The 57,671-nt window shown below is 56.1% G+C and carries 51 protein-coding genes (1 of these 51 running past the window's edge); 39 read left to right on the top strand and 12 right to left on the bottom strand.

Annotated features, from left to right (window positions below):
- Window positions 1–520 carry the 3' portion of a DNA repair protein RecO gene (gene recO / locus IBX51_RS03585; protein WP_291828772.1) on the top strand. 221 nt of this gene lie to the left of the window's left edge, so only the last 520 of its 741 coding nucleotides appear in the window; its start codon lies beyond the left edge, outside the window; its stop codon occupies window positions 518–520.
- A complete protein-coding gene (pdxJ, locus tag IBX51_RS03580; protein WP_291828770.1) occupies window positions 517–1,251 on the top strand; it encodes a pyridoxine 5'-phosphate synthase in 735 nt (244 codons plus the stop codon). The genes recO and pdxJ overlap by 4 nt, the downstream gene beginning before the upstream one ends.
- Before the next feature lie 7 nt (window positions 1,252–1,258).
- Here pdxJ and IBX51_RS03575 read toward each other — a convergent pair whose 3' ends face one another.
- Entirely contained in the window at window positions 1,259–4,129 is a 2,871-nt protein-coding gene (locus IBX51_RS03575) for an ATP-binding protein (protein ID WP_291828768.1), read from the bottom strand.
- Window positions 4,130–4,350: 221 nt separating this feature from the next.
- Here IBX51_RS03575 and cysM point away from each other — a divergent pair, with 221 nt between their 5' ends.
- The 5 genes from cysM to IBX51_RS03550 all read left to right on the top strand — a co-directional run bounded on the left by cysM (window position 4,351) and on the right by IBX51_RS03550 (window position 10,282).
- Window positions 4,351–5,244 (top strand): cysteine synthase CysM, encoded by an 894-nt coding sequence (gene cysM / locus IBX51_RS03570; RefSeq protein WP_291828766.1) that lies wholly within the window; start codon window positions 4,351–4,353, stop codon window positions 5,242–5,244.
- 43 nt (window positions 5,245–5,287) lie between these two features.
- Window positions 5,288–6,637, top strand: a complete 1,350-nt coding sequence (gene rlmD, locus IBX51_RS03565) for a 23S rRNA (uracil(1939)-C(5))-methyltransferase RlmD (RefSeq protein WP_291828764.1) — start codon at window positions 5,288–5,290, stop codon at window positions 6,635–6,637.
- 79 nt (window positions 6,638–6,716) lie between these two features.
- Window positions 6,717–8,954, top strand: coding sequence for a GTP diphosphokinase (gene relA, locus IBX51_RS03560; protein ID WP_291828762.1), 2,238 nt, complete (start codon window positions 6,717–6,719; stop codon window positions 8,952–8,954).
- Window positions 8,951–9,790, top strand: coding sequence for a nucleoside triphosphate pyrophosphohydrolase (gene mazG / locus IBX51_RS03555; RefSeq protein WP_291828760.1), 840 nt, complete (start codon window positions 8,951–8,953; stop codon window positions 9,788–9,790). Before relA ends, mazG begins: the two co-directional genes overlap by 4 nt.
- A 147-nt stretch (window positions 9,791–9,937) precedes the next feature.
- Window positions 9,938–10,282 carry a pilin assembly protein gene (locus tag IBX51_RS03550; RefSeq protein WP_291828758.1) on the top strand — a complete coding sequence of 115 codons (345 nt, stop codon included), beginning with the start codon at window positions 9,938–9,940 and terminating at the stop codon, window positions 10,280–10,282.
- A gap of 52 nt (window positions 10,283–10,334) precedes the next feature.
- Here IBX51_RS03550 and IBX51_RS03545 read toward each other — a convergent pair whose 3' ends face one another.
- Entirely contained in the window at window positions 10,335–10,568 is a 234-nt protein-coding gene (locus IBX51_RS03545; RefSeq protein ID WP_291828755.1) for a hypothetical protein, read from the bottom strand.
- A 104-nt stretch (window positions 10,569–10,672) separates the two neighbouring features.
- On the opposite strand from IBX51_RS03545, the gene ppc reads away from it, so the two are divergent.
- From ppc to IBX51_RS03515, 6 genes are all read left to right on the top strand, one after another.
- On the top strand, window positions 10,673–13,318 hold the full coding sequence (ppc, locus tag IBX51_RS03540; protein WP_291828753.1) for a phosphoenolpyruvate carboxylase: 2,646 nt from the start codon (window positions 10,673–10,675) through the stop codon (window positions 13,316–13,318).
- Window positions 13,319–13,377: 59 nt separating this feature from the next.
- On the top strand, window positions 13,378–14,748 hold the full coding sequence (locus IBX51_RS03535; RefSeq protein ID WP_291828752.1) for an HDOD domain-containing protein: 1,371 nt from the start codon (window positions 13,378–13,380) through the stop codon (window positions 14,746–14,748).
- A gap of 223 nt (window positions 14,749–14,971) precedes the next feature.
- Window positions 14,972–15,625 carry an adenylate kinase gene (adk, locus tag IBX51_RS03530; RefSeq protein ID WP_291828750.1) on the top strand — a complete coding sequence of 218 codons (654 nt, stop codon included), beginning with the start codon at window positions 14,972–14,974 and terminating at the stop codon, window positions 15,623–15,625.
- A 34-nt stretch (window positions 15,626–15,659) separates the two neighbouring features.
- Window positions 15,660–16,364, top strand: coding sequence for a tRNA (adenosine(37)-N6)-threonylcarbamoyltransferase complex dimerization subunit type 1 TsaB (gene tsaB / locus IBX51_RS03525; RefSeq protein WP_291828748.1), 705 nt, complete (start codon window positions 15,660–15,662; stop codon window positions 16,362–16,364).
- A gap of 104 nt (window positions 16,365–16,468) precedes the next feature.
- Window positions 16,469–16,846, top strand: coding sequence for a UDP pyrophosphate phosphatase (locus IBX51_RS03520; protein ID WP_291828746.1), 378 nt, complete (start codon window positions 16,469–16,471; stop codon window positions 16,844–16,846).
- Window positions 16,846–17,670: a class I SAM-dependent methyltransferase gene (locus tag IBX51_RS03515; RefSeq protein WP_291828744.1), complete on the top strand. Its 825-nt coding sequence runs from the start codon at window positions 16,846–16,848 to the stop codon at window positions 17,668–17,670. The genes IBX51_RS03520 and IBX51_RS03515 overlap by 1 nt, the downstream gene beginning before the upstream one ends.
- A 43-nt stretch (window positions 17,671–17,713) precedes the next feature.
- Here IBX51_RS03515 and plsB read toward each other — a convergent pair whose 3' ends face one another.
- A complete protein-coding gene (gene plsB, locus IBX51_RS03510; protein ID WP_291828742.1) occupies window positions 17,714–20,185 on the bottom strand; it encodes a glycerol-3-phosphate 1-O-acyltransferase PlsB in 2,472 nt (823 codons plus the stop codon).
- A gap of 141 nt (window positions 20,186–20,326) precedes the next feature.
- On the opposite strand from plsB, the gene nudC reads away from it, so the two are divergent.
- Together nudC and murI are read left to right on the top strand one after the other, a co-directional pair.
- Complete coding sequence (gene nudC, locus IBX51_RS03505) at window positions 20,327–21,154, top strand: NAD(+) diphosphatase (RefSeq protein ID WP_291828740.1); 828 nt, start codon at window positions 20,327–20,329, stop codon at window positions 21,152–21,154.
- A gap of 2 nt (window positions 21,155–21,156) precedes the next feature.
- Window positions 21,157–21,996, top strand: a complete 840-nt coding sequence (gene murI / locus IBX51_RS03500; RefSeq protein WP_291828738.1) for a glutamate racemase — start codon at window positions 21,157–21,159, stop codon at window positions 21,994–21,996.
- Between the two features lie 260 nt (window positions 21,997–22,256).
- Here murI and IBX51_RS03495 read toward each other — a convergent pair whose 3' ends face one another.
- Window positions 22,257–24,434, bottom strand: coding sequence for an EAL domain-containing protein (locus IBX51_RS03495; RefSeq protein ID WP_291828736.1), 2,178 nt, complete (start codon window positions 24,432–24,434; stop codon window positions 22,257–22,259).
- Window positions 24,435–24,455: 21 nt separating this feature from the next.
- Window positions 24,456–26,459: an HDOD domain-containing protein gene (locus IBX51_RS03490; protein ID WP_291828734.1), complete on the bottom strand. Its 2,004-nt coding sequence runs from the start codon at window positions 26,457–26,459 to the stop codon at window positions 24,456–24,458.
- Between the two features lie 257 nt (window positions 26,460–26,716).
- Between IBX51_RS03490 and IBX51_RS03485 the strand changes: the two genes are divergently transcribed.
- The 4 genes from IBX51_RS03485 (at window position 26,717) to IBX51_RS03470 (ending at window position 32,754) form a co-directional block, all read left to right on the top strand.
- Window positions 26,717–27,991 carry an AAA family ATPase gene (locus IBX51_RS03485; protein ID WP_291828732.1) on the top strand — a complete coding sequence of 425 codons (1,275 nt, stop codon included), beginning with the start codon at window positions 26,717–26,719 and terminating at the stop codon, window positions 27,989–27,991.
- Window positions 27,992–28,254: 263 nt separating this feature from the next.
- Window positions 28,255–29,793 carry a fatty acyl-CoA reductase gene (locus IBX51_RS03480; RefSeq protein WP_291828730.1) on the top strand — a complete coding sequence of 513 codons (1,539 nt, stop codon included), beginning with the start codon at window positions 28,255–28,257 and terminating at the stop codon, window positions 29,791–29,793.
- Between the two features lie 303 nt (window positions 29,794–30,096).
- The gene (acs, locus tag IBX51_RS03475) at window positions 30,097–32,046 is read left to right on the top strand and encodes an acetate--CoA ligase (RefSeq protein WP_291828728.1); all 1,950 of its coding nucleotides are present in this window, start codon (window positions 30,097–30,099) and stop codon (window positions 32,044–32,046) included.
- 42 nt (window positions 32,047–32,088) lie between these two features.
- Entirely contained in the window at window positions 32,089–32,754 is a 666-nt protein-coding gene (locus IBX51_RS03470; RefSeq protein ID WP_291828726.1) for a response regulator transcription factor, read from the top strand.
- Window positions 32,755–32,938: 184 nt separating this feature from the next.
- Here the strand turns inward: IBX51_RS03470 and IBX51_RS03465 are convergent, their stop codons facing one another.
- Window positions 32,939–33,919 (bottom strand): D-2-hydroxyacid dehydrogenase, encoded by a 981-nt coding sequence (locus tag IBX51_RS03465; RefSeq protein WP_291828725.1) that lies wholly within the window; start codon window positions 33,917–33,919, stop codon window positions 32,939–32,941.
- A gap of 203 nt (window positions 33,920–34,122) precedes the next feature.
- On the opposite strand from IBX51_RS03465, the gene IBX51_RS03460 reads away from it, so the two are divergent.
- The 3 genes from IBX51_RS03460 to IBX51_RS03450 all read left to right on the top strand — a co-directional run bounded on the left by IBX51_RS03460 (window position 34,123) and on the right by IBX51_RS03450 (window position 36,206).
- Window positions 34,123–35,349, top strand: coding sequence for a pyridoxal phosphate-dependent aminotransferase (locus tag IBX51_RS03460; RefSeq protein WP_291828723.1), 1,227 nt, complete (start codon window positions 34,123–34,125; stop codon window positions 35,347–35,349).
- A gap of 7 nt (window positions 35,350–35,356) precedes the next feature.
- Complete coding sequence (locus IBX51_RS03455) at window positions 35,357–35,548, top strand: CPXCG motif-containing cysteine-rich protein (protein ID WP_291828720.1); 192 nt, start codon at window positions 35,357–35,359, stop codon at window positions 35,546–35,548.
- 85 nt (window positions 35,549–35,633) lie between these two features.
- On the top strand, window positions 35,634–36,206 hold the full coding sequence (locus IBX51_RS03450) for a DUF1439 domain-containing protein (protein WP_291828719.1): 573 nt from the start codon (window positions 35,634–35,636) through the stop codon (window positions 36,204–36,206).
- Window positions 36,207–36,289: 83 nt separating this feature from the next.
- On the opposite strand, the gene IBX51_RS03445 is transcribed toward IBX51_RS03450, so the two are convergent.
- Window positions 36,290–37,444, bottom strand: a complete 1,155-nt coding sequence (locus IBX51_RS03445; protein WP_291828717.1) for an isocitrate/isopropylmalate dehydrogenase family protein — start codon at window positions 37,442–37,444, stop codon at window positions 36,290–36,292.
- 195 nt (window positions 37,445–37,639) lie between these two features.
- Between IBX51_RS03445 and IBX51_RS03440 the strand changes: the two genes are divergently transcribed.
- The gene (locus tag IBX51_RS03440) at window positions 37,640–38,404 is read left to right on the top strand and encodes an EAL domain-containing protein (RefSeq protein WP_291828715.1); all 765 of its coding nucleotides are present in this window, start codon (window positions 37,640–37,642) and stop codon (window positions 38,402–38,404) included.
- A 25-nt stretch (window positions 38,405–38,429) separates the two neighbouring features.
- Window positions 38,430–38,786 carry a hypothetical protein gene (locus IBX51_RS03435; protein WP_291828713.1) on the top strand — a complete coding sequence of 119 codons (357 nt, stop codon included), beginning with the start codon at window positions 38,430–38,432 and terminating at the stop codon, window positions 38,784–38,786.
- On the opposite strand, the gene IBX51_RS03430 is transcribed toward IBX51_RS03435, so the two are convergent.
- Complete coding sequence (locus IBX51_RS03430; protein ID WP_291828711.1) at window positions 38,780–39,682, bottom strand: LysR family transcriptional regulator; 903 nt, start codon at window positions 39,680–39,682, stop codon at window positions 38,780–38,782. The two genes, IBX51_RS03435 and IBX51_RS03430, sit on opposite strands and share 7 nt — an antisense overlap.
- A 147-nt stretch (window positions 39,683–39,829) precedes the next feature.
- Between IBX51_RS03430 and IBX51_RS03425 the strand changes: the two genes are divergently transcribed.
- The 5 genes from IBX51_RS03425 to IBX51_RS03405 all read left to right on the top strand — a co-directional run bounded on the left by IBX51_RS03425 (window position 39,830) and on the right by IBX51_RS03405 (window position 44,914).
- Complete coding sequence (locus IBX51_RS03425) at window positions 39,830–41,041, top strand: acyl-CoA dehydrogenase family protein (protein WP_291828710.1); 1,212 nt, start codon at window positions 39,830–39,832, stop codon at window positions 41,039–41,041.
- A gap of 480 nt (window positions 41,042–41,521) precedes the next feature.
- Window positions 41,522–42,337: an SDR family oxidoreductase gene (locus IBX51_RS03420; RefSeq protein WP_291828708.1), complete on the top strand. Its 816-nt coding sequence runs from the start codon at window positions 41,522–41,524 to the stop codon at window positions 42,335–42,337.
- Between the two features lie 38 nt (window positions 42,338–42,375).
- A complete protein-coding gene (locus IBX51_RS03415) occupies window positions 42,376–43,440 on the top strand; it encodes a phosphotransferase family protein (protein WP_291828706.1) in 1,065 nt (354 codons plus the stop codon).
- Window positions 43,440–44,129: a histidine phosphatase family protein gene (locus tag IBX51_RS03410; RefSeq protein ID WP_291828705.1), complete on the top strand. Its 690-nt coding sequence runs from the start codon at window positions 43,440–43,442 to the stop codon at window positions 44,127–44,129. Before IBX51_RS03415 ends, IBX51_RS03410 begins: the two co-directional genes overlap by 1 nt.
- Before the next feature lie 14 nt (window positions 44,130–44,143).
- On the top strand, window positions 44,144–44,914 hold the full coding sequence (locus tag IBX51_RS03405; protein WP_291828704.1) for an SDR family oxidoreductase: 771 nt from the start codon (window positions 44,144–44,146) through the stop codon (window positions 44,912–44,914).
- Between the two features lie 66 nt (window positions 44,915–44,980).
- On the opposite strand, the gene IBX51_RS03400 is transcribed toward IBX51_RS03405, so the two are convergent.
- Window positions 44,981–45,847 carry a DUF6279 family lipoprotein gene (locus IBX51_RS03400; RefSeq protein ID WP_291828702.1) on the bottom strand — a complete coding sequence of 289 codons (867 nt, stop codon included), beginning with the start codon at window positions 45,845–45,847 and terminating at the stop codon, window positions 44,981–44,983.
- Window positions 45,848–46,149: 302 nt separating this feature from the next.
- On the opposite strand from IBX51_RS03400, the gene IBX51_RS03395 reads away from it, so the two are divergent.
- From IBX51_RS03395 to IBX51_RS03365, 7 genes are all read left to right on the top strand, one after another.
- Window positions 46,150–47,184, top strand: coding sequence for a fasciclin domain-containing protein (locus tag IBX51_RS03395; protein ID WP_291828701.1), 1,035 nt, complete (start codon window positions 46,150–46,152; stop codon window positions 47,182–47,184).
- Window positions 47,185–47,396: 212 nt separating this feature from the next.
- Complete coding sequence (locus tag IBX51_RS03390; protein ID WP_072677854.1) at window positions 47,397–47,573, top strand: periplasmic nitrate reductase, NapE protein; 177 nt, start codon at window positions 47,397–47,399, stop codon at window positions 47,571–47,573.
- An 8-nt stretch (window positions 47,574–47,581) separates the two neighbouring features.
- Window positions 47,582–48,079: a ferredoxin-type protein NapF gene (gene napF, locus IBX51_RS03385; RefSeq protein ID WP_291828698.1), complete on the top strand. Its 498-nt coding sequence runs from the start codon at window positions 47,582–47,584 to the stop codon at window positions 48,077–48,079.
- Window positions 48,072–48,395 carry a chaperone NapD gene (locus tag IBX51_RS03380; protein ID WP_291828697.1) on the top strand — a complete coding sequence of 108 codons (324 nt, stop codon included), beginning with the start codon at window positions 48,072–48,074 and terminating at the stop codon, window positions 48,393–48,395. The genes napF and IBX51_RS03380 overlap by 8 nt, the downstream gene beginning before the upstream one ends.
- Window positions 48,392–50,896, top strand: a complete 2,505-nt coding sequence (napA, locus tag IBX51_RS03375; protein WP_291828695.1) for a nitrate reductase catalytic subunit NapA — start codon at window positions 48,392–48,394, stop codon at window positions 50,894–50,896. Before IBX51_RS03380 ends, napA begins: the two co-directional genes overlap by 4 nt.
- Window positions 50,897–50,908: 12 nt before the next feature.
- A complete protein-coding gene (locus IBX51_RS03370; protein ID WP_291828693.1) occupies window positions 50,909–51,385 on the top strand; it encodes a nitrate reductase cytochrome c-type subunit in 477 nt (158 codons plus the stop codon).
- Window positions 51,378–51,962, top strand: a complete 585-nt coding sequence (locus IBX51_RS03365) for a NapC/NirT family cytochrome c (protein WP_291828691.1) — start codon at window positions 51,378–51,380, stop codon at window positions 51,960–51,962. The genes IBX51_RS03370 and IBX51_RS03365 overlap by 8 nt, the downstream gene beginning before the upstream one ends.
- A 21-nt stretch (window positions 51,963–51,983) precedes the next feature.
- Here IBX51_RS03365 and dacB read toward each other — a convergent pair whose 3' ends face one another.
- Window positions 51,984–53,465: a D-alanyl-D-alanine carboxypeptidase/D-alanyl-D-alanine-endopeptidase gene (dacB, locus tag IBX51_RS03360; protein ID WP_291828689.1), complete on the bottom strand. Its 1,482-nt coding sequence runs from the start codon at window positions 53,463–53,465 to the stop codon at window positions 51,984–51,986.
- 359 nt (window positions 53,466–53,824) lie between these two features.
- On the opposite strand from dacB, the gene IBX51_RS03355 reads away from it, so the two are divergent.
- Both IBX51_RS03355 and IBX51_RS03350 read left to right on the top strand, forming a co-directional pair.
- On the top strand, window positions 53,825–54,595 hold the full coding sequence (locus IBX51_RS03355; RefSeq protein ID WP_291828687.1) for a glutathione S-transferase N-terminal domain-containing protein: 771 nt from the start codon (window positions 53,825–53,827) through the stop codon (window positions 54,593–54,595).
- 98 nt (window positions 54,596–54,693) lie between these two features.
- Entirely contained in the window at window positions 54,694–55,107 is a 414-nt protein-coding gene (locus IBX51_RS03350) for a GFA family protein (RefSeq protein ID WP_291828686.1), read from the top strand.
- A 4-nt stretch (window positions 55,108–55,111) separates the two neighbouring features.
- On the opposite strand, the gene IBX51_RS03345 is transcribed toward IBX51_RS03350, so the two are convergent.
- Entirely contained in the window at window positions 55,112–56,173 is a 1,062-nt protein-coding gene (locus tag IBX51_RS03345; protein WP_291828798.1) for a PQQ-dependent sugar dehydrogenase, read from the bottom strand.
- Window positions 56,174–56,340: 167 nt separating this feature from the next.
- The gene (locus IBX51_RS03340; RefSeq protein ID WP_291828685.1) at window positions 56,341–56,793 is read right to left on the bottom strand and encodes a YaiI/YqxD family protein; all 453 of its coding nucleotides are present in this window, start codon (window positions 56,791–56,793) and stop codon (window positions 56,341–56,343) included.
- A 486-nt stretch (window positions 56,794–57,279) separates the two neighbouring features.
- On the opposite strand from IBX51_RS03340, the gene IBX51_RS03335 reads away from it, so the two are divergent.
- Window positions 57,280–57,618: a zinc ribbon domain-containing protein YjdM gene (locus IBX51_RS03335; protein WP_291828683.1), complete on the top strand. Its 339-nt coding sequence runs from the start codon at window positions 57,280–57,282 to the stop codon at window positions 57,616–57,618.
- Window positions 57,619–57,671: the final 53 nt, after the last annotated feature.

The raw sequence follows: 57,671 nt of genomic DNA, 5'->3' as shown, positions 1-57,671 counted from the left end.
GTTAGAAGTGCGCGCTGCGCCCATGCTGTCCAAGACCCGAGCTCTATACAGTGGTCTTTACCTCAACGAATTACTGCAGCGGGTTCTGCCCGTGGCGGACCCCCACCAAAGCCTGTTTGCCGGTTACATTGAAAGTCTTCAGGCGCTCACCGCGCTGTCGTCAGATGCCGACGTCGAACCCGTGCTTCGGCGTTTTGAAATCGGTTTTGCGGCGGCCATGGGTTACGACTTTGCCTGGGACGAGGCGACTGATACCGGTATGCCGGTAGAGGCAGGTCGCTGTTATGGTTATGATCCGCTACAGGGCATAGTGTCTGCGTTGGCACCGGGTATCCGGGTCAGTCAACTGCAGGGGGATGCTTTGCTGGCGTTGGCGGCGGGAGATCTCGGCAGTGATGAGCCCCGCAGGACCGCCAAGCGGGTTATGCGGGTTCTGGTGGACTTTCTACTTCAAGGTAAACCGTTGCACAGTCGCAGTTTATTCAGTCATTCTGTTTCATCATCAGGGAGAAATCCATGAACTCCAGAGTGTTGCTTGGTGTGAATATTGACCACGTTGCCACCTTGCGTCAGGCCCGCGGTACCCGCTACCCGGATCCGGTACAGGCAGCGCTGGTGGCTGAGGATGCCGGAGCGGACGGCATCACCATCCATCCCAGAGAGGATCGTCGGCACATTCAGGATCGTGATGTTCTGCTTCTTAAAGAGGTGTTGCAGACCAAGATGAACCTGGAGATGGCGGTAACCGATGCCATGCTGGCGTTCGCTGAGCAAGTTCGTCCTGAGTGTGTGTGCCTGGTTCCGGAAAAACGCGAAGAGCTGACGACCGAAGGTGGCCTTGATGTGGATGGCCAGGAAGAGCGCGTGGCGAAGGCTTGCGAGCGCTTGGCGAAGATTAACGCCGAAGTGTCGTTGTTCATTGATCCTGACCCGGTCCAGATTGATGCCGCGGTGCGCTGCGGTGCTCCTGTGATTGAACTGCACACGGGCGAGTACGCTGAAGCCCGCGACCCGGAGACCGTAGAAGCGTCCTTCAGGATTCTGGCAGACGCAGTAGCCTATGCTCGCAAAAAAGGTCTGATTGTTAATGCGGGGCACGGTTTGCACTACCACAACACCGAGCGGGTGGCCGCCATTCCCGGCATCAACGAACTGAACATCGGGCACGCGATTATTGCCCGGGCGGTGTTCAGTGGCCTTAAAGAGGCTGTCCTTGATATGCGCGCCATCCTTGATCGCGCCAGGGTCTGATCGGTTCTCAGGTGGTTTCCGGTTGGCGCTGCTGTCCTCTGAACAGCGGTTGCCAGTCGGTTTGCTCGCTCCATACCTGGAGCCGATCGATGGCCGCCAGTAACTGATCCTTCTGAAGTTCCATGTCATGAGCCTGGCATTTTAGTGCGGTTTCAAGCCGGTTGGCGGCTGTGCGCAATTCTGGCACACCGCAGTAGCGGGTGGCTCCATGCAGCTTGTGGACGCATTCCAGCAGAGTGGCTGCTTCCCCGTTATCCCAGAGCGACCTGATCCGTTCAGAATCCGCAGGCAGCTGCTCCAGTAACATGCTGAACAACTCCTCCGCCAGGTCGGCTTTGCCAGCCGCCAGCTGAATGCTTTCTTCTATGCTGACGCAATCTTGTTGCATGCGACGGTTTGAGGGGCGCAGGGTTCGACGGGTGTCCCTGACCTCCGATACCTTGAAGCTGTCTTTGGTGCTTCGACAGTTATAACCTGTGTATTCCTGGATCAGCTCGATCAGCTGGATGCTGCTGATCGGTTTGGCCATATAACCATCAAAACCCTGCTGGGCAAGGCGTTCCTGCTCGTCCGCCAGCGCATGGGCGGTCAGTGCAATGATCGGGGTGTGGTGAGATCCGGAATCCAGTGCGCGTATTCGTGCGGTGGTTTCTACGCCATCCATGCCCGGCATCTGCAGGTCCATAAACACCAGATCAAAGGGTTTCTGGCGTACCTTGGTCAAGGCTTCAAAACCACTGGAAGCTCCCTCCGCTTCCAGCCGGAAGTCCTGCAACAAAGTCAGGACCAGCTTCAGGTTGGCGTCATTGTCGTCTACGGCCAGGATTCTGGGTACGTTGACCGGTTTGCCGTTGCGCAGCGGTGCTGCCGTTTCCTGAATGCCTCCGAAACCAGAATGAATACCGTGGATCAGTAACAGCAACTCGTCATACAGGGCTTCCCGGCAAACCGGCTTGGTCAGGTGCCCACTGGGCAGGCCGGATAAAGGGGTATCCTGGGTTTCGAGGGTCGGCGTTAGCAGCAGCGTCCGGCAATCCCGCTCTATTTCGAGTGAGCGCACCATATTACAATACTGGCTGGAGTTGAGCAGATGCCGGGTAATGCCGATGAGCGCTGTTGCATAACCTTCTTGTTTTCGCTGCGCTTCTTCGACTTGCTCCATAAGGGCAGCGGGTGAGGTGACTCGCTCCACGATCATGCCCCAGTCACGTAACAGGTGTTCTACCGCCAATCCAGTTGTTTTCTGCTGTTCCAGGTAGATGACGCGTTCACCATGAAGGGCGTCTTTCTGAGCCATGCTGTCGGCGCCGCCTGAGAGTTCGGGGGTCAGGGTAAACCAGAAAGTGGAGCCTTTGCCCAGCTCGCTCTCCAGCCCGATTTTGCCGCCCATTTCTTCAACCAGCCGTTTTGAAATGGCTAGCCCTAATCCGGTGCCGCCATATTGCCGGGCGGTAGAGGCATCAGCCTGGCTGAAAGCGTTGAACAGCGATTGCTGTTGGGCTCTGGACAAACCAACGCCAGAATCGGTGACGCTCAGGCGCAGAGTGACCCGGTTGGCTTCGGTGTCTTCGTCTTCAAGGCTGACCCTTAAAACAACCTCGCCCGTTTGGGTAAACTTGATTGCGTTGTTGACCAGGTTGGTGATTACCTGCTTGACTCGCAAGGGGTCGCCCATGATGTTGTCTGGTACGTCGTTGTAAACCAGTTGCACCAGGTCCAGGTTTTTACTGTGGGCCGCTGGTGCCAGCATCACCATCACTTCTTCGGTAATGTCCCGTAGCTGGAAGGGCACACGGTCCAGGATCAGTTTGCCGGCCTCGATCTTGGAAAAATCCAGAATGTCGTTAATGATGGTCAGCAGGATTTCGGACGACTTGCGGATAGTGTTCAGGTGGTCGCGCTGTTGGCGGGGCAGCGGACTTTTTAACAGCAGTTCAGTGAACCCGATAATGCCGTTCAGCGGCGTTCGGATTTCATGGGACATGTTGGCGAGAAATTCGGATTTTATCCGGCTGGCTTCCAATGCTTCTTTACGAGCGAAGTCGAGTTCGATGTTCTGGATTTCAATGGTTTCCAGAGTTTCCCGGAGATCTTCGGTCGCTTGATCAATGTTCTGCTGCATTTCTGCCTGGGCCTGACTAAGCTCCGAGGCCATATCGTTCAGGCCGGATTCCAGTTGCTCGAATTCGGGGCCAGCACGGGTGTAAACGCGAGTGTCGAGCTTACCCTCTTTAAGCTTTGCGACCGCCTCATTGAGCTGGAGCACCGGATTAGTAAAGGCACGACTAAGCCGAAGGGCAATGGCCATGCTCAGCAGCACGCCGCCAACCACCAACAGCAAAGAAATAAGCAGCGCTTTGTAGGTCTCTTTCTCGGTCCGTATGTGAGACATCTCTACTGCGACCCAACCCAGCGGTTCCTGTCGTCCGTTTGCTGATTGGCGAACATCCGGGTCGAGCATGGTTTCGATCATCAGATCTTGCAGGTGTACGGGGGTGACAAACCGAGTACTGCTACCGCGAGTGACGCGCACCGCCTGGTCGGCTCTCAGTGAGGTTGCGGCAACGGCATCAGCACCACCAGGCCCAGTGTGCAACAGTCGTCGACCATCTGGCGTGAAGAACGTAATGGAGCGGACGTCCTGCTCTTCCAGCAGGGCATTAGACAGGCTGCTGAGCAGGCTGCGATTGGCGGTAAACAGGCCGTATTCGGACCCCGCGGCAAGTTGGCGGGACAACGATTCGCCACGGTCTTCGAGCAGGTTCTCGATGTTTGTGACCCAGCTGTAAGTAAAGAACAGCCCAAGTAACAACGTGGTCACCAGGGTGGGAACCAGAGTTACCACCAAGACTTTTTTGCGAATGCCCCAGCGCCGCATAGTGAATTCCTGTCAATCGATCGAGCCTGGCGCGAAGGCGTGTTGCCGAGGCCAGAGACTTCCTTGTGAGCATAGTTGATCCGGAATCCAATAATCGTAGTAAAGGTTCCGGAAACCGTGGGTTATAGCCGCAGGTCATGGATATAGCGACAAGCTGTATTGGGACAAAGCGGCCATAACGCGTATGATTCCAAGCCGAAAGTGTATCACAGGGTTTCGCTATGACTTTCCCCACAATTGAAGATTATGTAGGGCATACCCCTCTGGTTCGTTTGCAGCGGCTGCCGGGGCAAACCTCTAATGTCATTCTGGCTAAACTGGAAGGGAATAATCCGGCCGGATCGGTCAAGGACCGACCTGCTGTCAGTATGATTCAAGAGGCGGAACGCCGGGGTGACATCAAGCCGGGCGATACGTTGATCGAGGCAACTTCCGGTAATACCGGTATTGCTCTGGCCATGGCTGCCGCGATCAAAGGCTACCGCATGGTGCTGATTATGCCCGCGCATATGAGTGAAGAGCGCCGGGCATCGATGCGCGCCTATGGTGCCGAGATTATCACCGTCAGCAAAGAAGACGGCATGGAAGGTGCGCGCGACCTGGCAACCCGAATGGAGGCCGAGGGCAAGGGCAAGGTGCTGGATCAGTTCAGTAATCCGGATAACCCGTTGGCCCACTACCGCACTACGGGCCCGGAAATCTGGGAGCAGACCGCGGGCAAAGTGACGCACTTTGTCAGCTCCATGGGCACCACTGGCACCATCATGGGCGTTTCCCGATATCTGAAAGAACGTAATCCGGATATTCAGATTATCGGTCTGCAACCGGCGAATGGCGCGTCGATTCCCGGTATCCGGCGTTGGCCGGAGGCCTATCTGCCCAAAATCTTTGATGCTGCCCGGGTGGACCAGGTTTTGGACATCGGCCAGGAAGAGGCTGAGAACACCATGCGGGCTCTGGCTTCAGAAGAGGGTATTTTCTGTGGTGTCTCCTCGGGCGGATCCATCGCTGCGGCCCTTAAATTGTCCCGAAACGTTGAAAATGCGGTTATCGTGGCCATTATCTGTGACCGCGGAGATCGATACTTGTCTACCGGTGTTTTCCCCGGCGCCTGAGCGGTCAGTCCACTCCGGCAATCTAAAAGAGAGTAAAGCCTATATGAGTAAGCGTCGTCGCAAGGTTCTGCCCAAGGAGCCCGTGCGCTGTGAAGTTGAGAGCCTGGGTCACGATGGCCGGGGTATTGCTCGTGCCGATGGCAAAATCCAGTTTGTTGATGGCGCATTGCCCGGTGAAACCGTGATGGCCAAAATGGTCGGCACCCGCAGCAAGTTTGATGAACTCCGCACCACCGAGGTGCTCTCGGCCGCGCAGGAACGCCAGCAGCCACCTTGTGAGTTTGCCGATTTGTGCGGTGGTTGCAGCTTGCAACACATGGCCGCCGATGCCCAGATCCGGTTCAAAGAGAATACTCTGAGGGAGAATTTTGCCCATTTCGGGGGCATCGAGCCGGAGCGATGGATTGAGCCCATGCGATCGCCAGATACTCTGGGCTATCGCCGAAAGGCGCGCCTGGGTGTGCGCTTTGTCAAAGCGCGGGAGTCGGTGTTGGTGGGTTTCCGCGAAAAGCGCAACAGCTTTCTGACCGATATTGATCGCTGCGTTGTGCTGGATCCGCGCATTGGTGAGCGCATACAGCCGTTGCGCGAACTGCTGCACAGTATGGCCGCTTATGATCGTATCGCGCAGGTGGAAGTGGCCTGCGGTGATGACACCGCCGCCATGGTGTTTCGCAATATGGACGATCTGGTGCCCGAGGATCGGGAAAAGCTGATTCAGTTCGGCCAGGCCCATGACTTGCATATCTATCTTCAGCCGAAAGGTCCGGACACGGTTCACAGGATCTGGCCGGCGGCCGCCAGTCGCGACGACGAGCGATTGAGTTACCGGATGGACGAATTCGATCTGACCATGAAGTTTCACCCCATGGACTTCACCCAGGTCAATGCAGGCATCAACCGCGACATGGTACACCGTGCTGTGGAGTGGCTGGATATTCAGCCCGGGGAACGAGTGCTGGATCTGTTTTGTGGGTTGGGTAATTTTACGTTGCCAATGGCGCGTCAAGGCGGTCAAGTGGTGGGCGTGGAAGGCGACGATGCCATGGTCGTTCGGGGGCAGGAGAACGCCCGCTTGAATGGTCTCGATAACGTTGAGTTCCACGGAGCGGACTTGCACGGTGATTTTACCGGGCAGAGCTGGGCTAAAGAGGGCTTCGACAAGATCCTGATTGATCCGCCTCGGTCCGGTGCTGAAGAAATTTGCAAATATCTGACGGCGTTTGGTGCCAACCGGATCGTTTATGTGTCTTGTAATCCGGCAACCCTGGCGAGGGATGCCGGGGTCATGGTCCGGAATGGCTATCGCCTGGTGCAGGCGGGTGTTATGGATATGTTTCCGCACACCACCCATGTTGAGTCTATTGCACTGTTTGAGCGCGATAAGCACTGACTGAGCGGCGGCCAGTCAGCCCCGGAGCGACCAGGATGGCCGCTCGGATAACCGGAAAATCAGCGGGTACAAGTCTGCTATGGTAAAAGTTCGGGAAGATTATTCCGTCACCGGCGATGGTGAAGTGGATATCGAGCGTTGTGTACGTCACATCGCGGAACAGACTCGCCTGGATAATCCGGATCAGCTCCGGAAGGCTTGTGATAAAGCCTCGCACATCGCACAACAGGCGTTTCGTGAAGACCGTCTGTGGACCCCGGGTTCGAGCAGCTTTCTCACCGGCCTTGAGATGGCTCAGGTGCTGGCCGAGTTGCATCTGGATCAGGCTAGCCTGGTAGCAGCCGTGTTGTATCGAGCAGTGCGCGAAGAGCGTGTGTCGTTGGAGGAAATTCGAAAAGAGTTTGGGGATGAAGTTGCCGGGCTGATCAATGGTGTGCAGCAAATGGCGGCGATTTCATCGGTCCATCACCCGCTCAAGGGCAACGTGCTGGGTCAGAGTGAAGGCCAGCTCGACAATGTTCGCAAGATGCTGGTGACGATGATTGATGACGTTCGGGTCGCGCTGATCAAACTGGCCGAGCGGACCTGTGCCATCCGGGCGGTTAAAGACGCCCCGGAAGCCAAGCGAATGCGGGTGGCCCGAGAAGTCTTCGACATCTATGCGCCTTTGGCCCACAGGCTGGGCATTGGTCATATCAAGTGGGAGCTGGAGGATCTGTCCTTCCGTTATTTGCACAGTACGGCCTACAAAAAGATTGCCAAGCTGCTGGATGAAAAACGGATGGACCGGGAGATCTACATCCGGCGGGTTATCGAGACACTGGAAACCGAACTTCAGGCCTCGGGCATCAAGCCTGACCTCAGTGGCCGGGTAAAACACATCTACAGTATCTGGCGCAAAATGCGCCGCAAAGGCATCGACTTTTCGCAGGTCTACGACGTGCGGGCGGTTCGAATCCTGGTGCCGGAAGTCCGTGATTGTTACGCCGCTCTGGGCATTGTGCATGCCCTCTGGCGCCATATCCCCAACGAATTTGACGATTACATTGCCAACCCTAAAGAAAATGGCTACCAGTCACTGCATACGGCGGTCATCGGCCCCGATGGCAAGGTTATGGAAGTTCAGATTCGCACCCACGCCATGCATGAAGAAGCCGAGCTGGGGGTTTGTGCGCACTGGCTCTATAAAGGTACAGACAAAAACAACAAGTCCACCGGCTATGACGCCAAGATCAACTGGCTGCGCCAGGTACTTGAATGGCAGGAGGAGCTGGGTGATCTGTCTGGGCTGGCCGACCATCTGAAATCCGACGTGGCCTCGGATCGGGTTTACGTGTTCACGCCAGAAGGTCATGTGGTTGATTTGCCCCAGGGCGCCACGCCGGTTGATTTTGCCTACCGGGTGCACACCGAAATTGGCCACGCCTGCCGTGGGGCCAAGGTGAACAGTCGCATCGTGCCGCTGACCTACCCCCTGAAAACCGGTGATCAGGTTTTTGTACTGACCTCCAATAATCCGGCACCTAGCCGGGATTGGTTGAACCCCAGTCTGGGCTACATCCAGACCTCCCGGTCGAGGGCAAAGGTCACTCACTGGTTTAAGCAACAGGACCGGGATCGCAACATCGCTGACGGCCAGGCCATTCTTGAAGACGACTTCCGCCGGCTGTCACTGTTTGAAGTGGACCTGACGGATCTCGCCAAAAAGGTGAACTACCACTCGCCTGATGACATGTTCGCGGCCATCGGTGCCGGAGACTTGAGGCCGACGCACGTTGCTCACGTTGCCCAGCAGATGCTGGAGCCGAAATCGGAACAGCTCGACCTCAAGTTGACGAGCGCGCGGAAAAAAGAATACGACACGGAATCTGATATCCAGATTCAGGGGGTTGGTAAACTCAAAACCCAGGTAGCCAAGTGCTGCAAACCATTACCTGGTGATGCTATCGGCGGGTACATCACCGTGGGGCGGGGCGTGACAGTGCATCGTCAGGACTGTTTGACGTTCCTCAGCCTTCAGGAGTTTGAGCCTAACCGGATTATTGAGGTTAACTGGGGCGGTCAGCCGGCGTCGGTGTATCCGGTGGATATCGAGATTGAAGCCTACGACCGGTCTGGTCTTTTACGAGACATTACCCAGGTATTGTCGTCGTCCCGCAGTGACGTGCTGTCGCTCAACACCCTGAGCAACAAAGATGAGAATACGGCGACCATGCGGGTAACGGTCGAGATTTCCAGCTTGGAACAGTTGGCCCGGCTACTGGCGCAGATTCGAAATCTTCCGAATATCATTGATGTGAGGCGCAAGCGCGGATGAGCTACACCATCGACGACCTGAAAACCCTGATGGCCCGTCTCAGGGAGCCGGAAACCGGTTGCCCCTGGGACACTAAACAGACGTTCAGCAGCATCGTGCCCCACACCATTGAGGAAGCCTACGAAGTGGCGGATGCCATTGAGCAGGCAGACTACCCGCACCTGAAAGATGAGTTGGGTGATTTGCTGTTTCAGGTCATCTTCTACGCACAGATGGGGCAAGAGCAGGGCCATTTTGAATTTGATGGCATTGTCGACCATTTGGTCCGGAAACTGATTCGTCGTCACCCTCACGTATTCCCCGAGGGTACGCTGGAGAGCCGGATCGACCCGGATAACCGGCCAGACGAAGCCTGGATTAAGGAAAGCTGGGAACGGATAAAAGCTGAAGAACGAGCGCAAAGGCCGGTTGAAGATGTGCCGGTGAGCCGCCTGGACGGGATCGCTCGCACCTTGCCAGCGATGGCTCGGGCCGAAAAATTGCAGAAAAGAGCCTCGCGACACGGTTTTGACTGGCCGGATATAGGCCCGGTGTTCGACAAACTGCACGAAGAAATCGATGAGCTCAAAGAAGCCTGGCAGGCTGCCGAAGCCGGCACCGGCGACCGGGACTGTGTTGAGGACGAGCTTGGTGATTTGATGTTTGTCTGCGTCAATCTGGCACGCTTTATGGCGGTAAATCCTGAGCAGGCCCTGAAGCGAACCAACCATAAATTTGAAGCGCGCTTTCGCGCGATTGAACGAGTTCTCGAATCTGAGGGGCGTAATATGGACGAGGAAACGCTTGAAGCGCTGGATGCCATCTGGCAATCGGTCAAAGGCGTTGAGAAAAAATAGCCGGTGCGAGCGCAACGTGGCGCCGATAAGTACAATCCGTAACCAATTCCTGGTCACGGAAGCGTCATTCTTCGTCTAAAATTGTGACTGTAGGTGCACTGATTCGGTGCGCTATGCTGTCAAATAAGATGCAGGGGTGAGGGCACCATGAAAATCAAAGATCTGGTCAAGCATTGGGACAAGCACGGGCGCGGTCGACTGACCCGCGACGCTGCCTACCTGTCGTTGTCTGACCAGCACCATGAGTTGCTGCAGAAAGTAGCCGCCATGTACCCGATGAAATCCAGCCAGGATCTGATTCGCGATCTGATTTCTGCGGCGCTGGATGAATTGGAAACCAGCTTTCCATACGTGCAGGGTGACAAAGTTGTAGCGTACGACGAGGATGGCTTTGAGGTGTTTGAAGACAATGGCCTGACGCCTCGTTTTGTCGAACTCAGCCAGAAGCACATTCAACGTATCAAGGCGCGTCAGCTCGAATCCGTGGCCTGAGCCCTCCGCAATAAACAAAAAGCCGACCGAAACTCTTCGGTCGGCTTTTTGTTTATTTGTTCTTGTCCGCCAGGCGATCTTTCAGCGGCCCTTTGCTGATCAGATCATCCAGGGCGGCGGCAACCATATCATTCAGAATGTCACTCTCGCTGCGGTCAGGATAGAGCTCGGCCAGGGCCGCTATGCGCGCTGCGTCTTCCAGGGGGAGGCGCAGATTGTATTCTTGCGTCCGCTCCATGGCTTTTTTCTCTTCTTCCCAGTGTTGGGGCAAATCGGTCACTTTCATGGTGGCTCCTTGGGGCGCAGGTTATCAATCGCCAATAGACTTTCTGAACAGTTCCTTAGTATCGTAAGTTTACTTCATGTCCGTCAATTCAGAAGGAACTCAATGTGACTGAACTGCATCCTGACCTCCGAGAAAACGTGCGTTTACTCGGAGAGCTTTTAGGCCAGAGTATCCAGCGTTTTCCCGGCCAGGACTGTTACGAGCGTATTGAAGAGATCCGGGCGGCCGCCAAAGCCGATCGTAGGCAGGAAAGCGGCTCAGGGCAGCGTTTGGTGACCTTGCTTGGCCAACTCAGTGATACTGAACTACTGCCAGTCACGCGGGCATTTAATCAGTTTTTGAATCTGGCCAATCTGGCCGAGCAGTATCACGGTATTCGACGCAAGCAGGGGCACCCGTCGGATTTGATGGTGGAATCCTTCGCAGAAGTGTTTGATCGCCTTAAGTCTGGCGGCGTCAGTGCTGATGATTTGCACCGCAAGGTGGCCGACCTGCGGATTGAGTTTGTACTGACCGCGCATCCGACCGAAGTGGCCCGCCGTACCCTGATCTTGAAATACGATGAGATGTCTGACTGCCTGGCGCAGCTGGATCACGATGACCTGATGCCGGCCGAGCGTGATGAGATGATTGGTCGCCTGTCTCAATTGATCACCGAGGCCTGGCACACAGACGAAATTCGCCACGAACGCCCAACCGCCGTGGATGAGGCCAAGTGGGGCTTTGCGGTTATCGAAAACAGTTTGTGGCAGGCGCTACCCAAGTTTTTGCGCAGCCTTGACACATCGCTTTCTGACGCGACTGGCAAAGGGTTGCCTTTGCAGGCTGCGCCGGTTCGCATTGCGTCCTGGATGGGCGGTGACCGCGATGGCAACCCCAATGTGACCCATGATGTGACTCGGCAGGTGTTCTTGCTGGGCCGGTGGATGGCAGCCGATCTCTATCTGCGCGACATTCAGTCGCTGCGAGCCGAGTTGTCCATGTGGCAGGCCAGCGATGAGCTGAAAGCTCAAACCGGAGATTCCCGGGAACCCTATCGGCAAGTGCTCGCCTCCCTCAGGGACCGATTGCTGCGGACTCGTGACTGGGCCGAGGCTGGGGTAAAGGGTGAGTCGGCGCCTGACAACGACATTCTGTTTGAAAACGAAGATCTGACCGGGCCGCTGGAGTTGTGTTACCGCTCGTTGGTTGATTGCGGTCTTGGGCACATTGCCAATGGCCCGCTACTCGATACCATTCGCAGGGCTCACACTTTTGGCCTGCCGCTGATCCGGCTGGATATTCGGCAAGAGGCCTCCCGCCACGCCGAAGCCGTTGCCGAGATGGTGGACTACCTGGGGCTGGGGGATTACCTGTCGTGGTCCGAGCAGGAGCGTCAGAATTTTTTGTTAACAGAGCTCAGCGGTCGCCGGCCCTTAGTGCCGCGTAACTGGGTGCCGTCAGCATTGGTCCGGGAGGTGCTCGCCACTTGTGAAGTGGTCGCCGAACAAACCCCGGAGGCACTGGGCTCTTACGTTATTTCGATGGCCAGCAAGCCCTCTGATGTGCTCAGTGTGATCCTGCTGCTGCGAGAAGCCGGTATGCAGTTCCCGATGCGAGTAGTGCCCCTGTTTGAAACTCTGAGTGACCTGCAGGGGGCGCCGGCCAGCATGGCGGCTCTTTATGAGCTCGACTGGTATCAGGACTACTGTCAGGGCCGGCAGGAGGTGATGATTGGCTACTCCGATTCATCCAAGGATGCCGGCCAGCTGATGGCGGCCTGGGCTCAATACCAGGCTCAGGAAAAACTGACTCAGGTTGCCAGTCAGTACGGCGTTCATCTGACTTTGTTCCATGGCCGCGGTGGTACGGTTGGCCGTGGCGGCGGCCCCGCCAACCGGGCAATCCTGTCGCAGCCGCCAGGTTCGGTCAACGGCAGCTTCAGGATTACCGAGCAGGGTGAAATGATCCGTTTTAAGTTCGGCTTGCCCAGACTGGCCGTGCAAAGCCTGACGCTTTACACCACCGCAGTTATTGAAGCGACGTTGGCACCGCCACCAGAGCCCGAAGACAGCTGGCGCGAGGTTATGGACTGGCTTACTGAGCGGTCGCTCAAATCCTATCGAGAGGTGGTTCGCGAGAACCCGGATTTTGTGCCGTACTTTCGTCAGGTCACGCCGGAAACCGCTTTGGGTAAGCTCGCACTGGGTAGCCGACCGGCCAGGCGCAAAGCAACGGGGGGCGTTGAAAGCTTGAGGGCGATTCCCTGGATCTTTGCCTGGACCCAGATGCGCCTGATGCTGCCGAGTTGGCTGGGCAGCGATGTCGCCCTGGAAGAGGCCGCCCGTCATGATCGGTTACCGGAGCTGCGGGAGATGATGCGGGGATGGCCATTTTTCCGCACCTATATCGATATGCTGGAAATGGTGCTGGCGAAAGCCGATCTCCGTATCGCCAGTTATTATGAGCAAACCCTGGTGGATGATGTTGCCCTCAAAGCGTTGGGCGCTGACCTTCGGGAGCGCTTGAGAGGGTGTATCCATCGATTACTGGAGCTGAAAGGTCAGCAGGCGTTACTTGAAGATGAACCGGTCTTTGCACACTCCATGAGAGTCCGGAACCCGTACACGGACCCGCTGCATTATCTGCAGGCAGAATTGCTCAAGCGTGATCGCGAAAGCGAGGGCAAAGGCGAAGTGCCAGAGATGGTAGAACGGGCTCTGAAAGTGACCATGGCGGGTATCTCTGCCGGTATGCGTAACACGGGCTAACGTGCATAATAGCGCCGGGGGTCGGAATGCCCCGGAACTGAATTAAGGAGTTTTCCCCTTTGGCACTGTCAGAAAAACTGGCGAGTTTTCTTAACCGCAAGGGCATCCGTTATCAAAGCATCGAGATTGATCCTGCGGCCAATCTTGATGCGGCGGTGATTGCCTCCGGTGAGGCCCGGCGTAATTTTATCCAGCCGACGCTGTTGATCGACATCAATGGTGTGGTTATGGCGGTGCACCGCTTCGACAGCACCCTGGATATGGACGCTGTGCATCAATTCACCGGTCGGCGCCTGCAGCCTTTGACCGCGCGCCAGACCAGCCGCTTGTTCGGCGACTGCGATCCGGGCTTTGTACCGCCTGTGGGGGGCGCCTGGGAATTGCCTGTGTTGGTGGATGAAGATGTGGCCAACGCAGAACAGGTGCTTTTTTCCGCCGGAACCAACCACAGTCTGATAGACATGGATGGCCGGTCGTTCCGGTTGGCTTTGGTTGGTGCCCGTGAGGGCCACTTGGTGATCCGGGGGCAGGGTAATGGTTCCCGCGGGGCCTTAACCCTGGACGAAGTGGCGGACAAACTGCAGAAGCTCTACCGGTTACCACCGATGCCGGCGCTGGCATTGCGGATTCTCAAGCTGACAGCTAACAGCGAAGCCACCGCAAGAGAACTTGCGGAGTTGATCGAGTTTGATCCGAGTATGACCGCGCAGATTATGCGGTACGCCCGCTCCGCCCTGTTCAATTATCCGGGACAGATTAACTCAGTGCAGGAGGCTGTCACTCGGGTGCTCGGGTTTGATCGGGTTGCTCATATCGCCATGGGGATTGCCTCGGTACGAGCCTTTGACGTGCCCAGGGGCGGGATGTTGGGGATGGATAACTTCTGGCGCCACTCCTTGTACTGCGCCTTCCTGTGCCAAAGCCTGGCAGCCCGCTCCGGGCGCGACAAAGGGCTGGCTTATCTGTGTGGGCTACTGCACAACTTTGGTCTGTTGTTGGTCGGGCATCTGTTCCCCTCGGAATTCCAGGAGCTGAACGCACTGCGGGAGATTAATTCAGAAGCAAGTATGCACTCGCTGGAGCAGGAAGTGTTTGGTCATGGCGACCGCCAGGATATTCTGGCCGTGGGGCACGGTGCCATCGGGGGAATTCTTCATCGCCTGTGGCAATTGCCGGAGCCGGTGATCAAGGCCGCAGGCATGCACCAAAGTCCTGGCTATCACGGCGAACATGCGGACTACGTTCTGATGGTCCAGTTAGCGAATGCTTTGCTGAAGGAGCAGGGTATTGGAGACGAGTTCAATCCGGATGATATTCCGGCACTGACGGAGGCCTTGGGCATGGAGCCGGCCACGCTGGAGCTGGTTCAGCAGGAGGTCCAGCAGGTTGCCTCTGATCTGGACGTGCTGGCGTCTTCTCTTGCGTCCTGAGCAAATCCACCTCAGGTTTCTTTCCTTTTGCCGGATAGTGCCTATATTCCAGTCAATCAGTCCATGATACGGAGGTCGACTTTCTCTGTCGGGGCTGACTTCGTATAATGTTGCCTCCTTTTTGGGCAGGCAGGCCCTCAGGCTGCCGAGAGGTTGTCGCAAAGGCAGGGGTTTTTGCCGCAACTTTTCAAATCATAATATAAGACAACGGGAGCACAACGTTATGAAAATCATTATGTTAGGAGCGCCAGGCGCAGGTAAAGGTACCCAGGCGCAGTTTATTACCGAGCGTTTTGATATGCCTCAGATTTCAACTGGCGACATGTTGCGCGCTGCCGTTAAGGCGGAGTCCGACCTGGGCAAGCAGGTCAAGGAAGTGATGGCATCGGGCGGCCTGGTGTCTGATGACATCATTATTGCGTTGATTGAGGAGCGCATCCAGCAGCCGGACTGCAAGAACGGGTTCTTGCTGGACGGTTTTCCTCGCACCATTCCTCAGGCGGACGCCTTGAAGAATCAGGGTATCGACATTGATTATGTTGTTGAAATCGCGGTTGACGATGAGGAAATTGTCAGCCGCTTGTCTGGACGTCGTGTTCACGAAGGCAGTGGCCGTATCTACCATGTTAAATTTGATCCGCCCAAGACCGAAGGCAAGGATGATGAAACCGGCGAGCAGCTGGTACAGCGGGAAGATGATAAAGAAGAAACCGTGCGTAAGCGTCTGAAAATATACCACGAGCAAACTGCGCCGCTGGTGGGTTTCTATCAGGACTGGGCCAGCAAAGCACCTGAGGATGCCCCGAAATATGTACGGGTTGAGGGTATTGGCACTATGGACAGTATTCGCGACCAGATCCTGTCCCAGCTCAAGTAACTGAAACCGCGGCAGCCCCCGGAGGCTCGATTCTGTGAAGCTTTTAGCACTGGATACGTCTTCTGAGGGCTGTTCGGCCGCGCTCTGGCTAGATGGTCAGATTAGCGAGCGGTTTGAATTGGCCCCCAGGGGCCACACCCGTCTTCTAATGCCCATGATCCGTGACGTTCTTGCGGAGCAGGGGCTGGTTCCAGCCGATCTTGATGCCTTGGCGTTTGCCCGAGGTCCGGGTTCTTTTACCGGTTTACGGATTGCCACCGGAGTAGTGCAGGGCCTGGCCTGGGGTTTGAGCCTGCCGGTTGTTCCGGTGTCGTCATTAGCCGCGGTAGCGCTGGCTGGAATTGAAGCCCATCGGCTGACTGACGGTGACTTGATCGCGGTGGCGTTTGACGCGCGCATGGGCGAAGTCTACTGGGGTTGCTTCCAGTGCCGAGAGGGCTTGCCGGTTATGATCGGTGAAGAGCGGGTATGTTCGCCCGTAGCCGTGAGCTTGCCGGAGTTGGAGTCCGATGCGGGCTGGATTGGCGTAGGCCAGGGTTGGGCTTTTGTGAAGGATATGCCAGAAGCCGTGGTCAGCCGCATCAGGACGATCGATCATAGCCTGATACCGCGGGCAGCTCAGGTAGCGCGACTTGCAGAGCAGGGCTATCGGCAGGGGTGCGCCGTGCCTGCACAAAGGGCTCAGCCGGTCTACATTCGTGATGAAGTTGCCTGGAAAAAACTGCCGGGCCGCGAGTGATTGCGTGTGTTTTTTGATCGGTTTTGTTGCTGTCCGCTTTTCAACCGGACCGCGATCTTCCATAATGCGGTAATCCCTTCGAATCACCTCTATGGTTGTGGATTATGATCGGTGGTATCAATCCGGCAAATTCTTCCCTTATTCAGGCTGGCAATAACAGCCCGGCACGAGAGCGTGCTGACGTTGCCAGATCGCCATCGGCGTCACCACAGGCGCCGAGCGCAGAGGCTGTCCGTCAGGATCTGAATGCGCCGAGACAAGAGCGTGACACTGCGCCAGGCAACCTGTCTGGTAGTTTCGAGGCGGTCGAACGCCGTGTCGAGGCGCGCAGAGCGGCCGAGGATGCACGCCTTGAGCAGTTCCGTGCTGATGATCTACCCCTGCCAGCTGCCAGAGCATTGTCCACGTTTGCAGGAGTTGCCGCTGCGGGCCAGGAATTTGACGGTGGCAGCCTTATCTCCGGCATCGACATTCTGGTCTGATGTTGGAGCCCTTCTATAACGACACTTCCTCCCTCGCCAGTACGGTTGCTGTAGCCTGTGGCCCCCTCGGGGATCAGCGCGCGGCACGGCAGTTGGCAGATGAACTGAGCCTTTGCTGGCTGGGTACCGTCAAGCCCCAACAGATTCGTGACTACCCGGTATTGTTGCACATGGACGAAGACGGCCTGGCACTTCAATTGACGGGCAAAGGCGCGCCTGGACCGGTACGAGCGGAGTTTGTCACCGGAAAAATGGGCTATCGCAGAGAGCATGGCGGTGGTACGGGGCAATTGGTCGCTCGGGCGGTTGGTCTGCATAAAACAAAGGCAGCGCTGCATGTGCTCGATGCCACCGCCGGTCTCGGTCAGGATGCGTTTGTTCTGGCCAGTCTGGGTTGCCGGGTCACCTTGCTGGAGCGCAATCCTGTTATTCATGCCTTGTTGGCCGATGGCTTGGCGCGTGCCTCGTTGAATACTGACTGTTCAGAGGTGGTGGCGCGTATGCACCTTAAGCCAGGCAGTTCCATCGACTGGCTGCAGAAAGCTGAGCCGCCCGTGGCGGATGTTGTCTATCTGGACCCGATGTTCCCGCACCGGGATAAAGCGGCACTGGTTAAAAAGGAAATGCAGGTGTTCCGCCAGGTGGTGGGCGCCGACGATGATTCTGAGCAACTGTTGAAGGTGGCGCTTGAGTGCGCTCGTTATCGGGTCGTCGTCAAGCGGCCCCGCAAAGCACCCACTGTGGTGGGCCCGGAGCCAACCACCCGGGTTGAAGGCAAGAGCAGTCGTTACGATATCTATTCTATCAAGGCGTTACCGGCCTGAGCATGGCCAGGCCGGGTGCCGTTCAGCTCGCGACTGGACGTGTTCAGGCGTCCAGCATGGTAACTTGTTGAATCGCTAATTGCTTCTCCACGCTCAACACCAGTCGCGCATCCTCCGCCACCTCATCCAGACCCTCGCCATAGCACAGTCGCCCGGCTTCATCGGTGGTCAGTACGTCGGTTTTTTGCATGTTAGCAATAAAGTTCCGGAACAGTGTCTTGTCGAAAAACTCCGGCGCATTCAGTCCGAACAAGATCGACATGCGCTCGGCCAGCAAGGTACTTTGCTCTTCCAGTTCTGCAGCCGTGAGCTTTCCTGAACCGTATTTACGCAGGATGCCCAGCGTAATGTGATAGCGCTCCAGCGTCTGGATAATGAACCGCGAAAGAATACGCGCTCGCAGCATGGCTTCGGTGCCTTCTTCTGGCCGGCCCAGGCGCTCGTCATCCAGTTGAATAAGCAAGCCCTGGTCGATCAGTACATCGGTCCATTGGTTGATCACGGATTCCACTTCGTCCTGACTGAAGCGAATAAACAGCTCCGACTGCAGGTACGGGTAGGCGACGCTGGTCAGGAACAGGATCTTGTCGCGACGCAGGCTGGACTTGTTTTCGAACAGGCTGACAATCAGTGCTGGCAGAGCGAACAGATGCTGGATGTTGTTGCGGTAATACGTCATCAGTGTGGCGTTTGCGCCTTCCAGGGCAATGATGTCGCCGAGTTTTTGAGGCTGGCGGGTAATCAGTCCCATGTTCTCACAATAGGCCACCCAGTCACGGCCGGAGCCTTCGGGTAAGGTGACGGTGTCGGCGTAGGGAAAGGCCCGCAACAGATCTGCGTACTTGTCCAGAAGTCGTATCAGCTGGCCTTCGTCCATGGCCATGCGTTCTGTGCCGAGCAAGACTGTTGCCGTCAGGCCTATGGGGTTTACCGCGACCGCAGCGTTGATGTTGTTCGCAACCCGCTGAGACAGCTCATCGACGGCGTCCGAAAGCCAGGGCGGGCGGAATTCGGAGTTGAATGCCTCACTGCGCCAACTGCCGTTAACGTTGTCCAGTACATCGGCCAGGAGGATGGGGTCGCCGAAGTTTAGCGCGACCCGGCCAAACGAATTGGTCAGCTTGCGGGCGGTTCTAGCCAGCCCGAAGATGCTTTCTTTTTGCTTTTGCTTGCCGCGCAATTCGCCCAGATACGACCTGCCTTCCATCACCTTTTCATAACCGATGTAAACGGGCACAAACACTATGGGTTTACGGTGATCCCGAAGGAAGCTGCGCACGGTCATGGCCAGCATGCCGGGCCTCGGTGTCAGCATGCGCCCGGTGCGGGAACGGCCGCCTTCAACGAAGTATTCCACAGAGTAGCCACGGGTGAACATCACATGCATGTATTCGTTGAACACCGTGGCATAGAGCGGATTATCCCGAAAGCTGCGGCGCATGAAAAAGGCACCACCGCGACGTAGAATGGGACCAATCACTGGCATGTTGAGGTTGATGCCTGCCGCAATGTGGGGAGGCATCAGGCCATTTTTGTATAGTACATAAGACAGCAGCAGGTAATCGATGTGAGACCGGTGACAGGGTACATAGACCACTGCGTTGTCTTGCGCTACTTCTTTGACTACTTTGATATTATTAACGGCAATGCCTTTGTATATTCGATTCCATAGCCAGGCCAGCACCAATTCCAGAAAACGAATGGTGACGATCGACATGCTGGCGGCGATTTCATCGGCGTATTTGTAAGCCTTGGCGCGAACTTTCTCTGGCGGAATATCATCTTTGGCAGCGGTTTCGCGAATACTCTCTTTGACCGCCTGAGTGCGCACCAAGCCCTCAACCAGCGTGCGCCGGTGTGATAAGTCTGGCCCTAATACGGCCTGACGAACCCGCCGGAAGTGCGTGCGCAGGATGCGCGCCAGTTTGCGCTTGGCCTTTTCTTCATTATCTCGGTATTCATCCACCACTATTTTCAGCGACAGTGGCTGGTTAAATTGCACGTAGGTGCTGCGGCCATGTACTAAAATGATCAGAAATTTTTGCAGCCGGCCAGCAACAGACCAGTTGTCAGAGAGCAGTAATTTGACCAGTGACTTTTCTTTGTCTGGAGATCGCCCCCAGAACAACGACACTGGCACGATTTGCACGTCTTTTTCCGAGTGTTCCAATCCGAAATGAACCAGTTCGGTGAATTCTTTGGTGGGCACGGGTTTTTGCCGTTCGCCCCGGAACAAGCTGCCAATGCGCTTGTAGAGAAAAAAGAAAGAATGCGTTGGGCCGTTTTTAACGGGCAGGATTTCAGCTGCGCCAGGCAGGCGGCCACGAATGACTTCCTGTTCGAGTACCAGTCGGCTCGACAAAGAGCTGTATTGCAGCACATAGCACACCGGTTTATCCGGATCGAGCCCGAGGGCTTCCAGTGTATTGCCGCTGACATCGGTCTTGACCCATAAAAACAGGATCTTGCGGAAAAGAGACAGGATCAGGCTACGAACGCCCTGATAAAGCCGCATAAGATGTTACTCCGGTACTTGAAACAGGCGCCAAGTTTAGCGGGTTGCGACGAGTGCGGAAAGCGGTATGCCGATTCTTGGTAGTGAATGTGATGTGTTACATTGCGGATCAGATAAAACAGTGGCTGAGAAGGCAAAGCTATGGTGAACACTTGTGCTCAATGGGTGCCTGGCTGGACAGAGGATGCGCCGGTAGAGGGGGATCTGTTGCTGGCGTTTTCGGGTAGCAACATTCTCAAGCCCGGTGACGGTTGGTTTTTGCGTTGGGGCGCCCCGGAGATGGGCAGCAGTCGGCCTGAAGCCCTGGCGCTGGGCCACTGGCATGGCCAGAGGCTGTTTGTGAGCACATTGCCGGATTCTGGCATGCCAGGGCTTGAGACGGTCACTTTGCGGGACGCCTTGCTGCTCTGTCCAGAGGCACCAACTGACTTGCTCAGCACCGGCTTTCAGGTTTGGCAATGGTGGCAGGATCACCGTTACTGCGGTCGTTGTGGTAAGCCTACTCAGCCCCATGCAAGTGAGCGCGCGCGCTGGTGTGGTCATTGTCATGTTCCCTGGTACCCCCGAATAGCGCCTTGCGTGATTGTGATTATTCGGCGGGAGGATCGCTTTCTCTTGGCTAGATCGTCACGGGTTACCCGCAACTTCTACAGTTTGATCGCCGGCTTTGTAGAGCCTGGCGAAAGTCTGGAGCAGGCCGTGGCTCGTGAAGTCAAAGAAGAAACCGGACTGGACGTGTGTAATGTCCGGTACCAGAGTTCCCAACCCTGGCCATTTCCCCACCAGTTGATGATGGGCTTTGTTGCTGATTATCAGGGCGGCGAGCTTTGTCTGCAGCAGGACGAGTTGGCTGACGCGGGCTGGTTCAGCGCTGACGATCACCCTCCGATACCCCCTGAAACCACCATCGCGGGACGCCTTATTGGTGCAGTAAAGGCGGACATCGCCGGCCAGCGGAGCAGGTGCTGAGTATGGCGGCACCTCGTGTTCTGGTGTTCGACTCGGGTGTTGGTGGGCTCAGTGTGGCCGCTTGTATTCATCAGGCGCTGCCTGGTATCGAGTTGATCTATCTGGCGGATAACGCGGGCTTTCCATACGGCGATCAGCCTGAACAGGTGGTCATTGAGCGCTGTTGTTCGTTGATTGAGGCGTGTTTGAGACAGCATCCCTGTGACGTCATCGTTGTGGCCTGCAACACCGCCAGCACCGTTGTACTGCCTCACCTGAGAGACATGACAGATTTACCTGTTGTGGGTGTGGTGCCGGCGGTCAAACCGGCAGCGGCCAGTTCTGTCAGTCGCCGTATTGGCTTGCTGGCTACGCCGGCCACGGTACAGCGGCCTTATCTGGATGAACTGATTGCCGAATTTGCTGCAGACTGTGAGGTTGTCCGGGTTGGCCATCCGGGCCTCGTATGCTGGGCAGAGCAATTAGTACAGGGCGACGAACCGCCGCAGGCGGAGCTCAACCGCGCGGTGGCACCACTGCGTAAGGCGGGTGTAGACACGGTGGTTTTGGGCTGTACTCATTATCCGTTGTTATTGCCCTGGCTCCGGAGAAGTCTTCCGGACGTCATAACATGGGTTGACTCCGGGGAGGCGATTGCGCGGCGAGTCGGTTTTCTGCTGGACCAATGCGGCAGGCTGGCAGAGGCAGAAACGCCTCATGCAGATCCTGTTCCGGTGGTGGCTCAGGCCTGCTTCACGGGTGCCGCATCGCCCGACGTTGCGTTTTTTATGTTGGAGATGGGTATTGCGGTGGCTCAGGTTAGAGGTTACTGGCCCGGTGTCACAGCAGTCGGGTCAGTTTGAACACCAGTAGCTGTACTTGTCGCGCATGTTAAGTGCTGCCCTCTTCTTGTTCCCTGGTTAACCGTCACCGTTATTGTGTTTGTTGTCTTGGCGGCCTGTCAGACATTCCGGTGATCGGTTACTGATGACCTGAGCTTAGAGAAGGGATTGGTTCAAATAGGTGCAGTAATGCGCAAATCCGGACGCATAAAGTAACGCGTTGAAACACTTTGTAAACCGCATCAATCTTTTGGTTAGGATTGTCCTACAATGTGAAGGTTTCAGGCGGTGTGTGCGAATGCCAATCCATCACGGCCCAACAGTTGATCGATGTCTGCCGCAGGCCTTGCCGGTCCGTAAAAAAAGCCCTGTACCTGGTGGCAGCCCAGGTTTGTCAGATAACTGAGCTGGTCGCCAGTTTCTACGCCTTCGGCGACTATTTCGAGTTTCAGGCCGTGCGCCATGGCGATAATGGCATTGACGATGCAGGCACCGTCTTCGCCGCTGCGGATGGCCTTGACGAAGGATTGGTCCACTTTCAAGGTGTGAATTGGCAGCCGGTGCAGGTAATTCAGGGAGGAGTACCCGGTGCCAAAGTCATCAATGGCGATCCGGATGCCCGTGTCGGCCAGCTCTTTCAGTTTTCGGCTGATCTGCTCCAGATCGTTCATAATGACGTTTTCTGTAATTTCGATTTCAAGGTTCCGTGGCGGGAACCGGTGAGCAGCCACTCGCTCCAGCAGAGCTTCAACAAAGCGGGGGTGTTCTACCTGGATGGGGGACAGGTTGACCGCCAGTCGCAGTTTGGGATGGCCGTTGTTAATCCAGTGGCCAACGTCGCGACAGGCTTGATCGAGAACCTGCTCGCTAAGCTTGGCGATGAGTCGGGTTTCTTCCGCCAATGGAAGAAAATCGCCAGGGTAAAGCAGCCCACGTTCAGGATGCTGCCAGCGCACCAGAGCTTCAAGCCCGACCACCTGGTTGGTGCGTGAGCACACCTGGGGCTGGTAGTACACCCGGAGCTCTGCTCGCTCCAGGGCAAGCCGGAGGTCCCGCTCCAGACTGAGCCGGTGGGCGGTGTCTATGCTCATGCTGTCTGAAAAGAAACGGTAGCCGTCTTTACCACGTGCTTTGACGTGATACATGGCGATGTCGGCGTTCTGGATAAGTTGGTCCATGGTGTCGCCGGCGTCTGGAAATACTGAAATGCCGATACTGGCACCAACGAACACTTCGTGATTGCCCAGTTGAAACGGGGCTTTTAAGGCGTGTATCAGTTTTTTGGCAATGCCGCGGGCATCGTCAGGACTGTGAATAGAGGGCAGCAACAGGGTGAATTCGTCACCACCAAAGCGCGACAGGGTGTCGCCGCGGCGAAGGCACTTTTCCAGCCGATGGGTGACAGCCTGCAGCAGCCGGTCGCCCATGGCGTGGCCCAGCGTGTCGTTTACCACCTTGAACCGGTCAAGATCAAGGAACATCACGGCGAGCTTTTGTTCGCTGCGCCGGGCCTGGGTAATGGCAAGCTCCAGCCGGTCTTTGAACAGTGCTCGGTTGGGTAAGCGGGTGAGCAGGTCATGGTAGGCCTGGAAATTGATGAAAGCTTCAGCTTCTTTACGCTCGGTTACATCGCGGGCAATGCCGTAATACCGGGCGGGTTGGTGGGTATGGCCAACCTGGGTTTCCTCGGTTTGGGGCCAGGTTTGTGGGTCTACGGGGAAGGCGGTGATCTCAAAGTGCCGGGTGGCTTTGCGGCTACCCCGGGTTTTCAGCCGAACTTCCAGCGTCCTTGGATTATCGGCAGAGATGTCTGGCCCCTGGAGCGCGAAGGTGCCCCGTGTGACATCCCGATCATCCAGAATGTAACTGAAATGCTCACCGCGCAGCTCGGCGGGTTGATACCCAAGCAGACTCTCCACCTTGTTGTTGATGAAGCAGATGTGCCCGTTTTTGTCGAGCATGAAGACGATGTCTGGTGAACTGTTAACGATGTAGCGGTGTAACGCTTCAGACTTTTCGAGCCGGGTTTGGATCAGATCATGGGCTTTGATCAAGGATTGTTTGCCGAGCACGTTTTCGACGGTGTTGAGAAGTTCTTCCGGGTCAAATGGCTTGCGAATATAGTCGAGTGCGCCCCGGCGCAGGGCCCGGCTGACCGAGCTGAAGGAGCTTTCTCCGCTTACGACGATCACGCCGCAGTCGGGTTGCTGCGTGACCAACTGGTCCATAACTGCATAGCCATCAACGCCGGGCATGTTGAGGTCAAGAAGAGCCAGATCGAATGATTGGTTGGCAAGCAGAGCACAGGCTTCATGGCCGCCGTTGGCGCCGGTGACCTCAAAATGTCGTCCCTGCAACAGCGTGACCAGCGTGGTCAGCAGGCGCGGTTCGTCGTCCGCCACGAGAATTCGGGCTGGATGTGCCCAGCTTGAAGACGCTCTGCTTTGTTCAGGTGCCATTGATCTGGTTCCGTGGTTTCGTCAGTCGATGTCGTTCTCGTGAGTGCTTGCCGCTGGGAACAAAATCCGGAAGGTGGTGCCTTCCTGCCCCGTTTGACAAGCAACGATGCCCTCCATGTCATCAATCAGTTGTTTTACTATACTCAGGCCCAGTCCGCTGTGGCCTTGTCCTTTTGAGCTGGCTACCGGTGCAAACAAGTGGCGGCGGACGGTATCAGGAATGCCTGGGCCGTTGTCTGCAATCTGCAATTCAACCCAGCTACGCTGGTTTTGATAGATGGGGGCAGCGGTGCGCAGGGTAATGTTGCCCGGCTCATGCCCGAAGCTTTCGGCGGCATTACGGATCAGATTAATGATGACCTGACGGACACCAGACACCGTGCCCTGCACCCGGGTGCTTGCGGTGCTAAGCTGGACGTTGAGTCTCCGGTTTGGCTGGCTGAACAGGCTGTCCTCGAGGATTCGTGCCAGGCTTTCCAGTTCTGCATTAAGATCGGTTTCGTTGCTGTCTGGTTTAGTGCCACTACTATTGCTGATCTGAAGCAAAAGGTAACCGGCGCGATCCAGCTCTTCCTGAATGATCTCCAGATCACCTTGAATCTCAATGTCTTCAAGCCGATTGCGAAGCTGAAAAATGTACTGTTTGACGATGGTCAGTGGATTACTGATCTCGTGAACCTGGCGTCTTAACCGGTCAGTCATGATCTGCGTATCCACGCCAGCTTGGTCGGACCGGTGATCCGCCGTCAGCAAGGTGAGCTGGCGGGTAAAGAGTTGCGCCAGGGTGATCATGCCTTCAGCTGCATCGGTGTTCAGGCCGACCACAAAGACGGCGAGGGCACTGGTGCTTTCATGTACAACAACCGGAACGGCGATAAAGGAGGGCGTTCTCAGGATGGTCAGGAGTTGCTTATCCAGCACGCTGGGAAGTCGCTCGCCCAGGCGCACCGGTGCGAGGGTGTTAAAGGCTTCGCTCAGTGCGCTGTTGCCAGCCTTTGGGGCCAGGCGAAGATCAGGCCGGTCGGAGCAGGTGCCGGATAACAGCGCCAGCTCATCTCCGTCTGGCGCAAAGCATAAGGTGGGTAGACCTGTCAGCAATGACAGGCTGTCCACGGTGCTGGCAATCAGTTCTTCCGGCTTGACGGATTCAGTCGTGTTGAACTCCAGCGATGTAGTGGTCATCACCTGATGGATGACCGTATCTTTGAGTTGCCGCGATGCTGTCTCGGGCCCGTAAAGGATGTCCAAAGGGATGCCGAAAGCTGCCGCCATGTTGTCAACCTCTTCGTTGATTTTGTTGGCAATCTCTCGGGTCAGGTCTTCTTGAAGACCGAATATGGTGCCCGCTGCCGCGATGCCGGCCAGATCTGACAGCGCGAGCCGGGTTGCGAGACTGATCAATTTGACCAAGTGACTGGCATCGCGCAGTTGTGCGGGTGGAGCTTGCTGATAGCGCATAGCGTCGGCAGCCATGGCTCCGAGGCCCCAATGGGTAACCAGCTCGGCCGCGATCTCGTTCTGATGATTGAGAATCTGCTCTTTACGTTCCGGCGAGGTTGTTTTAATGGCCATCAATTCGCCAATGTTGTGGACCATGCCGAGCAGAAAGGCCTCTTCCGGATTCGGATAGCGAGTCAGTGTGGCAAGCGCTTTAGCGGTGAGGGCGGCTGTCAGCGAGTGTCTCCAGAAGTCTCTCAGCTGTTGCCACTCATCACCGCCCAACTCGAACAGAAGTTGGCGCAGTGCGGAAGTCAAAAGCAGGGTCTGGAAACGGTGCGTGCCTAAACGCAGGAGCGCCTGCTCAACCGAACGAATCGGCGGGCTGCTCCGGTACAACGCTGAATTGGAGAGTGCCAGTAGTCGGGTTATCAGGGCAGTATCCGTTGCTACGATCTGGCTGATGGCGCGGTAGCTGTCGCCAGCATGGCATGCCTCCAGGGCCCGCAGAATGACTTCCGGAAGGCTGGGTAATTGAAGGTCCGTTGCAAAATCCGTCGCGTTCTTCATGGCTCGCCCTGAATCCATTACACCCTGCTGATCGTGTTGCGGTGTAAAGTTCCCTGTTCTGTACATGTTCTTTATGACAGTGTGTTCATTCTTCTTTTAAGTTCGAGAGCTTAGACAATAACTTGTCACTATTAAACATTTATTGCTGGTTTTTTAAGCAATTCATTATCCAGCCCTTGGCGCATATGCTCTTTTTACTCCTCTAAATGTCGCTTATAGTGACAAGTCTGAAGTTTAGTCTGTTTTCAAGAGCACGCCACGAGGGAACGCAAAAGTTGCGCCAACCAAGGACTATCGCCGTAACCGGCGGCAAAGGTGGAGTAGGAAAAACCACTGTTGCGCTGAATCTTGCACTCGTGCTGGCCAAAAGCGGCTCACGGGTGTTGTTGTTGGATGCCGACACGGATCTGGCTAACGTCAGCCTTTTAGTGGGGTTATACCCCAAACGCACGCTTGCGGATGTGGTCGCCCGCCGGTGCACCATGGATGATACCATTCTACACAGCTATTCCGGGCTGCACATCGTACCTGGTGCCTCTGGGGTGCAGGAGTGTATGGATATGTCCGACGGTGACGGGCTGGTCCTGCTTCGAGCTCTGCATGAACTGGAGCATCGCTACGATTATGTCATTGTCGATACTGCGGCCGGGCTTCAGGCTGTAGGCTTGCATATGATTGCGGCAGCCGAACTGGCGTGCCTGGTAGTGTCTCCGGACCCGGCGTCACTGACTGATGCGTTTTCGCTCATCAAGGTGATGAAGCGCCGGGGTTATCGCCGAACCCCATCGGTTATCGTCAACATGGCACAGGGTGCCAGCCAGGCCCGATCTGTGTTTCAGCGTCTTAACGGTGCCTGTCAGCGTCATCTGCAATGGTCATTGCATTACCTGGGCGCGCTCTGGCGGGACGAGACGCTTCGACAGTCCGTGCTTAATCAAAGCCCGGTAACTTTGTTGCCCGCATCCGATCCCTCGTGTCGGCAATTTCATTCCCTGGCAGAAATGCTTCATGTCCACCTGGCCGGGCTACCTCGAAGAAAAGCCGGCATCGCAGCCTACTGGCACCAGGCTGCGCGCCGACAACCCGTTAAAGCGGGTGTGCCATCCGCGGTCGAGGGTGACTCACCCAAACAGCAGTGCCTGGATTTGGTTGAGCGGCTTGCGGGTGTATTAGAGGCGTCGCCGGATGATGTGATGCTCCGGTATGAAGCATTCACCCGTTTGTTTGCCCTGTTGGGGCGCAAGCCTGATGCCGATACGGTTGAGATAGTACAGACCGGCCTGGCCTCTATGGCCTGGGGCGAGCTGGCTGAAGACGACCGCAAAAAGCTGGCTCGTCACCTTGGACAATTGGCACGTGATTTGGCCCCGGGTACGGTAGCGGAAGCGCCTTCCGTTGCCCGTTTCGAGCCGGTAAAAGAACCGCTCTACGATCGGGTCAGCTTTGGCGAGCAAGACCAGCTGCTCCGCGCATTGCGGGAAAAACCAGCGAATGTGTCGCTGAATGACCTGCTGCTTACCCTGGCAAGCGCTGACCGCAGCAGGTCTTGATGACTCGCCGGAAACCTGTCTCCTGATCCGTTATTTTATCTGCGATCTTTGGGGCGTCATTTTGCAGTTTGTCACCGCCCTGTCATGACTCCTGTGCAAAAATTAATCACGATCAGAGCTCGTGGCGTGCATTATGCAAGTGGCTTGGAAGGCGGTTTCGTCACGGACTCTCAGTTAACGGGATAAACGAACAGGCCCCGCCCGCAACATTTTTTGCTGGCCTTGTGTGCCGGCAGCAAAGAAAACAGAGATGGAGTTCTACCATGGCAATGCAGCAGATACATCAGAGCAAATCCTCATCGAAGGTTCTTGGGCAGCTTCGGGGCAAGCGGGTATTGATTACCGGCACCACCGGATTTTTGGGTAAGGTGGTATTGGAAAAGCTGATCAGAACTGTGCCCGACATCGGGGGCATCTATCTGCTGATCCGGGGTAATAAGCGACACCCCGATGCTCGCGGTCGTTTTCTTCATGAAATCGCAACGTCCTCGGTTTTTGATCGTTTGAGAGAAGACGATCTGGAGCGATTTGAAGCGTTTATTGAGGACCGGATTCACTGCATTACCGGTGAGGTGACAGAGCCACGTTTTGGCCTGGACGAAGAGGCCTGCGGCAAACTGGCGGGTGAGCTGGATGCGGTGATTAACTCGGCTGCCAGTGTCAATTTTCGGGAGGAGCTCGACAAGGCTCTGACCATCAACACGCTGTGTTTGGAAAACATCGCGGTGCTGGCCCGCCAGAACCCGCAGCTGGCGGTGTTACAAGTGTCTACTTGCTACGTTAACGGCATCAATTCCGGCCAGGTCACCGAATCGGTGATCAAACCCGCAGGTGCGTCGATCCCGCGTTCCAGCGATGGCTATTACGAAATCGACGAGTTGGTGCGCCTGCTGCAAGACAAGATTGCCGACGTGCGTGCCCGATATTCCGGTAAAACGCTTGAAAAGAAGCTGGTTGATCTGGGAATTTGTGAAGCTAACCGGTACGGCTGGAGTGATACCTATACCTTCACCAAGTGGTTGGGCGAACAGTTGCTGATGAAGGCGTTGAATGGCCGCAGCCTAACCATCGTTCGCCCCTCAATCATTGAAAGTGCCCTGGAAGAGCCTGCCCCGGGCTGGATTGAAGGGGTTAAGGTGGCTGACGCCATCATCCTGGCTTACGCCCGGGAAAAAGTGACTCTGTTTCCGGGCAAGCGGTCCGGCATTATTGATGTGATCCCCGTGGATCTGGTGGCTAATGCGATCATTCTCTCGTTGGCCGAGGCAATCGGGGAGCCAGGGCGCAGAAGAATCTATCAATGCTGCAGCGGTAGCTCGAACCCGGTGTCTTTGGGGCAGTTTATTGATCACTTGATGACCGAAGCCAAAACCAACTACGCGGCATACGACCACCTGTTTTATCGAAAGCCTGGTAAACCCTTTGTGGCGGTCAATCGGTCCTTGTTTGATCTGGTGGTCAGCAGTGCCCGTTTGCCTTTGAGTCTCGCAGACAAGGTGCTGAAATTACTGGGTAACACCCGCGACCTCAAAATGCTTCGCAACCTGGATACAACGCAATCGCTGGCGACTATTTTTGGCTTTTATACCGCCCCGGATTACACCTTCCATAATGATGAGTTGCAGGCGCTGTCTGCCCGGATGGGAGGGGTTGATAAGGTGCTGTTCCCGGTTGATGCCCGGGAGATCGACTGGGAGCTCTACCTCCGTAAGATTCACTTGGCGGGACTGAACCGTTATGCGCTCAAAGAGCGCAAGGTTTACAGTCTTCGAGCATCGAAATCTCGCCAAAAAGCGGCCTGACCCGCACTTTTTACCGGCCCGGTTTGCTCCGGGCCAGCTTTTACCTCTTTGTTTTTTTGCCATTCCGCTATGAGCCACTATTCTTGTTAAAGCCGCGTCTAAAGCAGCTTTACTCCGCATTGATCACTGCAGTTTTGCGCAGGTTAGCCCGAAATTGGCGGTACATTAGTACGTTAGTCTAATTCATTGTGCGGTGGCACACATGGTGAACTACGTGCATCTGTCTTAAGGGCCACCAAGGTCCGACCACCCTGCATTTAAAAAACCGACAATGACAACAGACTCTAATTAAGGGGGAGCACAATGACTGATAAACAGGTATATCCGGTGAGTCCGGAAATCGCCGAAGGCGCACTGGTTACTCGCGCGCAGTACGAAGAAATGTATCGTCAATCTGTCGATGACCCAGACACATTCTGGGGTGAGCATGGCAAGCGCCTGGACTGGATCAAGCCATACAGCAAGGTAAAAAACTCCACGTACGACTACAACAATCTATCCATTAAATGGTTTGAAGATGGCGAGCTGAACGCCTCTGCCAACTGCCTGGACCGTCACCTTGAAACCCGGGGCGACCAGACGGCGATCATCTTTGAAGGCGACGACCCCTCTGTTTCCCGCAACGTCACATACCGAGAGCTTTATGAGCAGACTTGTAAGTTTGCTAACGTCCTCAAAGCTCAGGGCGTCAAGAAAGGCGATGTGGTTACCATCTACATGCCGATGATTGTAGAGACAGCCGTTGCCATGCTGGCGTGTGCCCGCATTGGTGCCATCCACTCCGTCGTTTTTGGTGGCTTCTCTCCGGAAGCGCTGGCTGCCCGTGTAGTAAACGGTAAATCCCGGTTTATCATTACCGCCGACGAAGGTCTGCGCGGTGGTCGTGCGATTCCGCTGAAGAAGAACGTGGATCACGCGCTCAAACACGAGAACGAAGCCAAGGTTGAGAAGGTCATCGTGGTTGCTCACACCGGCAACAAAGACGTGCCCTGGACTGAAGGTCGCGACGTCAGTTACCGAGACCTGATGAAAGATGCCTCCGCCGAGTGCGCGCCCGAGCCGATGAACGCGGAAGACCCGCTGTTCATGCTTTACACCTCCGGTTCTACCGGTGCTCCTAAGGGTGTTCTGCACACCACGGGCGGGTACATGGTGTACGCCTCCATGACCCATCAGTACGTGTTTGATTATCACGACGGTGATGTGTACTGGTGTACCGCCGACTTCGGTTGGGTGACCGGCCACAGCTACATCCTGTATGGCCCGCTGGCCAACGGTGCCATCACCCTGCTGTTCGAGGGCGTGCCCAACTACCCGGACAGCTCCCGCATGGGCCAGGTGGTTGACAAGCACAAGGTCAACATCCTGTATACCGCGCCAACGGCAATCCGTGCCCTGATGGCCCAGGGTGAGTCCTGCATGGACGGCACCAACCGCAAGAGCCTCAGGATTCTGGGCTCCGTGGGCGAGCCGATCAACCCGGAAGCCTGGGAGTGGTATCACCGCGTCATTGGCAACAGCCAATGTCCGATCGTGGATACCTGGTGGCAGACTGAAACCGGCGGCATTCTGATTTCTCCGCTACCGGGCGCGGTCGACCTGAAGCCGGGTTCTGCAACTCTGCCGTTCTTTGGGGTACAGCCGGCGCTGGTCGACAACGAAGGTAATGTCCTGGAAGGCAAAGCCGAAGGTAACCTGGTGATCCTGGACAGCTGGCCGGGCCAGATGCGCACCATTTACGGTGACCACGAGCGTTTTATCCAGACCTACTTCAGCACCTACAAAGGCATGTATTTTACCGGTGACGGTGCTCGCCGGGATGAAGATGGCTATTACTGGATCACCGGCCGCGTAGACGACGTTCTGAACGTGTCTGGTCACCGTCTGGGTACCGCTGAGGTGGAAAGTGCCCTGGTGGCGCATGATAAGGTGGCAGAAGCCGCCGTGGTTGGTTACCCGCACGAGATTAAAGGCCAGGGTATCTACGTCTACGTAACCCTCGTGCAGGGCGAGGAGCCCAGCGACGAGCTGAAGAAAGAGTTGGTGCAGTGGGTACGCAAAGAAATTGGTCCGATTGCCTCGCCGGATGTGATTCAATGGGCGCCTGGATTGCCAAAAACGCGTTCAGGCAAGATTATGCGCCGGATTTTGCGTAAGATTGCCGCTAACGAGCACGATCAGCTTGGAGACACTTCCACGCTAGCTGATCCGGGCGTAGTGGATGACCTGATCGACAGTCGCGAGTTCAAGTAACGGCGGCCGTCGACAGTTCCTAACTTGTGAGGAATCTGTTGAATGACACAAACAATTATCGTCGCTGATGATCACCCGCTGTTTCGGGCAGCATTGAAACAGGCGGTCACTCAGGCGGTGCCGGATGCCAAGACGGTTGAAGTTGACAGCATCAAGGCCCTGCAGGCGGCGGTAGAGGCAAACCCGGACGCTGATCTGATCCTGCTGGATCTGAACATGCCGGGTGCCCACGGCTACTCCGGGCTGGTGTTTATGCGTGGCCAGTACCCGGGCTTGCCGGTGGTGGTGGTGTCAGGTTCTGAAGATTTGCAGGTTATGCGCAGGTCGATTGATTACGGTGCGTCTGGCTTCATTCCCAAGAGCGCACCCCTGCCGACCATTACCGAAGGTATCCAGGCGGTTTTGGAAGGCGATGTGTGGCTGCCTGCGGGTGTCGCAGACAAAATCGAGCGGATGCAGTCCGAGCCTACGGACTTCTCGGAGCGCCTGGCGTCGCTGACGCCGCAGCAGTTCCGGGTGCTGGGTATGTTGGCCGAGGGTCTTCTGAACAAGCAGATCGCTTACGATCTGGATGTGTCGGAGGCAACCATCAAGGCCCACATCACAGCGGTGTTCCGCAAGCTTGGCGTTCGCAATCGGACGCAGGCGGTGATTGCCATTCAGCAGATGGAACTTGATCCTTCGGAGCAGTCGTTGTCCGGGGGCTGATGGTTTGCTTTGCAGGTTGTATCAAAAACGGGAGCCTTTGGGCTCCCGTTTTTGTTTGGGTGCAAGGTGGGTGTCGAGACGGACTCCTGAAACACGCTGTGAATACAGCCCTACCGGTTAGCCGGTCCGTACCCGACTCAAGGCACCAGAAAATCTCGGTGCCAGAGCGTGAACGTTCGGAACTCTAGCTGCCGGCGTAACCAAGCTCCTTGTTAACAAGGTTAAACAGCTCGCCACCCTTATGCCAGCGGTCAAAGTTCTCCAGGAACTGGTCCGTCAACGCCCGCTTCCAACCGATGAAATCGCCAGCCATGTGCGCCGTCATGATCACATCGTCGCGCTGCCACAGCGGATGATCCTCCGGTAAAGGCTCCTCTTCGAAAACATCCAGAGCCGCGCCGGCGATCTCGCCGTCTTCCAGCGCCTTGATCAGATCGTCGGTCTTTACAATGGGGCCTCGACCAATGTTGATCAAACGGGCCGACTTCTTCATGGCAGCAAACGCCTTGCTGTCAAACAGCCCCTCAGTTTGCGGGGTCAACGGTGCCGCAATCACCACATAGTCGGCATGAGACAGCTGATCATAGATCTGCTCATGGCCATGCACCGCAACAAAATCCGGGTCATCGCGCCTTGGTGTGCGCGCAATACCGTGGGGCTGCATGCCAATGGCTTTCACCAGCTGGCCAATCTGCCGCCCGATGGAGCCGGCCCCTACCACAAGCACCTGTTTGCCTTGAGCTCGCTCGGTATCCCGGTGCTTCCACTCACGCTTCAGCTGCAGTCGGATGGATTGCGGAAAGTCCTTGGCGAACATCAGGATCGAACACAGCACGTATTCGGCAATGGTCCGGTCAAAAATCCCGCGGGCGTTGGTGACAACCACATTGCCCTTGATCAGGGCGGGGAACATTAGCGCATCCACGCCGGCGCTGGTGGCATGTATCCACTGCAACTTATCGGCGGCGGGCCAGGCCGCCTCCAGGGCTTCAGTTCGGAAGTCCGTTACCATCATTACATCGGTACCTGGCAGCGTATCCCGCAGTGTTTGCTCGTCGCAGGCGAAACGAACTTGCGCCCGTGCCTGAACGGCTTCAATGCCTGGGGGAGCTGCTTCACCGGGAGCGGTTAGAACGGTGACAACCGGCTTGTTGGACTCTGTCATTTGACCTCCGCAGGGGTAACAAGGGTTCGTGTCAGTGCAATACCCTAGTCTGGTAGCCGAGTTGGCAGTGGTCAACCTGGCCTGGCACAATCGGTCATTGAGCGGGTTTGGCTATGCTTTAGTCCCAGCATGCTTGTACCGCTGATTTTTACTGACTAACCTGCAGGGGTAGATAATTTTTAGCCCGTCGTCAGGAGGTGTGTATGCCAGAGTCCGCGAACAAGGATACCGGCGAGACCAAACCGCGTAGCGTGAAGTACCGGAAAACAAAGGCAAGCTGGAACCCGGCCATGCAGGCCGTTCCTGTGTCGGGGATTCGTCGCTTGGTAAACATGGCGTCCACCATGAAAGATGTCATTCATCTTTCGATTGGACAACCGGATTTGCCGACGCCAAAACATATTATTGATGCGTATGTGGATGCGCTGAACGCAGGCCAGACCGGTTACACCATGGATGCCGGTTTGCCAGAGCTGTTGGTGGCTCTGCGGGATTACTACGGCAAACGCTACAATCGCAAGCTGACCCGAGACAACATTCTGGTCACCAGTGGTGCCACTGAGGCGATGTATCTGGCTATCTCAGCTACCTCGGCTCCCGGTCGCCAGTTTATCGTGACCGACCCTTCGTTTCTGCTATACGCACCCTTGATCCGGATGAACGGTGGTGAGGTGAAGTATGTGCCAACCCTGGCTGAGAACAATCATCAGCTGGACCCAGACGATGTGATTCGAGCCATGGGGCCACGAACTTTTGCTCTGATCCTCAACAACCCGAACAACCCCACCGGGGCGGTCTACCCGCGCAGCACGGTTGAAACCATTCTGGAAGAGTGCGCATACCGGGGTATTCAGGTGTATGCGGATGAGGTATACGACCACTTCATTTTTGACGACGATGAGTTCGCCAGTGTTCTGAGTTGTTCGCCAGATCTGGACAACATCATGTGCATCAGCAGCTTTTCCAAAACCTACAGCATGGCCGGGTTAAGGGTTGGCTGGGTGATTGCCAGTCAAGCGGCAATCAAATCCTTGCGCCGGTATCACATGTTCACCACCTCGGTTGCCAATACGCCGTCCCAGTTTGCCGGGGTTGCGGCGCTGACGGCAGACCAGCAGTGCGTAAGGGATATGGTGGGTATTTATCGCGAACGCCGGGATAAGATTGTTGAGTTGATTGATCAGACGCCTCATTTGACGGGGTATAAGCCTGGCGGTGCCTTTTTTGCGTTCCCGGATTTGCCGCACCATGTAGATGGGTCGGATCTGGCGCTCAGAATGCTCAAAGAAACCGGAGTGTGCGTTGTGCCGGGTGATGCGTTTGGTGAAAACTGCACCAACGCCTTGCGGTTCAGCTTCTCAACAACCTGCGAGCGAATGGAAGAGGCTTTCGACCGGATCATCCCCTGGATGGCCAAACAACAGTTCTGAGGCACCCATGTCTGCTCTCGATTATGTGTCGATTCAATGCCCATACTGTTGGGAGACGCTGGAAGTCAGCGTCGACCCATCAGTACCTGATCAGGAGTACGTAGAGGATTGCCAGGTGTGTTGCCAACCGATAGTACTGACGGTGCATTTTGATGAGCAGTTGATGCCAACGGTGGAAGCCAGGGCGGAGAACGATTGATTTTTTAATCAAGACGTAATGCCCGGGTATTGCGCGTTCAATCAGACTGCCGCAGGATAAAGCCCGGTTTTCAGAGGAAGAAAGAATGACGATATTCAAGCTGCCCCGGGCCTGGCTCCCGGTGTTGATTCTGGCGGTGCTGGCGAGTGGCTGCGCGAGCCTTTCGCCCTACTCGATTTCTGAGGGCGAGATTGAGCGACATTTAAAGCGTGCAGTCGCCGATTATGACCGGCAGCAGTTGCAAAGCGGGTCTCCGTTGAGCCTTAGTCTGAGTGATGCCAGGATCAAGCTCGGCCCCGACGGCCGAGATGTGGCCGTTATTGATCTGAGAGGTCAGGTGGCTCTGAATGCATTGATGGCCAAGCTGCCGGTGGATCTTGCGCTGAAGGTGGAAGGTGCCCCGGTTTACGACAGCCAGGAACGGGCAGTGTATATTCGTCGGCTTCAGTTATTGGAGAGTTCTATTGACTCAGCGTTCTTCAAAGGTGACCTGGCTCCGGTGACCGACAGCGTCATGCGGGTTGTGGCGCAAATGCTCGAGACCATGCCGGTCTACCGGTTGGACGAAAACGACCTGGCCCAGCGCATGTTTGGGTTGGTACCCATGGATATCCGGGTCGCGCCGGGACGGCTGGAATTTGTGATGGCGGACAACTAAGCGCCAGGCAAGAGTGATCACAGACGCGATGCACAAGGCCAGATGAGGCATCCCATCTGGCCTTGTGCATTTCAGGTGTGGCGCTATGCCTGCAGGCGCTCACAAATGGCATCGCCGATCTGCCGGGTGGCCCGTTGTTCGCCGCCGTTCTCGGCCAGGTCTGCGGCGACTGCGTTGAACAGTTCTTTGCCGGCTTCGGCCAGCACCGGATCTTTACGGCCCAGCCAGTCCAGCATGCGAGCCGTGGTGAACAGCATGGCGGTTGGGTCTGCAATGCCTTGGCCGGCAATGTCCGGGGCGCTGCCGTGGGTGGGCTCAAACATGGACGGCATGTCCGGATCGGTCGGGTTCAGGTTGCAGGACGGCGCGACGCCCATGCCGCCCGACAAGACCGCGGCGAGATCGGTCAGAATATCTCCCTGCAGGTTGCTGGCGACCACCACATCGAACGCCCAGGGGCATTGCACAAACTTCATGCAGGCGGCATCCACCAGTTCATGGTGGATGGCAACATCTGGAAACTCCTGACTTACTTCTTCGAATACTTCGGTGTACATGTCGCCCCAGTAACGCAGGGCGTTGCGTTTGGTGATGATGCACACCTGGCTTTCACAACTGCGGCCATCAAAGGTTCTGAAGGCTCGGGTGCGGCCTTGTTGCATCCGTTCCCCGGCCCTCTGCCGGGCCTGCTCGAAGCCATAACGGATGATGCGCTCGGTGGCCCTGCGGGTGAACACTTCCATCTGGGTGGCCACTTCATCCGGTTTGCCCTGGCGGAGCCGGCCACCCTGGCTGACGTATTCGCCCTCGCTGTTTTCACGAATCACCAGCATGTCGATGTCTTTGGCCCGATCATCCTTCAGATATTGGCGGGCGCCGGGCAGCAGGCGGGCCGGCCGTTCACACACCCATTGATCAAAACCTTTGCGCATGTCCAATAGTGGGGCAAGAGACACGCTGTCAGAGAGAAGGTAACGATTGCCATCATCGATTGGGCCGGGGTCGCCCAGGGCGCCCAGCAAGATGGCGTCGTACTGCTGCAGTTGGTCCAGTGCATTGGTAGGCCAGGACTCCCCGTGGTCTTCGTGCCAGGCGTGCGAGGGCCAGGGGAACCGGGTCCATTCCAGCGCCAGATGATGCTTCGCGCGCAGAGTCTCCAGGCAGCGAATAGCTTCTGCGACAACTTCCGGGCCAATGCCGTCTCCCGGGGTTACTGCAATTCGGGTGGTCTGGGCCATTCCTGAGCCTCCTAACGTGCGGTATGTGCGGGTTTTATTCAACTCCCAGTGTAGTTCCCTGACTGGCAGATGCCAGTGACAGCGGCTTTAATAAATTGACGAAGTTTTACGCCACTTCGGTTGATAGCTATAGTGGAAAACAACGTATTCTTTTAAGCTTCACGTCAACTGAAATTTTTATGCACCGGAGCTCGTGTGATTAAACCTGAAGTACTATTTGATGAGTCGCATTGTGAGCAGTGTGCCTGTGGGAATGGATTGGACTTTTCGTTCAGTTTTGCCTTCCAGCCCATTGTGGATGCCGAGAACAAAACGGTGTTTGCTTATGAGGCACTGGTACGCGGCACTAACGGTGAAGGTGCAATGAGCATCTTGTCGAGAGTTAATGAGCAGAATCGTTATTCTTTTGATCAAATCTGCCGGGTTAAAGCGGTCAAGCTGGCCGCAAAACTCGACATGCAGACCATGCTCAGTATCAATTTCATGCCGAACGCGGTGTACAAAGCGGAATATTGTATTCGGACCACCCTGGCGGCGGCAAAAACCTACAATTTTGATACCAGAAAGATCATCTTCGAGCTGATTGAAGCCGAAGATCTCACATCGGTGGAGCACCTTACAGACATCATTGCTGCCTATCAGAACATGGGCTTTCAAACGGCGATTGATGATTTTGGTGCCGGCTACTCGCGCTACAACATCATGATGGCCAGCCCGCCGGATCTGTTGAAGCTGGACATGACGCTGGTGCGGGACATAGACAAGGAACCAAACAAGCAGGCGGTGGTCTCAGGAATCATCACCATGATGCGTCGGCTGGGCGGCCGTATTGTGGCTGAAGGTGTGGAAACCCGGGAAGAATATTTCTGGTTCAGGTCACAGGGTATTGCACTGTATCAGGGCTACTTGTTCGCAAAGCCGGGTTTTGAATGCCTGCCAGAGCCGGTGTTCCCGGACTGATCACTCACCGAAAAAGGATGGCTCTGTGCTGTATCGGATTATAACGCTCGTTGGCGGATTGGTGTTTGTTGTCGCCCTGTTTGCCCTGGTGTGGTTCTTCTGTAAAAAATTTCTGGAGCACCACGGCGTTAAAGAGCAAATTTCTGATCGGGCGATGGTCCTGGCTACCTGGACCTTTGCAGGTATTGCCGTCGGCTTGGTGTTCGCTGTGGTGGGGTCTTTCGTGCTTGGCCCCTGGGCGTTTTATCGCACGTTGCGCGGGCATGATATGCCCGTTTCAGACGCGGCTGCTATCTGGTGGGGCTTTGGCATTGTGGTGGTCTCTCTGGGTATCACGGCAGCAGGCTTCTTTGGATTTCTGGCGTTGGTTGGCGCCTATTGATCACTGGGCAGGCTGCGCAGTTGGTCTCGAAACCACACGAGCGCGGGCTCCCGCTCGTAAGCTTTGTGCCAGTACAGGTGAACATCAATGGATGGCATCTGTGCCGGCGGGCTCATCACCTCGATATCTGCACGCTCAGCAATAATTCGGGCGTAGGTTTCTGGCATCGTCAGTAGCAGATCGGAACTCTCCACCACCCGGCAGGCCGCATAATAATGCTGGCAGCGTAGCCGAATGCTACGTTGGACTCCGTGGCGGGAAAGCTCGAAGTCTTCAATGCCCGGCCCCTCTGTGCGCGACGACACCAGCACATGTTTGGCTTCCAGATAAGACGGCATATCCAGCCCCTTCTGCGTGGCAGGGTGGCCTTTTCTGGCCAAAATCACTAACCGATCCTGCCTCAGCAATTCGTGGCTGGTCTGGTTGCTGACGGGTAACAGCACATCAATTGCAAAATCCAGCTTGCCTGCGGCTAATTGCGTTTCCATATCCCGCCTGGGTACGCGCTGGCTGACGATCTCCATCTCAGGGTAGGCAGCCAGTTTGCTCATTAACTGCGGCAAAAACGTAGACTCCAGAACATCTCGCAGGCCGAGTGCGTATGTCTTGCGCTGGATTGCCGGATCAAACGCATGAAATTGATTAACCGCGCTCTGCACCTGGTTCAGCCCGGGCCGCATGGACTCCAGAAACCTTCGGGCCAGGGGCGTAGGTACCATCTGATTGCCCTGACGGGTAAATAACGGGTCATCAAAGTGATCCCGGAGTCGTGCCAGTGAATGGCTCACGGCCGGCTGGGTCAGGTGCAGCGCCTTGGCAGCTCGGGTCAGGCTACCCTCTCGGTAAATCGTGTCGAACACGTGCAGCAGGTTCAGGTCCAGGCGGTTCAGTGCCATAAAAAACATCCGTTATCCCAATAAGTGCAGATAATGATAAACGATAAGAACAATTCAGTCGCGTAATAGCGCATTGACTTCTAGACTGTTTGCCATCTGATCGAAAGTGCGCCCCCAATGGGGCAGGTAAGCGCGAGGAGCTGCACCATGGATTTCAATATTTCTGAAAAAGGCCAGGACTATCTCAAACGTGTGAAGCAGTTCATGCGTGACGAGATCTTTCCCATCGAAGAGCAGTATCACAAAGAGCTGGCCTCTTTGGAGAACCGCTGGGTAGTGCTGCCGATCATCAAGGAGCTGAAAGAAAAGGCGAAGGCTCAGGGTCTGTGGAATATGTTCTTCCCGGATGACAAGTACGGCTGTGGCCTGCTCAATTCCGATTACGCCCTGATTGCCGAAGAAACCGGTCGCAGCTTCATCGCGCCGGAAATCTTCAACTGCAATGCACCAGACACCGGTAACATGGAAGTGCTGATCCACTATGGCTCTGAAGAGCAAAAAGCCGAGTGGCTGCCCAAAATCATGAGTGGCGAAGTACGCTCCGCCTTTTGCATGACCGAGCCGGCCGTGGCCTCGTCCGATGCCACCAATATGGAAGCCACCGCCACGGTTGAGGGCGATGATGTGGTTCTCAATGGTCGCAAATGGTGGAGTACCGGCATCGGCCATCCGGACTGCAAAGTTGCCATCTTTATGGGTGTCACCGATCCGGACGCACAGAAACATCGCCGTCACTCCATGGTGCTGGTGCCGCTGGACACCCCGGGCATCACCATCGAGCGCATGATGCCGGTATTCGGTGCCTACGATGAGCCCTATGGCCACGGTCAGGTACTGTTCGACAACGTGCGCCTGCCGAAGAGCGCTATCATCGCCGGTCCCGGCCGCGGTTTTGAAATCGCCCAGGGCCGTTTGGGGCCAGGCCGTGTACACCATTGCATGCGTGCCATCGGTGCGGCAGAGCGCACCCTGGAGCTGTTGATAAAGCGGGCCCTGACGCGCGAAGCGTTCGGTCGTCCGCTGGCGAAACTGGGTGGCAATCCGGATGTGATCGCCAATGCCCGTATGAACATCGAGCAGGCGCGGTTGCTGACCTTGAAGTGTGCCTGGGCGCTGGATACCAAGGGCATCATGGGCGCGTTGCAGGAGGTCTCTATGATCAAAGCGGTGGTGCCTGCGATGCTGCAGCAGATTGTTGATGATGCGATTCAGATTCATGGTGGTGCCGGGGTCAGCGACGATGATTTCCCGCTGACGGCATTGTTCGGTTACGCTCGGGTATTGCGGCTGGCGGATGGTCCAGATGAAGTGCATAGGGCGATGGTGGCTCGGCTGGAGCTCCGGAAGTACAAGTCCTGAGTCTGGGTTCGAGCTTGGGAGCTCGGGTTCGCCCGGCCTCTGGTCGGATGTGGGGTGGCCGGCGGGGTGGGGCTTCTGAAAAACGCTCCTTCGGCACATCCATGTGACGCTTGGGCTCCGCCATCCTTGGCTCCGCACATTTTCAGAAGCCCCACCCCGCCGTCCCCCTGTTAACTTGTGAGAGGGATTGGGTGCTCAAGAAAACAGAAGGGAAAACGGATTTGTTCGGAGCGTACATTTAGGCGTTCAGGCATTGTCGGAATGTTCTGGATGTAACGAACGGCATACTGAACCGGCTGGGAGCTGTTGCCGGGTAAGGCTTTCCAAAACTGTGCGGAGCCAGGGATGGCGGAGCCCAAGCGCCCCAGGGATGGGCCGAAGGAGCGTGTTTTGGAAAGCCTTACCCGGCAGCAGCTCTTACTCCAGGGTGACAGAACTCGAAAGCATAAAACGAATTCCAACGTAGAACGGTGAAAGACGATGACACAGCGAGTATTCATAACCGGTGGGGCCAGTGGTCTGGGCCGGGCGATTGCATTGCGGTACGCCAAAGAAGGCGCCAAAGTCTGCATCGGGGATATTAACCCGGAACAGGGCGTTGCCGTTGAGGCGGAATTGAACAAGGCCGGCGGTGAAGGCTACTTTGTTGAATGCGATGTTCGCCGCCTGGCAGATTTTGAAAAAGTCCGGGACGATCTGGTCAAGAAGTGGGGTGGGGTAGACGTTGTGGTTAACAACGCCGGCGTTGCCTCTGCAGGGTCTATTGAAGACACCACCATTGGTGACTGGGAATGGATTCTTGATATCAACGTCTTGGGCGTAGTGCGTGGTTGCAAGGCCTTCACACCGCAATTCAAACAGCAAGGCTCAGGCACCTTCGTTAACGTCGCCTCCATGGCCGGCCTTATGCTTGCACCCTTGATGGACAGCTACAATGTCTCCAAGGCCGGCGTGATTGCCCTCTCCGAAACCCTCAGCCAGGAGCTGCGGGATGCCGGTATTCACGTCAGCTGCGTGTGCCCGGCGTTCTTCCAGACCAACCTGGCAAGTACCATGCGCTCGGATATCCCCGGCATTCAACAGAACGTCAACAAACTGATGAAGCGCTCAAGCATCACCGCTGAAGACGTCGCCGAGGATATCTTCCGCAGCGTGAAAGATAAGGACTTCTGGGTGCTGCCCCACGCCAAAGAGCGCCGCATGTGGATGCTCAAGCGCCATGCGCCCTGGGCGTTTGATTGGTTGATGCACCAGGAATCCAAGCGCTGGATGGGTAAGATGGGCGGCAAGGCCTGATTGGTCGGGCCGGCTCATAGAATCACAGGAGAGGATGAATGACACAGATCGACCAGGCCGTAGACATTCGGGAAGGCGAAGAACTGGACATCAAAATTGTTGACCAGTTTATGAAGCAGGCCATCCCCGGTCTCGAAGGCCAGCCGACCATCAAACAATACCCCGGCGGTGCGTCCAACCTGACTTACCAGGTGGATTACAGCGACCAGTCCTACGTGCTGCGTCGGCCGCCGCTCGGTAAAATTGCCAAGTCTGCCCACGATATGTTGCGGGAAGCACGGGTGATGGAGGCACTTAAGCCGGTCTATCCCTATGTGCCGAACATTATTGCCATTTGTGAAGATCACAGTGTACTGGGCTGCGACTTCTATGTGATGGAGCGGCTCAAGGGCATCATTCTGCGTCAGGATTTTCCGGCGGATTTCGAGCTGAGTGAGGCGGATACCCGCAAACTTTGCCTGAATGTGATCGACAAGCTGGTCGATCTGCACACCGTTGACGCCACGGCCGCTGGCCTGGACACGCTGGGCAAGGGCGCCGGTTACGTGCAACGGCAGATTGGAGGTTGGAGCGACCGATTCCGCAAGGCCCGCACCGACGATGTCGGTGATTTTGAAGCCGTGATGGCCTGGCTCAACAACAAAATGCCCGAAGACATCGCACAGGTGGTCATCCACAACGACTTCCGCTTCGACAACGTGGTGCTCAATGCCGATAACCCGTTTGAAGTGATCGGCGTGCTGGACTGGGAAATGGCCACCATCGGTGACCCATTGATGGATCTGGGCAACAGCCTGGCCTACTGGATTGAGGCAGACGACGAAGGCCCGTTCCAGATGCTCCGTCGCCAGCCTACACACCGGCCAGGCATGCTGACTCGCAAGGAGGTAGTGGATTATTACATGGAGAAATCCGGCTTTCGGGTAGATAACTTTGATTTCTACGAAATCTACGGCTTGTTCCGGCTGGCGGTCATTGTTCAGCAGATCTACTACCGCTTTTATCATGGCCAGACCAAAGACAAGCGCTTTGCCGCTTTTGGCCATGCGGCCAACTATCTGGAAAAACGTTGCCAGAGGCTGATCAGCCAGAGTGCTTTGTAATGGCCATCATTTATCTGGTGCGCCATGGCCAGGCCAGTTTTGGCAAAGAAAACTACGACCAGCTTTCGCCGAGAGGCTGGGAGCAGGGCAGGATTCTGGGCCGCTGGCTGACCGACAAGGTAACGCCAGGTGCGATCTTCGGCGGCAACCTGCAGCGCCACCGGGAAACGGTGGAAGCCATTGCTACCGGCTATGGCGCAAACCTGCCGGATATGCAGGTTCTGGAAGGCCTGAACGAGTTTGATCACGTTCAGGTCGTGGAGCGATTTCGCCCAGAATGGGCCGATAAGCAGGCGATGGCGAGGGACCTAGGAAGTTTCCCGAAGCCTGCCTCGGCTTTTCAACAAGCCTTCGAAAAAGCGGTTGCTCGCTGGGTGAGTGGCGAGTACGACCACGAATACGCAGAAACCTGGCAAGGTTTCCAGCGGCGCGTGAACAAGGCTTTGGATCAGTTGATTGAGATGGCCGATGGCGCAGACGTGATCGTGTCTACCTCAGGCGGCCCTATTGCGGTGGTTACCCAGCACCTGCTTGAGCTGTCAGACCGAAAGGCGCTGGAGATGAACAACGTTATTGCCAACACCAGTGTTTCTCGCATTCTGTATTCCGGCCCCCGGCGAAGCCTGGCCGTGTTTAATAACTATAGCCACCTTGAGGCGGAAGACCCCGCCCTGGTGACATTCCGATAATCTGAGGGAATTCCATGAGCAACGTAAACCTGTTCGACCTAACGGGCAAAGTCGCCCTGGTCACCGGCGCCAGTCGCGGAATCGGCGAGAGCATCGCTCGCACCCTGGCCCACTACGGTGCCCACGTGATCGTAAGCAGTCGCAAAATTGACGGTTGTGAAGCCGTGGCCAGCAGCATTCGTGACGATGGCGGCAGCGCCGAAGCCTTTGCCTGCCACATCGGCGAGATGGATCAGATTGAAGCGGCCTGGGAACATATTGCCAATACGCATGGCAAACTGGACATCCTGGTGAACAATGCCGCCGCCAACCCTTATTTTGGTCCGGTAGAAGACACCGACCTGGGAGCCTTCAATAAAACCATAGATGTGAATATTCGTGGTTACTTCTTCATGTGTGCCCGTGGCGCCCAACTGATGAAGAAGAACGGCGGCGGCTCCATCGTCAACGTGGCGTCTGTTAACGGCGTCAACCCGGGTCACTTCCAGGGTATCTATTCCGTCACCAAGGCGGCCGTGATTTCCATGACCAAATCCTTCGCCATGGAACTGGGCCAGCAGAACGTGCGGGTGAATGCTTTGCTGCCGGGACTGACCGACACCAAGTTCGCCAGCGCCCTGACCACCAACGAAGCCATCAAGAAACAGGCGATGGCTCATATCCCGATGAAGCGTGTAGCCGATCCGGACGAAATGGCCGGTACCGTGCTTTATCTGGTGTCTAATGCGTCCACCTACACCACAGGTGCGTGCATCAACGCCGATGGCGGTTACCTGACCGTCTGAGGGTACAGGAACGAAAAAAGGGCCGGAAGATATAACCTTTCCGGCCCTTTTTTGTCATCGACCAGATCAGGAGCAGGTCAGGGCCGTGAAGTCCTGATTGAGCTTTCTTGCCCGAGCCTGCAGGTGCTCCTGATGCTGTTGGTTGCCTGCCTGAATCAGTGAATGCATCAGGTTGGCCATCGTTTGCTGACTTTCCGCCATCATGGCTTGATACTCGGGGCCCCGGGCGTTTTCAGAGTTGACCACCAATTCTCTAATGGTGTCGTCAAAGCCCGGTTGGCCCCGATTCTCCAAAGCTTTTAACAGGGCCTTTTGCCAGTGTTTCCGGCCCTGTAACCAGATGTCTGTTTGCTGGCCGCGATCGGCGGACCATTGCTCAACCAGAGCCTGTTGCTGTTCGTTCAGGCTGCCCAACCACCGCTCAACCCGTTCGGCGGTTCTCTCTGCTCGTGCCCTGGCAGTTTGCTCCGGATTGCCAGCCAGCATTTCCTGCTCCAGCTTGTCCTGATCTTTCGACATATTCCGGGCCAGCTCTGCCACCTGCGCATCCGACAAGCTTGCCAGCAGGTTTACGGCTACCGGAACAACCTCATCCAGCAGCTCCGGTACAAACCCGAGCAGTTGCTGCTGATGGTAAACGATCGTGTCGGTGTCCGGGGTGCCAGTCGCCATATCCGATTCCAATTCTTCCAGCCAGGCACTGTACCGGGGCAGCTCTGTTGAACAGTGCCACTGCTTGAGGTGGTCGAGATCCTGGTTTAGTTGCTGCTTCTGGGCCCGGCTCAGGGTCACGTAGTCCTCAACCCACCAAACCACGCCCCAGTCGGCATAGCGGTAAGCCATGCGGGTGGAGCTGCAGCCTGCCAGAACGATCAGGGCAACAAGGCAAAGAATCGTCAGCTTCACGGTTCTGGTGCGATACCGGTAATTCATGATTCAGGTCTCTTGGTATTAAAGCATGGGGCGCAGATGAACAGGCGTTCCCGGCAGCTGCACTTTGTTATCTCGGAGTTTCACTTATAAGTCCAGTTACGGATGGGGTGGCACATCGGATGTGGACGTCTATTCAAAAATGCTATTCGGCTCACACATGTATGCTCGAATGTAAATAAATGTGAATCCACTGCTTCTCGCTTCCCGTAAATTGCTTTGACGCATTAATCAGGGAATGAATTAGTGCAGGTTCGAACCAACACACACTATCGACAAGCGATTCTTCAGTGAGGACAGAAAGAATGAAAAACGTGATAGCTTTACCGATGATTTTAGCGGCGGGTGTCATGCTGTCTGGGTGTTGGCTAGACAGCAGTAGCAGCAGTAGCAACCGTACCACAGACGATGCAACGCAAAGCATTTTGGAAATTGCTGTTGAAAATGAGAATACGACGATTCTTGAAGCCGCCGTTCTTGCGGCAGATCCGGCTATCGCTGAACTGCTCGGCGGAGATGATCAGTTAACAGTGTTTGCTCCGACAGATGCTGCCTTTGAGGCCCTGCTGGAAGATTTAGGTCTAACGGCAGAAGAGTTGTTAGCCAACACGGAATTGCTGAACACGGTTCTCACTTACCATGTTCTTGCAACGTCAGTGGGTGAAGTAAAGGCCGACACGGCAATCAGCGTCGCGCAAAGTCCTGTACCACAAAACCTGGTTGAAACGGTGAAAGGCAAAGACGTCGCGCTTTCAATCTCTCAGGAAAATGGTGAGGATGTATTGTACGTAAACACCTCCAGGGTGACGGTTACGGATGTAGATGCTAGCAATGGCGTTATTCATTTGATCGATAAGGTACTTGTTCCCCCACCAAGTGCTCTGAGCGACACAGAATCAACGATTGCAGGGATCGTTACAGCGCTAGCGGGTGCTGAGGAAGCAGAGTTCACCACGTTACTTGCCGCACTCAGAACTGATGGCGCCTCCGCACTGCTAACTGCGGCGTCGAATAAGGACGCGTCGTTGACTGTATTTGCGCCAACCGATGCTGCTTTCGCAACTTTGTTGGAAGACCAGAATCTGACGGCAGACCAATTGCTTGCCGATCCGAATTTGCCGCGCACTTTACAGCAGCATATCCTTAATACTCGGGTGGACTCTCTGACTGCTTATGGCTCGAATGGGGGCACCGTAACGAACCTTGCTAACACGACTCTCAACGTTAACATCCAAAACAACGCCTTGATTATCGGCGGAAGCACTGTCATAGAAGCAGACGTTGAAGCATCTAACGGCGTGATTCATGTAATCGATAAGGTGATTTTCACAGCCCAATAATTGTTGAGGCGATGTCTCTTTGATTGAGACATGCATGATGGGCCGGCTCGTGCAGTCGGCCTTTTTTGGTGCACCCGGCATGGCGCACTTCATGGGCACAATCCTCCCGCTATCCCGATGTCTATACCCACAAAGAAATACCAATATTGATTTTTGCCAAGTTTGCTCGCCTTGACTAAAGTGGTGAATACACACATTAAAAAGGCGGGTTTATGGACGACCTCCAACAACTCACTCCGGAGCAGCGCAAAAGCAGCGAGTTCCGGTTGTTTGTTTTCATCATCGTCTTCCTTTTTCCCATCCTGGCCGTTGCCGTGGTGGGTGGTTACGGATTTTTGGTCTGGATGTCGCAGGTGTTTATGGGCCCGCCGGGACCGCCTGGGGGGTAGGGGCAAACATGGCTGTGAACGAGTCCCGCCGGCTGTTCCTTCGTGGCGGCAGGGCGACGGCGTCAGAATGGCGGCCGCCCTGGACAACCGGGGCCATCACCGATCAGTGCACCCGATGTGATCGCTGCATTGAGGCTTGCCCGGAAGGTGTGCTGTTTCGGGGTGACGGCGGCTTTCCGCAAATTCGCTTTACTGGTGAAGGCTGCACGCTGTGCCGTGAATGCGCCCGAGCCTGCCCGGAACCCGTGTTCGATCTTACCCGCGAGGCCTTCTCGTGGCGGGCGGAAGTGCGGGATAACTGCCTCGCCAAAGCCAACATTCATTGTCAGACCTGCCGCGATGCCTGCGAGCCAACGGCCATCCGGTTTCCGCCCATGCTTGGTCATGTCGCCGTCCCGGAAATTGCCGAAGACGAATGTACCGGTTGCGGGGCCTGCGTTGCGGTGTGCCCTGAAGATGCCATCAGTCTGATTACTCAGGAACAGAGGGAGCCAACCCATGCCTGAATCACCGAAAGCCGAAATCCACATAGCCAGTTTTCTGGTGCATGTGCGCCCTGAATCTCTTGAAGCTGTGCTTGGTCTCCTTGAGAAAACTCCGGGGCTTGAAGAAGGTACCCGAGATCCGGTTGGAAAACTGGTGGTGCTGGCCGAGGGCGCAAGCCACCAGGACCTTTTGAGTGCGATGGAATTAATTGAGAGTGCGCCAGGTGTTCTGGAGTGCATTCTGGTTTACCACGAAGTGATGTCTCCAGAAGAGGCAAAGCAGCAGTTGATTGCTACAGGACAGTCAGAAACAGAACAACAGGAAGCAATGTCATGAACCTGACACGACGAGCATTCGCAAAAGCCAACGCGTTGGCCATGGCCGCCTCTGCGGCCGGCCTGTCGATACCGGCCGCAGCCAGCAATTTGATTACCAACGCCGAACTCACCGAACTGAAGTGGAGCAAGGCGCCCTGTCGTTTCTGTGGCACGGGTTGCAGCGTGATGGTTGCCACCAAGGACAACAAGATTGTTGCTACCCACGGTGATACGCAATCGGAAGTGAATCGCGGTTTGAACTGCGTGAAAGGTTATTTCCTGTCGAAGATTCTGTATGGCCGCGACCGCCTCACCAAGCCTTTGCTGCGCAAACGCGACGGCCAGTTCCACAAAGAAGGTGATTTTGAAGAAGTCAGCTGGGACGAAGCCCTGGATGTAATGGCAGAAAAGTTCACCAGCGCCATCAAGGAGCACGGCCCGGAAAGTGTTGGCATGTTCGGTTCCGGTCAGTGGACCATTTGGGAAGGTTACGCAGCCAGCAAGCTGTTCAAGGCCGGCTTCCGCTCCAACAATATCGACCCTAACGCCCGGCATTGTATGGCGTCTGCGGTTGCGGGTTTCATGCGGAGCTTTGGTTCCGATGAGCCCATGGGGGTCTATGATGACATCGAGAGCGCGGATGCCTTCGTACTCTGGGGTGCCAACATGGCGGAGATGCATCCAATCCTCTGGACGCGGGTGACCGACCGCCGCCTGTCTCACCCCGGCACCGAAGTGGCTGTGCTCTCAACCTACAAGCATCGCTGCTTTGATTTGGCCGATCTGCCGATGGTGATGGAGCCCCACGCCGATGTGGCGATCCTCAATTACATTGCCAATTACATCATCCAGAACGGTGCGGTCAATCAGGATTTTGTCGACAAGCACACCCGGTTTGTTAAGGGGGCGGATGATATCGGTTATGGCCTGCGGCCAGAAGATCCAAGAGAGCAGAGGGCCAAGAATGCTGACAAAGCCAACAGCTGGGAAGATATGTCGTTTGAGGATTTTGCCCGACACGTCAGTGACTACGATGTTAAAAAAGCCGCTGAGATCTCCGGTGTCTCCGAAGGCCGTCTGGAACAGTTGGCCAAGCTTTACGCGGATCCAGCCAAGCGCGTTACCACTTTCTGGACCATGGGCGTTAACCAGCACACCCGGGGGGTTTGGGTAAACAACCTGATTTATAACATCCATCTGCTGACCGGTAAGATTGCCACACCCGGCAACAGCCCGTTCTCGCTTACTGGTCAGCCCTCCGCCTGCGGTACCGCCCGTGAAGTGGGCACCTTTGCCCATCGTTTACCGGCAGACATGGTGGTGACCAATCCGGAGCACCGAGCCAGGGCCGAGGAAATCTGGCGCTTGCCGGAAGGTACTATTCCGGCAAAAGTTGGTTACCACGCGGTACTGCAAAGCCGCATGCTCAAAGACAGCAAGTTGCGTGTGTACTGGACTCAGGTCACCAACAACATTCAGGCCGGCCCCAATACCATGCAGGAAACCCTGCCGGGCTGGCGCAATCCAGATACCTTTATCATCGTCTCCGACATTTATCCCACGGTTTCCGCTCAGGCGGCAGACCTGATCCTGCCGGCAGCGGGCTGGGTTGAAAAAGAAGGGGCCTTTGGTAACGCCGAGCGCCGAACCCAATTCTGGCACCAGCTGGTGAATGCTCCCGGCGAGGCACGCTCTGATCTCTGGCAGACGGTGGCGCTGTCGCAGCGGATTAAGGTTGCTGATGTCTGGCCGGAAGAGCAGCTCGCCAAGGCACCGGAACTCCGGGGCAAAACGTTGTTTGATGTGCTATTCCGCAATGGCAACGTTGATCGCTACCCGGTGGAAGAGTTGCACGCCGATTACGAAAACCAGGAGTCCAGGGATTTCGGTTTCTACATTCAGAAAGGCATTTTTGAGGAATACCGCCAGTTTGGTGCGGGTAAAGGCAAAGACCTGGCCGATTTTGATACCTATCACGCCACCCGTGGCCTGAGGTGGCCTGTGGTTGAAGGTAAAGAAACCCTCTGGCGCTATCGTGAAGGGTCCGACCCTTACGTCGCAGAGGGTAGCGGCTTCCAGTTCTACGGTAATCCCGATAATCGAGCTCGAATCTTTGCCGTACCCCATGAGCCACCCGCAGAATCGCCAGACGATGAATACCCGTTCTGGTTATGCACCGGTCGTGTGCTGGAGCATTGGCATACTGGCTCCATGACCCGCCGTGTTAGCGAGCTTCACAAGGCCGTGCCGGATGCGTTGCTGTACATGAACGCAGACGACGCCCGTGATAAGGGCTGGCGCCGCGGCAGCGAGGTAAAAGTGATCAGCCGCCGTGGCGAAGTCCGGGTGCGGGTTGAAACCCGGGGCCGGGTCAGTATGCCCAAGGGCATGGTGTACGTGCCGTTCTTCGATGCGGGCAAGCTGATCAATAAAGTCACCCTGGACGCCACCGATCCGATTTCCAAGCAAACGGATTTCAAGAAATGCGCGGTACGTCTTGAACTGGTTAACCTTGCCTGAGGAGAAGTCATCATGAGGTTATTGATTTTATTGCTGACAAGCTCTCTGGCATTGGCTGCCTTTGCACAGAGTGATGGGCTTTCGCCATCGGCGCCGGATGGGCTTCGTAAGGGTGGAACCGTCGGGCAAGATCTGCCGGCACCGCCGATTGCCGGTGATCCACGGAGCGTCAAAAGAGAGGTGCGTAGCTACCCGGAGCAGCCACCGGTTATTCCTCACACGATTCGGGATTATCAGGTAGACAAAAACTTCAATCGTTGCCTGGATTGCCATAGCCGGGAGTCTGCTGTACGGGCGGGCGCTCCGATGGTGAGTGTAACGCACTTTATGGACCGTCACTTCCAGGTGCGTGCCGAGGTAACTCCCGGGCGTTACTTCTGCACCCAGTGCCATGTGCCTCAAACCGATGCCGAAGACCTGGTTGATTCCAACTTCAAGGCGGTGGATCAAGTGATCCGGGATTCCGTCGCAGGAGGCAGGAATGATTAAGTGGCTTAAGTTTTATTGGAGCCTTCTGCGAAAGCCCAGTGTTCACTACAGCATCGGTTTTCTGACGCTCAGTGGGTTTATCGCAGGCATTATTTTCTGGGGCGGCTTCAACACGGCGCTGGAAGTTACCAATACAGAGGCATTCTGTATTGGTTGCCATGAGATGCAGAGCAACCCTTATGAGGAGCTCAAAAACACGGTCCACTACACCAACCGATCTGGCGTTCGGGCAGAGTGCTCGGATTGCCATGTACCTCATGGCTGGACGCACAAAGTGGCCAGGAAGATGGAGGCTTCTAAAGAGGTGTGGGGTTGGGTGTTTGGCTCGATCAATACCCCTGAGAAATACGAAGCCAAGCGACGGGAGCTTGCTGAGCGAGAGTGGAAGCGGTTGAAAGCCAACGATTCGCTGGAGTGCCGGAACTGTCACGAGTTCGACTCTATGGATTTCACCCTGCAAGATCCGCGTGCCGCGCAAGCGCATTCCACCGCACTGGTTAGCTCTGAGCAAACCTGCATTGATTGCCACAAGGGCATTGCACACAAATTGCCAGACATGACCGGCGTGCACCGCTGAGTGTGAGGCAGCTCAGCCGTTCTACTGGATGGTCGAGCTGCCACCTGTATCGGAAGACTGCGACAAGGCGGTCCCGACCGGAGGCCGGAAGTGCAGGGAATAAAGCACTCTGTCCAGCACTGCCTGGCCATTCCATGCGGGGTTGTTATTCACCATTCCTACGATGGCCCAGGTGGTGTTCTTGCCGTCCCGGGTAAAGCCGGCGATCGAGCGCACGTGTTCCAGGTAGCCGGTTTTGATCCGGCCCTGGCCGTCCATGCCCGTGTTCCTGAGGCGCCGAGACATGGTGCCATCCATGGCGATGATCGGCATGGATGCCATCAGATCCGAAGAGTAAGGGCTGTTCCAGGCGTGTTGCAGAATCTGTGCGCCCTGGCGTGCGGTAATCCTGCCATGGCGAGTCAGCCCCGCGCCGTTGTCAATCACCATGCCGGCTGTGTTAATTCCCATGCCTTCCAGCCAGTCATAAATAACCCGGATGCCGGCTACCCGATCGTCCTGCTCATCGTCTTTGCGGAACTCTGCTCCTATGGTCAGCAGCATTTGCCGGGCCATCACGTTGCTGCTCCACTTGTTGATGTCGCGCACCATGGTGACCAAGTCTGGTGAGGTGGTGCGCATAACCAGGCGGGCATCCTCCGGGGTGGTGTCGAAGCGATCACCCCCGCTGATGACGACACCCATTTCCGAAAACACCGAACGAATCAGAGACGCCGAGTAACGCTCGTGGGGCAGCAATGACAGATAGGTGGTGGTGCGACAACCCTGAGGCAGTTCGCCGGTGACCTGAACCGTTACGCGATGATCATTATGAAACGTCGGTTTCCAGTCAAAGCGGTTGCGGGCAGGGCAGGGGCCTTCCGGTAACGCAGTCACCCGGTTATCAATGGACACTTCACCCAGATTGGGCGTGGTCCAGGCCTGGGTGCCACGTTCGTCCGCGCGGACCTGAAAATGCAGCAGGTTGAGGTTGCTCAGGTAGCCTGATGGCTCGACCAAAAACGGGGCGTGGGGATTGTTACCGTTGTCGTTAAACGGTGGAAATCCACCGTCTACTCTGAAATAACTGCCATCCAGAACCAGGTCGCCTTCGATCCGATTGATACCCATGCTGCGTAACTCCCGCAGCGTGCTCCACAAACGTTCCAGGGTAAGCTTTGGATCGCCACCAAAACGAACGAACAGGTTGCCTTTCAGGGTATCGCCCACCATCACGCCATCGGTCAGGAAATCGGTGTTCCAGTGGTGGGTGGGGCCCAGTAATTCGAGCGCTGCGTAAGTCGTGACCAGCTTGGTGATCGAACCCGGGCTCATCAGTTCGTCAGCGTTTACATACTGTTCAATGCCCGGCCCATTAAGGGGGATGGCGGCAACGCTGAGGGCTTGTTCGCTGTTTAGCGACTTATTGGCGTAGTCTTTGATTTGGCTGGCCCACAGCCGGGATTCAGCAAAGGCTGTGGCTGCCGAGGTGTTGTCCTGGGCAGCGGTGGAGGCAGACGCCATCGTGCAGGCCGCCGCAATGGCCAGTACAAGCCGCCTTGGAGTGGTCGTGCACTGTGAAGAGCAAGTTCTTGCCCGCAAACCCTGAATCCGCATCATTCCAGCCCATTGTTGTATTCTTTTTCTACAATAGCTCATCCCCTTGGTTTGTACTATGCAGAAAAGCTATACATGACGTTAAAAAATGGCAGTAGAAACGTTGTTTATATTGGTTTTTTGTGACGGCGCGTAAGTGCCTTTCAGAATCAGTGAGTTACCAATACTGCACCCGAACGGCCCGGTCAGCCAATAGCTCAATGCGGGTTTATGAGACAATCCCGGTCAGAGCTCATTAACCTCACACAACAAATCAAGGGAAGAACATGCTTAAAGCGCTCAGACATCAGGTGAATGTACTGGAATCCGTGGCTACCTCATCATTTGCTGCTTGGCGCGGGTGCCTGGTTATCAAGCCGGTGGCGCAGCCCGAGAAGCCCCTTATTCTCTTCGACATGGAAGCCTGCCCTTATTGCCGCCGCGTTCGCGAAGTGCTGACCGCTTTGCATCTGGATGCGGACATCAGGCCTTGCCCTAAAGGCGGTCGATTGTTCCGGCCCGATGCCGAAGCGATGGGTGGCAAGCAGCAGTTTCCGCTGTTGGTGGATCAGAACACCGATAAGGTTATCTATGAGTCCGACGATATTATCGAGTACTTGTTTCGCGAATACGCTGGTCGGTCGGTGCCGCGTTACTTCCAGTCCAGAGCCTGGCAGCCGGTATTGAACACTATAGGATCCGCCGCGAGTGAGTTGCGCGGATTGCGTGCAGCCTCCAGCCATCGACCGGAGCAGGGTTTGCACCTGTGGAGTTTTGAAGGCAGCCCATTCTCACGACTGGTGAGAGAAAAACTGTGCGAGCTGGAGATTCCTTACACGTTGCACAACCTTGGTAAGGAACACTGGACCGAGATCGGGCCCGCCAAACAGCGCATCAAACCGGGTGAGTACAAGCCCCAGGCTGGCGGCAAGCGCGATGCGTTTTTCCAACAGCACGGCAGGGTTCAGGTGCCGTACCTGGAAGATCCCAACACCGACACCCAGTTGTTTGAATCCGGGCGGATACTGGCGTATCTGAACAAGCAGTATGGTGGCTGACAACAGCTGCTCATACCAGCGAGCTCAGGGCTGGTATTCCGGGCCTGAGCCGGTATGATCTGCGGCCTTGATCTGTTAGCCATAATCGGGAGAGTTCGATGTATACCGGCCAATGCCTCTGTGGCGAAATTCAGTTTGAGTACGACGGCACACTGGGACCGCTTTCGCTTTGCCACTGCAGTCAGTGCCGGCGGGCTCACGGCAGTGCATTTTCTGCCAGTGCGCCGGTACAGAAGGTGCGTTTCCGGTTTGTTGCCGGTGAAGACAGCATCACCGAATTTGAATCCCGCCCGGGTAAATACCGGGCCTTCTGCGGCAAGTGTGGAAGCCAGCTCTACAGCCGGTTAGACGCCATTCCGGGCATCCTGCGCCTGCGAGTAGGCGTGATCAACGAGCCGCTCGGGAAGACAGCCGCAAGGCACATCTATGTTGGTTCCAAGTCAGACTGGTTTGAGATCACCGACGGCTTGCCCCAGTACGATAAAACCGAGCGGACGAACGACCCCAACTGATCCGTCAGTTGGTCGGTACCATACGGTATATCTTGCCTTGACGGGAGTCGGTCAGTAACCACAGAGCGCCATCCGGGCCCATCCGGACATCCCGGATGCGCTCGCCAAGACCGGTTAGCAGGTCTTCTTCCTCAATCACTGCTTCATCCTGAATGGTCAGGCGCACCAGCTTTTGCGAACGCAACGCACCCACAAAGAGATCACCCTGCCACTCCGGGAACAGATTGCCGGTGTAGAACGCCATACCCGAAGGTGCGATGGATGGGTCCCAGTAATGCAGGGGGTCGGTCACGCCGTCCATGGTCGTTTTGTTGGTGATCGGGATGCCCGAGTAGTCGATTCCGTGGGTGACTTTGGGCCAGCCGTAATCGTTACCGGCCCGAATAATATTGATCTCGTCACCACCCCGGGGGCCGTGCTCGTGGCTCCAGATTTCACCGGTATCCGGGTGCAGGGTCATGCCCTGGATGTTTCGGTTGCCGTAGGTGAAGAAGGTGTCGTTACCCTTTGAATTGCCGACGAAAGGGTTATCTGACACCGGGTGTCCGTTGATCGTTATCCGATGCACACCGCCGGCATCGTCAGCGGTATCCTGGGCCCGATCCATGTCGCCCCGGTCGCCGACGGACACATAAAGATAACCGTCGTTGTCGATAACCAGGCGACTGCCGAAATGTCGGGCATTACTGGAACGGGGCAGGGCTTCGAAAATCACTTCCACATCGTCCAGGGCCTGGCCGTTATACGTCGCTCGCGCTACCCGGGTGGTCATGCCGTCGCTGTTGCGGTGGGCGTAGCTCAGGAACAGAGTTTGGTTAGTGTCGAAGTCCGGATGCAGAACAATGTCCAGCAGCCCGCCCTGGCCTGAGGCGACCAACTCAGGCAGGCCCGACACGGGATCTCGCACTAATTGGCCATTCTCGATCCGTCGCAACCGGCCTTCGCGCTCAGTGACCAACGCTGAACCGTCTGGCAAAAACGCAAGCCCCCATGGGTGCTCAAGGCCTTCGGCAACGGTCTCCAGGCTGTAGGACTCGGCATAAACGATGGTGCTGGCGACCGTCATAAGGCACGCAGCGCTTAATGATGTCAGCAGGTTGTTTTTCATGAGTGACCACTCCCGATTCGTTTCCTCAAAGCTTAGCAGCTAATACGCGGGTATCGTCCGGGTGGGTGGCTTGTCAGATTAGCGTTTCTTAATATGAGGAAGCGGGCTCGCGACCTGGAGCTTATCTAGCGTTGTCGGTTGCGCTGCAGCCAGCGGTCCAGCTGATCAGCAAACTCTTTGCGGTCGGCCTGGCCGAGAGGGGCTGGCCCGCCGGTCACCTGCCCTGCATTCCGCATTTCTTCCATGAAGTTTCGCATGGCCAGGCGCTGGCGGATGTTCTCCTTGGTGAACGCCTGCCCCCTCGGGTTGAAGACATCAGCGCCTTTCTCGATGGCCTCCGCTGCCAGTGGGATATCCTGGGTGATCACCAGATCGCCTTTGGTCATCTGGTCCATGATTTCGTTATCGGCGACATCAAAACCCTGGGGTACCTGGCGGCGGCTGATGTAGGGGCTCGGCGGCAGGTTGATGGCGTGGTTGGCAATGAAGGTGGTCTGGATTTGCCAGCGGCTGGCGGCGCGGCAGAGGATTTCCCGGATAGGGACGGGGCAGGCGTCGGCGTCGACCCAGATTGGCATTTTGGTGTTCCTTTATTGGCTTGTCGTTGGTGCATTTTAACCGTTCATCGGGTGGACTTGTTAGGTTTGGTCCGCGTATTTGTCTCTATGCCGTCTGGGTTCTGGTGTCTGTGTCATTGGGAGCCACTTTCCAAAAAACGCTACGAGCACCCGCACGCGGGTCCAGCCTGCAATCATAGATTGCAGTCGTTCGGCTGCGCATGAAGCTTCGCTTCATTAACGCTTGCCTTACCCATGTGCGCTTCTCTCAGGCCATCCTTGGCCTTCGAAATTTTTTGGAAGCCATCCTTAATCATGCCTGTGAGCGATATTAGTATCTCCGCGATTATTTTTCCGTTTTTGAGGGGAGGGTCATGAACGCCACCTTCATGTTGCTTTTAATGATTCTGGCCTTGCCGTTGTCGGAGAAACCGACGGTTCTGGCGAGGGTCTCTCCCGGTCGGTAGTGGTATAATCCTGTGCTCATTCAATTAACAGGAAATGATAATGTCGCAACTGCCCCCATGCCCCCAGTGCAATTCTGAATACACCTATGAAGATGGCGTTCAGCTGGTTTGCCCCGAGTGCGGGCATGAGTGGACCGCGGCGGAGCAGGCGGAGGCCGCGGCTGGCAAGGTGGTTCGCGATTCGAACGGCAACGAGCTTCAGGACGGCGATACCGTTACGGTGATCAAGGATCTGAAGGTGAAAGGTTCCAGCCTGGTGGTGAAGGTGGGCACCAAAGTGAAGAACATCCGCCTGGTGGACGGCGACCACGACATCGATTGCAAGGTGGACGGTATCGGCCCCATGAAGCTCAAGTCGGAGTTTGTCAAAAAAGCCTGAGTGCCTGCGGGCGCTCTGTGATATCCCGCTGCGCGTAACCCGCGCCAACAACA

The sequence above is a fragment of the Marinobacter sp. genome (assembly GCF_014859525.1).
GTDB lineage: Bacteria > Pseudomonadota > Gammaproteobacteria > Pseudomonadales > Oleiphilaceae > Marinobacter.
Note: the sequence above shows the minus strand (reverse complement) of the source record. Positions and strands in the feature narration are given on the sequence as shown.

Coding starts and splice junctions, on each gene's coding strand:
- IBX51_RS03380 (WP_291828697.1), top strand. CDS start 48,072: ATGCCTGAATCACCGAAAGCCGAAATCCACATAGCCAGTTTTCTGGTG.
- acs (WP_291828728.1), top strand. CDS start 30,097: ATGACTGATAAACAGGTATATCCGGTGAGTCCGGAAATCGCCGAAGGC.
- IBX51_RS03455 (WP_291828720.1), top strand. CDS start 35,357: ATGTCTGCTCTCGATTATGTGTCGATTCAATGCCCATACTGTTGGGAG.
- IBX51_RS03470 (WP_291828726.1), top strand. CDS start 32,089: ATGACACAAACAATTATCGTCGCTGATGATCACCCGCTGTTTCGGGCA.
- IBX51_RS03450 (WP_291828719.1), top strand. CDS start 35,634: ATGACGATATTCAAGCTGCCCCGGGCCTGGCTCCCGGTGTTGATTCTG.
- murI (WP_291828738.1), top strand. CDS start 21,157: ATGGCGGCACCTCGTGTTCTGGTGTTCGACTCGGGTGTTGGTGGGCTC.
- IBX51_RS03335 (WP_291828683.1), top strand. CDS start 57,280: ATGTCGCAACTGCCCCCATGCCCCCAGTGCAATTCTGAATACACCTAT.
- IBX51_RS03490 (WP_291828734.1), bottom strand. CDS start 26,459: ATGGATTCAGGGCGAGCCATGAAGAACGCGACGGATTTTGCAACGGAC.
- napA (WP_291828695.1), top strand. CDS start 48,392: ATGAACCTGACACGACGAGCATTCGCAAAAGCCAACGCGTTGGCCATG.
- rlmD (WP_291828764.1), top strand. CDS start 5,288: ATGAGTAAGCGTCGTCGCAAGGTTCTGCCCAAGGAGCCCGTGCGCTGT.
- IBX51_RS03430 (WP_291828711.1), bottom strand. CDS start 39,682: ATGGCACTGAACCGCCTGGACCTGAACCTGCTGCACGTGTTCGACACG.
- IBX51_RS03445 (WP_291828717.1), bottom strand. CDS start 37,444: ATGGCCCAGACCACCCGAATTGCAGTAACCCCGGGAGACGGCATTGGC.
- IBX51_RS03410 (WP_291828705.1), top strand. CDS start 43,440: ATGGCCATCATTTATCTGGTGCGCCATGGCCAGGCCAGTTTTGGCAAA.
- IBX51_RS03350 (WP_291828686.1), top strand. CDS start 54,694: ATGTATACCGGCCAATGCCTCTGTGGCGAAATTCAGTTTGAGTACGAC.
- IBX51_RS03515 (WP_291828744.1), top strand. CDS start 16,846: ATGTTGGAGCCCTTCTATAACGACACTTCCTCCCTCGCCAGTACGGTT.
- IBX51_RS03420 (WP_291828708.1), top strand. CDS start 41,522: ATGACACAGCGAGTATTCATAACCGGTGGGGCCAGTGGTCTGGGCCGG.
- IBX51_RS03345 (WP_291828798.1), bottom strand. CDS start 56,173: ATGACGGTCGCCAGCACCATCGTTTATGCCGAGTCCTACAGCCTGGAG.
- plsB (WP_291828742.1), bottom strand. CDS start 20,185: ATGCGGCTTTATCAGGGCGTTCGTAGCCTGATCCTGTCTCTTTTCCGC.
- adk (WP_291828750.1), top strand. CDS start 14,972: ATGAAAATCATTATGTTAGGAGCGCCAGGCGCAGGTAAAGGTACCCAG.
- mazG (WP_291828760.1), top strand. CDS start 8,951: ATGAGCTACACCATCGACGACCTGAAAACCCTGATGGCCCGTCTCAGG.
- IBX51_RS03425 (WP_291828710.1), top strand. CDS start 39,830: ATGGATTTCAATATTTCTGAAAAAGGCCAGGACTATCTCAAACGTGTG.
- IBX51_RS03465 (WP_291828725.1), bottom strand. CDS start 33,919: ATGACAGAGTCCAACAAGCCGGTTGTCACCGTTCTAACCGCTCCCGGT.
- IBX51_RS03365 (WP_291828691.1), top strand. CDS start 51,378: ATGATTAAGTGGCTTAAGTTTTATTGGAGCCTTCTGCGAAAGCCCAGT.
- IBX51_RS03480 (WP_291828730.1), top strand. CDS start 28,255: ATGGCAATGCAGCAGATACATCAGAGCAAATCCTCATCGAAGGTTCTT.
- IBX51_RS03395 (WP_291828701.1), top strand. CDS start 46,150: ATGAAAAACGTGATAGCTTTACCGATGATTTTAGCGGCGGGTGTCATG.
- nudC (WP_291828740.1), top strand. CDS start 20,327: ATGGTGAACACTTGTGCTCAATGGGTGCCTGGCTGGACAGAGGATGCG.
- IBX51_RS03400 (WP_291828702.1), bottom strand. CDS start 45,847: ATGAATTACCGGTATCGCACCAGAACCGTGAAGCTGACGATTCTTTGC.
- dacB (WP_291828689.1), bottom strand. CDS start 53,465: ATGGCGTCTGCCTCCACCGCTGCCCAGGACAACACCTCGGCAGCCACA.
- IBX51_RS03575 (WP_291828768.1), bottom strand. CDS start 4,129: ATGCGGCGCTGGGGCATTCGCAAAAAAGTCTTGGTGGTAACTCTGGTT.
- napF (WP_291828698.1), top strand. CDS start 47,582: ATGGCTGTGAACGAGTCCCGCCGGCTGTTCCTTCGTGGCGGCAGGGCG.
- IBX51_RS03355 (WP_291828687.1), top strand. CDS start 53,825: ATGCTTAAAGCGCTCAGACATCAGGTGAATGTACTGGAATCCGTGGCT.
- IBX51_RS03520 (WP_291828746.1), top strand. CDS start 16,469: ATGATCGGTGGTATCAATCCGGCAAATTCTTCCCTTATTCAGGCTGGC.
- IBX51_RS03545 (WP_291828755.1), bottom strand. CDS start 10,568: ATGAAAGTGACCGATTTGCCCCAACACTGGGAAGAAGAGAAAAAAGCC.
- IBX51_RS03390 (WP_072677854.1), top strand. CDS start 47,397: ATGGACGACCTCCAACAACTCACTCCGGAGCAGCGCAAAAGCAGCGAG.
- IBX51_RS03495 (WP_291828736.1), bottom strand. CDS start 24,434: ATGGCACCTGAACAAAGCAGAGCGTCTTCAAGCTGGGCACATCCAGCC.
- IBX51_RS03340 (WP_291828685.1), bottom strand. CDS start 56,793: ATGCCAATCTGGGTCGACGCCGACGCCTGCCCCGTCCCTATCCGGGAA.
- cysM (WP_291828766.1), top strand. CDS start 4,351: ATGACTTTCCCCACAATTGAAGATTATGTAGGGCATACCCCTCTGGTT.
- IBX51_RS03415 (WP_291828706.1), top strand. CDS start 42,376: ATGACACAGATCGACCAGGCCGTAGACATTCGGGAAGGCGAAGAACTG.
- pdxJ (WP_291828770.1), top strand. CDS start 517: ATGAACTCCAGAGTGTTGCTTGGTGTGAATATTGACCACGTTGCCACC.
- IBX51_RS03460 (WP_291828723.1), top strand. CDS start 34,123: ATGCCAGAGTCCGCGAACAAGGATACCGGCGAGACCAAACCGCGTAGC.
- IBX51_RS03405 (WP_291828704.1), top strand. CDS start 44,144: ATGAGCAACGTAAACCTGTTCGACCTAACGGGCAAAGTCGCCCTGGTC.
- IBX51_RS03370 (WP_291828693.1), top strand. CDS start 50,909: ATGAGGTTATTGATTTTATTGCTGACAAGCTCTCTGGCATTGGCTGCC.
- IBX51_RS03550 (WP_291828758.1), top strand. CDS start 9,938: ATGAAAATCAAAGATCTGGTCAAGCATTGGGACAAGCACGGGCGCGGT.
- relA (WP_291828762.1), top strand. CDS start 6,717: ATGGTAAAAGTTCGGGAAGATTATTCCGTCACCGGCGATGGTGAAGTG.